The organism is Streptomyces huiliensis (assembly GCF_020037025.1).
GTDB lineage: Bacteria > Actinomycetota > Actinomycetes > Streptomycetales > Streptomycetaceae > Streptomyces > Streptomyces huiliensis.
Genome location: NZ_JAIQLH010000080.1, coordinates 1 through 54,143, shown reverse-complemented (window position 1 = coordinate 54,143; position 54,143 = coordinate 1). Strand labels below are relative to the sequence as shown.

Here is a 54,143-nt window from a genome sequence, read left to right as displayed (position 1 = left end):
GCCGGTCCTGCGCCCACGGCATCTGCGGCTCCGACGCCATGCGCATCAACGGCCGCAACCGCCTCGCGTGCAAGACGCTGATCAAGGACATCAACCCGGAGAAGCCGATCACGGTCGAGCCCATCAAGGGCCTCACGGTCCTGAAGGACCTCGTGGTCGACATGGAGCCCTTCTTCCAGGCGTACCGGGACGTGATGCCGTTCCTGATCACCAAGGGCAACGAGCCGACGCGCGAGCGCCTGCAGTCCGCCGAGGACCGCGAGCGCTTCGACGACACCACCAAGTGCATCCTGTGCGCCGCGTGCACGTCCTCGTGCCCGGTGTTCTGGAACGACGGCCAGTACTTCGGCCCGGCGGCGATCGTCAACGCGCACCGCTTCATCTTCGACTCGCGTGACGAGGCCGGGGAGCAGCGGCTGGAGATCCTCAACGACAAGGACGGCGTCTGGCGCTGCCGGACGACCTTCAACTGCACCGATGCCTGCCCGCGCGGCATCGAGGTGACGAAGGCGATCCAGGAGGTCAAGCGGGCGCTGATCACGCGCCGCTTCTGATCCCCGTCGTACAAGCCGAAGGGCCCTGCTCCGATTCGTGGAGCGGGGCCCTTCGGCGTTCACTCCGCCCGTTCCAGCTCGGCGACGGTCTCCTCCAGCCAGGCCAGTTCGGCCCGTGAGGTGGCGCGGGCGATGGTGAGGACGCCGCGCCGGAACGGGTCGTCCACGTCCTCGACGCCCAGCGGCCGGTCGCCGTCGTAGAAGAAGCTGCTCGGCTCTCGGAGGAACGCCAGCCGTCTGCGGAGGACTTCGGCCTGCGCCTGCCGGTCGGGCAGGTGGCGCAGGAAGCCGAGGAGCGCGAACCACCGGTTCTCGTCGGTGACGAACGGGTCCTCGGGCCGCCGCAGCCGCTCCAGGAACGTCCGCCGGCCCTCCTCGGTCAGGCTCAGCACGTGCCGGGGGGCCGCCACCGCCCCCTGCTGCGACTCCCGGACGAGCAGTCCGGCCGCCTCCATGCGCTTGATCGCCGGATAGAGGGTGCCGTGGCTGATCGCCTTGACGTGCCCGGTGAGGCGGGCGATGCGGGTGCGCAGCTCATAGCCGTGCAGGGGCTCCTCGTGGAGGAAGCCCAGGATGGCGAGATCCAACAGGCTTGACATGGACAGACAGCATATCCCTAGACTTCGAGATAGGTCGTTTCGACATACAACGGAGCGACCTACTCAGGGAGGGAGCACCACCGTTGTCATCCGCCACCGCATCCTCGACGTCCTCGACGTCCTCACCCACCACACCGCGCGACCGCGCCCCGGTCGCGGCCCTGGCGGCGCTCGCGTTCGCCGCCTTCGTCCTCTGCTCCGCCGAGTTCGCCCTGGTCGGGCTGCTGCTGGACGTCTCCCGGGACCTGCGGGTCCCGGTGGCGACCGCCGGGCAGCTGCTCAGCGCGTACGCCCTGGTCGTCGCCGTCGGCGGGCCGGTCGTCACGGCCCTCACCGCGCGCGTGGCGCCGCGGTCCCTGGCGGCCGTGCTGCTGGCCGTCTTCGCCGCGGCCAACGTGCTGGGCGCGCTCGCCCCCTCGTTCTCGCTGCTCATGGCCGCGCGGACGCTGGGCGCCCTGACGCACAGCACCTTCGCGGCGGTCTGCGTGCTCATCGCCGTCCGGATCTCGCCGCCCGGCCGCCAGGGGACGGCCATCGCCTGGGTGTCCGGCGGGCTGGGGCTGGCCACGGTCCTCGGCGGGCCGCTCGGCACGGCCGTCGGGCAGGAGTGGGGCTGGCGCGCGACGTTCTGGTGCGTGACGGCCGCGGCGGTGCCGGCGTTCGCGGCCCTCATGGCCCTGGTGCCGCGCTCGGTGACCCGGGGGCCCGCGGGGTCGGCGGGGACCGGCGTGCTCAAGCGGCCGCAGGTGCTGTGCGCCCTGGGCGTCACCGCCGTCTCGCAGGCGGGCTGGTTCCTGCTCTACAGCTACGTCGCACCGCTGCTGCGGGAGGCGACGGGGTACGGGGCCGCGGCCACCACCGCCCTGCTGTTCCTCTTCGGCCTGGGCGGGTTCGCGGGCAACGCGCTCGGCGGGCGGTGCGCGGACCGGTCGCTGCGCGGCACCCTGGCGGTCTCGCTCGCGGTGCTCGCCGCGTCACTCGCGCTGGTCAGCGCCGTCGCCGAGGTGAAGGGCGCCGTTCCGGGAGCGATCCTGCTGGTCGGACTGGCCTCCGGCGCCCTGGTGCCGGCGCTGCAGTCCTGGGTGCTGGGCGCGGCGGGCGGCGGCTCGGCCCTGGCCGTGGCCGCCAACACCTCCGCCTTCAACCTGGGCAACGCGGCGGGCTCCTGGGGAGGTTCGCGGCTGCTGGCGGGCGGCACCGACGTCGCCGCGCTGGGCTGGACGGGCGCCGTCGTGGTGACGGCGGCCCTCGCCGGGGCGGTGGCCGCCCTCCGGCGGCTGCCGCGCCCGGACGCGGCAGCCGCCGTCGAAGGCCCGGGGATCAGCCGTTGACGTAGGTCAGGCTGGTCTCGTCGTACCGCGAGCCGGCGACCGCCCCGGCCGGGGCCGCCGCGTCGATGGCGGCGAGCTCGTCCGCGGAGAGCGCGAGGGTGGCGGCGGCGACGTTCTCCGTCAGGTACTTCTCGCGGCGGGTGCCCGGGATCGGCACGACGTCGTCGCCGCGGTGCTGGACCCAGGCGAGGGCCAGCTGGCCCGCGGTGACGCCGCGCTCGGCCGCCAGGGCCTCCAGCCGCTCGACGATCGCCAGGTTCCTCTCCAGGTTGCCGTCGGCGAAGCGCGGCTGGGTGCGCCGCATGTCGGACTGCTCCAGGGTGTCGAGCGAGGTGTAGCGGCCGGTGAGGAAGCCGCGGCCGAGCGGCGAGAACGGCACGACGCCGATGCCGAGTTCCCGGCAGACGGGCAGCACCTCGGCCTCGATGTCGCGGGTCCACAGCGACCACTCGCTCTGCAGGGCGGCGATCGGGTGCACGGCGTACGCCCGCCGGAGGGTCTCGGGGCCCGCCTCGGACAGTCCGAGGTGACGCACCTTGCCCTCCGCCACCAGCTCGGCCATCGCCCCTACGGTCTCCTCGACGGGCACGTTCCGGTCGATCCGGTGCGCGTAGTAGAGGTCGATGTGGTCGAGGCCGAGCCGGCGCAGCGACGCCTCGCACGCCTGCCGGACGTACGCCGCGTCGCCGCGGATCACGGTGGGCTCGCCCAGCCGGTTGGCGAAGCCGAACTTGGTGGCGACGACAGCCTGTTCGCGGCGCCCGGGGGTGGCGAGGGCCCGGCCGATCAGCTCCTCGTTGTGGCCGCCGCCGTAGAAGTCGGAGGTGTCGAGGAGGGTGACGCCCAGGTCGAGGGCGCGGTGCAGGGTGGCGATCGACCGGTCGTCGTCGGACGCGCCGTACGCGTGGCTCATGCCCATGCAGCCGAGGCCCTGGGCGCCGACCGTGAGTCCGCCGAGTCGTCGGGTGGGAATGCTGGTCATGCCGGGCCTCCTGTGCGTGGTGATGCGGGAACGCTGCAGACGTTAGGAGTTGGAGTGCACTCGAAGTCAAGCGGCCGGCGGAACCGGGGTGGCGACGGCGCGCGTCCCCGCCGGTGACCACCCCCACGGTGAACGTCCCGGGAGCACGCCCATGCCGTCGTACGCCACCCGCTACCTCTACCTCGCCCGGCACGCGGAGGCCGTCCCGGACGGCACCGCGCTGACCGAGGCCGGCCGGCGGCAGGCGGCCCTCCTCGGCGAGCGGCTGCGCGGCGCGCCCCTGTCGGTGGTCCACCACAGCCCGCTGGGCCGGGCCGCCGAGACCGCGCGACTGGTCGCCGGCCGGCTCGACGGGGTGCCCCTGGAGCTCGCGGAGGAGGCGGACGACGGGGTTCCGTACGTCCCCGGCCGGGCGGAACTGCCCGCCGCGCACGCCGACTTCCTGCTGGAGTACGTCGCCCGCTTCCCCGCCGCGCACCGGGAGCGGGGTCCGGTCCTCGCCCGGCGGGCGCTGGACCGCTTCACCGGTCCTGTGGCGGGCACCGAGGACCGCCACGAGCTGGTCGTGACCCACAACTTCCTGGTCGGCTGGCTGGTCCGGGCCGCGCTCGACGCGCCGCCGTGGCGCTGGCTGATGCTCAACCAGGGCAACGCGGCCCTGACCGTCATCCGCTACGCCCCGGACCGGCCGTCCGCGGTCCTGCTCGCCAACGACATGGGCCACCTGCCGGAGGACCTCCGCTGGACGGGCTTTCCGCCCGAACTACGCGTCTGACGAAGGGGTCAGCGAGCCTTCTCCGAACCGCTGCCCTCCACATGGAGCAGCATCCTCCGCAGGAAGCCGATCATCATGTCCTGCTCGGCCGCGTCGAGGGGAGCGACCATGTCCCCCTCCTCAGCCCCCCAGACCTGGATGGCGGCGGCCCACCTGCTGTGCCCGAGCTCGGTGAGCTCCACGTCGACCCGGCGCCGGTCCTCGGCGCTGCGAAGCCGTCTGACCAGGCCCGCGCCCTCCAGAGCGTCCAGTCGGCCGGTGATGCCGGCGGGCGAGAGCATCAGTTCGGCGGAAAGCTCGGAGGGCGTGGCCCGCCAGGGCCTCCCCCGGCCGACGAGCCGGTGCAGTGTGTCGAGGTCGTCGCCGCCGACCGCTACCCACCACACCTCGTCGCGTCGCCGACCTGCTGCGCGGCGCCGCCCAGCTCGGCATCGGCGCCGAACTGGCCGCGGGCGTCGTCCGGATCCCCGACCTGTGCGTCCTCGCGGCGCTCACCGGCGCGGCCGTCGCCTTCGGCACCCCGGCCGTGCGGACGCTGGTGGCCGCGGTCGTGGCCGGCACCGACCGGCTGCGGGCCAACGCGCGACTGGCCGTGTGGCAGGGGCTGGCCGGGACGGCGGCCCCCGCCGTTGCCGGCGGCATGCTGCTGACCGCGGGTCCGGGCTGGTCCGCGATCCTCACGGGCCTGCTGTTCCTCGGGTCCGCGCTCACCCTGGGCGGCCCGCGCCGTAACGCGTCCTCTACCGAAGGCCGCAAGACGGGCCGGAGTTCCTTCCGGAACGAGCTGCGGGAGGGCTGGACGGAGACCCGTCGCCACCCCTGGTTCCTGGTCAGCCTGATCGGCCATGGGATGTGGCACCTGTCGGCGGGGTTCCTGCTGACGCTCGGCCCGCTGATCGCCGTGCGACGGCTGGGCGGCGAGACCGCCTGGGTGATCATCACCCAGTTGGGCACCGTCGGCCTGGTCGCCGGCCTCTGGGCCGTCGGCCGGCTGACCGTCCGCCGCCCCCTGGCCGTCGCCGCCGTGAGCGCCGCCGCCTACGCGCTTCCCCTGCTGGCCCTCGCCCTGCCCCTGCCGGTCGCGGCGGTCACGGCCGGCTACTTCGTGGCGACGTTCGCCTTGGGGGGTGATGTCCCCCTTGTGGGAGACGGTCCTCCAGAAGCGCATCCCGGCCGAATCCCTCGGCCGCGTCGGCTCGTTCGACGCCCTGATCTCCCTGGCGGCACGGCCCGTGGGACTTGCCGCCGCGGCCCCGCTGGCCGCCGTGGTGGGCACCGCGACGCCCCTGGTCACGGCGGCGGTACTGGTGGCCGCCGCCAATCTGGGGGTATTACTGCTGCCGGACGTGCGCCGGGACGAGCCAGCGGCCGCACCCGACGCCGCCCCGCGCCCGTCCCGCGAGGCGGCCCGCCCGGGAGCCCGGTAGGCGTCCGCCCGGACACCCCGTCAGCCCTCTCAGCCCTCTCAGCCCTCTCAGCCCTCTCAGCCCTCTCAGCCCTCTCAGCCCTCTCAGCCCGCCGCCGGGTCGGTGACGAAGCCGTTCATCCCGGCGATGATCTTCCAGCCGTCCGCCTCCTTCGACACGACGTACAGCGGCGCGCCCTTGGCGCCCTCGACCGGGTCGCCCGCCGGGGAGACCGGCGTCTGGAGGACGTTGACGGCGATCACCTCCGGCCGGATCGCGAACATCCGGACGACCTCGTAGCGGACCGGCTGGTCCGGGAGGACGGGGAACACCTTGCGGGAGGTCTCGACGATCTCCTCCCGGCCGGTGATGCGCTTGCCCATGGCGTTGGTCCAGGTGGCGTTCCGCGCGTAGCACTCCCCCAGGGCGAGCGCGTCCTTGGCGTTGAACGCGTCCTGGAGGCCGCGGACGACATCGCGTACGGCGGCGGCGACGTCGGCGGGGACGACGTCCACGGGGACGTCGGAGGAGGTGCCGTGGAATTCGCTGATCGTTGCCATGGTGAATACCGCTTTCCTTGCCTCGTGCCGGTCTCCGGCCCCTCCGGGCCGGTGTTCCCCCACTCAACAACCTCAACTCCGGTCGAGGTCAAGCGGAATGAGGGTGTTCGCGGAGGCTCCTCCTCCGGAAGCGGGGCCCGGCGGAACGGAAGGAAACGGTCCGCCGCCGGCCGGTATGTTGCCGGCCGGCGGCGGAATCTGTCAGGTCGAGGCGGCCGGACCGCGGCAGGTCAGGTCGCGGCGGCCGGCTCGCGGCGGATCAGATCCGGCCCAGGCGCCACAGCCGCCACAGCCCCGAGCGGTCGATCAGGTACTGGGCGCCCGAGATCGACTCCTTGCTGAGCATGAACTCCTTCTTCTGCCACAGCGGCACCAGCGGCACGTCCTCGGCGACGATCTTCTGGATGTCCCGGTAGGCGTCCGTGCTCCCCTCGCGGCGCCCGCTCCGCTGGGCGTCGCGGATCAGCTTGTCGACGCGGTCGTTGGCGTATCCCGAGTACAGGTTGTTGGCCTTGCCCACGAGCGGGCTGGTGAAGGTGTCGGCGTCCGGATAGTCCGCGAGCCAGCCCATGACGTACGCGTCGTAGTCCCCGCGCGCCCGGCCCTTCTGGAACTCCGCCCACTCCACGTACCTGGCGTCAACCTGGAACAGCCCCGTCGCCTCCAGCTGCTTCTTGATCAGGGCCGCCTCCTCCCGGGTGGACACGCCCTTGGAGAAGGCCAGGGTGAAGCGGACCGGCGCGGTCACCCCCGCGGAGCGGAGCAGGCGGCGCGCGCTCTCGGGGTCGGGCTTGGGATAGCGGTCGTAGAAGGACGTCGAGTGCCCGAAGACGCCCTGCGGGATCAGCGAGTAGAGCGGCTCGACCGTGCGCTTGTGGATGTCCCGCCCGATGGCCACGCGGTCGACCAGCGAGGCGACCGCGCGCCGAACCGCCGCCTCCTTCAAGGGCGTTCTCTTCAGGTTGAAGACCAGGAAGCGGGTGGCCGCCGAGGCGGTCTCGGAGACCCGGAAGTCGTTGTCCCCGAGCGAGAGCGCCGACAGGGCCGCGGCCGGCATGTCGCGCGTCGCGACCTCGATCTCCGACTTGTCCCAGGCGTTCTTGAGTTGCTGCGGTTCCGGGTAGTACCGGACGGTGACCGGGGTGCCCGTCCCCTTGTTCACCCCCCGGTAGTCCTCGTTGGGCACCAACTCGGCGGTGCTGCCGGGCGCGTAGCGCTTGAGCCGGTACGGACCGGAACCGTCCGCTTCGTTGCCGGTGCGGATCCCGTCCGCCGGGTAGGACCTGCTGTCCACGATGGACCCCAACCCCGAAGCGATCTTGGCGGGGAAGACGGCGTCCGACGTCCGCAGGTGGAAGGTGACCTTGGAATCGCCTTCGGTCTCTACCGACTTGAGGGTGTCGAGCAGGTCCGCCGGGCCCTCCTTCGCCTTGATCCGCAGGATCCGGTCGAAGGAGAACTTGACGTCCTTCGCCGTCAGGGGATGCCCGTTGGTGAACTTCAGCCCGGAGCGCAACGTACAGGCGTACGTCTGGCGGCTCTCGTCCTGGAATCCGCAGCTCTTGGCGGCGTCGGGCGTCGGTACGTCGCTGCCCGGCGTGAAGGTCAGCAAGGACTGGTAGACATTGCCGAAAAGCGACCATGAACCGGCGTCGTAGACAGCGGCCGGATCCAGCCCGCTGACCCGATCCGTCGTGCCGACGACGATCGGCTTCTCCCCCTCGTCGTCCGACGACAGGATCGAACAACCGCTCAACCCCGCCGACATCAGCGCCAACGCCGCCACGACGACCCCGCCGCGGCTTCGCCTCCGGACCCCACGCATAGCTGCGCCCCCTTTCCGTGACGCGCCTCACCTAAACACACGAATGCGCGTACGTCCGGGGAATCGGCCAAGTGATCGACTTCCGTGGCCGACAGGCTGTCAGGAGGCGTGGCCGGGGAACGGCTATGAGGTGCGCCGCAACGCCCTGACACCACGCAACCCGATGAGGCCGACGACCGTCCCCAGAAGAAACGAGGTGATGGCCAGCAGCAGGTGGACCCAGAAGTACGCGGTCGGATCACCAGCGTCGTCGAAGGCGAGCCCGCTCCCGTCCTTCCAGAGATTCTTTGCGAAAGTGATCCAGATGAACCAGCTCCATACGCCGAAGGCGAGCAGGAACCAGGAGACGGGGCGGGTGAGGGACGCGGGGGTGCGAGGGGCTGTCGAGCCGGAGGGATTGACCATGGGTTTCAGTATGCGATCCGGAACGGGCACTGGTCCTATCGGGTCCTCGGCGGGAGCCCGGGCCACCGGCTCGCCCTCGGGGAGCGGGCGGAAGGGTACGTTCACCGGCGTGCCGATCATGACTTCACCGAACGCGACGGGCTCCGGGGCGGCGTACCGCCGCGGCGCGGCCCTGGTGGCCGCCTCCGCCTCGTTGCTGCTCCCCCTCGCCACCGCGGCGCCGGCGCTCGCCTCACCGCCCGGCCCGCACGCCACACACTCCCCCTCCACACCCGCGAGCCCGGGCGCCGGTCCGAGCACGGCGCCCTCGGGGACGCCCGGTGGAAGGCCCAGTGGAAAACCAAGCGGAAAGCCGAGCGGAAAGCCGAGCGGAAAGCCGGACGACGGCAAGGGCCGGCCGCCCAAGCAGCCCCCGGCGAAGATGTCCGAGGTCGGCGGCGAGCTGCTGGGCAAGCCGGGCGTCCAGGTGCTGCCGCAGCCCGGCGCGCCGGACCTGCCGAAGGACCTGAGCGGGGACGCCTGGCTGATCGCCGACGCCGAGTCCGGCGACGTGCTGGCCGCGAAGAACGCCCACTGGCGGCTGGCGCCGGCGTCCACGCTGAAGATGCTCTTCGCCGACACCCTGCTGCCCAAGTTCCCCAAGGAGCAGCGGCACAAGGTCGTCCCCGCCGACCTGGAGGGCATGGGCGAGGGCAGCAGCCAGGTCGGGCTGAAGGAGGACTCGACCTACTCCGTGGAGGAGCTCTGGCTGGGCGTCTTCCTCCGCTCGGGCAACGACGCGGTGCACGTGCTGTCCGCCATGAACGGCGGCGTGCAGCAGACCGTGAAGGACATGCAGGCGCACGCCGAGGAGCTCCGGGCGAACGACACGCACGTCGTCACCCCGGACGGCTACGACGCGGACGGGCAGGTCTCCAGCGCGTACGACCTGACGCTGTTCGCCCGCTCCGGCCTCCAGAAGCAGGACTTCCGGAAGTACTGTTCGACCGCCACCGCGCAGTTCCCCGGCGAGGAGCGCAAGGACGGCAAGCGGGAGACCTTCGGCATCCAGAACACCAACCGGCTGCTCACCGGCCAGGGCGTGCCGTTCTACAAGGGGATCGCGGGGGTGAAGAACGGGTCGACGACCAACGCCGGGAACACCTTCACCGGCGTCGCCCAGCACGGCGACCGCAAGCTCCTGGTGACCGTGATGAACCCGGAGACCAAGGAGCCCAACGAGGTCTACAAGGAGGCGGCGCACCTGCTGGACTGGGGCTTCGAGGCGACCGGCCACGTCAAGCCGGTCGGCACCCTCGTCGCGCCGCTGAACGCGGCGGGCAAGGACGGCGGGCAGTCCGGGGGCAAGGCCGGGGACAAGGCGCAGGCGTCGGTCGCCGGCTCGTCCGGCTCGGGCGGCGGCGGGATGTGGACGGCCGTGGGGATCACCGGCGCCTCGGTGGTCGCGCTGGCCGCGGCGGCGTACGTGGTGCACCGCCGGTGGCCGCTGCCGGACCTGGGCAAGCGGCGGAACGACCGGCCCTGAGGGCCTTGGAGGGGGCGCCTCCGGACGGATTCGGGCGCCCCCGCGCGTCACTCCCCGCGGTCACTCCCCGCGGTCACTCCCCGCGGTCACTCCCCCGCGCGTCTCCTCCGCGCGTCACTCCTCCGAGTCCTCCGCCAGCAGGTCCGCGTCCTGCTTGTCGTGCCGCGTGGTGGCCGTCCAGGCGGCGCAGAACAGCAGCAGCTTGGCGATGAAGTTGATCCACAGCAGCAGGGCGATCGGCGTGCCGAACGCGCCGTACATGCTCTTGGCCGCCACGCCGCTCAGATAGCCGCCGATCACCAGCTTGAGCACCTCCAGGCCGACCGCGCCGAGCAGCGCGGCGACCAGCAGGGTGCGGGGGGCGGGCTGGACGCGGGGCAGCCGGGTGAGGACGTAGAGCAGCAGGAGGAAGTCGGCAAGCACGGCGGCGCAGAACCCGGCGGCGGTCAGCAGCGCGCCGCCGGCGCCCTCGGTGGGCAGGCCGGTCTTGTCCGCCGACCAGGTGACGGCCGTCGTGGCGAAGGTCGAGCAGCCGAGGGACAGCAGGGTCGTCCCGCCGAGGCCGAGCAGCACCCCCGCGTCCTTCAGCCGCAGCAGGAACGGGTTGCCCGGGCTCTCCTCCAGCTCCCACACGGCCCGCAGGCACTCGCGCAGGGTGCCGATCCAGTTGACGCCGGTGAACAGCAGCAGGGCACCGGCCACGACACCGACCGTGCCGGCGTTGTTCACCAGCGAGCCGAGGTCGAGGGCGCCGGAGATGCCGGGCACCTGCTCGGCGAGCTTCTTCTCCAGGTCCTGCACCTGCTTGTCGCTGAGTATCGCGGCGGCGACGGCCGCGCCCAGGGTGAGCAGCGGGAACAGGGCGACGAAGCTGGTGAAGGTGATCGCCGCGGCGAGCCGCGTCCACTTCACGCGGTCGAGGGTCTCGTACGAGCGCCACGCGTGCGTCCGCGACAGCCGGGCCGCGGTGGGCCCGATCACCGGCAGCCGGAACAACCAATCCATGATCCACGTCTACCCCATGCGGGCGGTGCTCACCGCTCGGAGGGGTGCGCGCCCGGGGCGCGCGCGGGCGGGCCGGTGCTCGGCGGGACGTCGGCGGGTGCTCAACGGGATGCCAGGCACTCAGCGGGACGCGAGGGACTCAGAGGAACTCAGCGGAACGCAGGGGGCTCAGCGGGACGCGGCGGGCGGCCGGGAGGCGCCCGTCTGGCGGGGCACGGCGGCCGGTACGGGATCCTCCCGGCCGAAGGGGTACTCGCGGTCCAGCCGCCAGACGCCGTCGGCCCCTTGTTCGTAGAGCGCGAAGCCGTCGATCGTCCAGGCCGCCTCGTAGTCCGCCAGCTCCTCGTAGGCCCGGTCCATGGCCTCCTCGGAGATGCCGTGGGCGACGGTCACGTGCGGGTGGTACGGGAACTGGAGCTCGCGGGCGAGCGGCCCGGCCGCGTCCCGGATCCGCTTCTGCAGCCAGGCGCAGGCGGAGGAGCCCTCCACCACGTTGACGAAGACCACCGGCGAGAGCGGGCGGAAGGTGCCCGTCCCGGCCAGCCGCATGGGGAACGGACGCCCCTTGGCGGCGACCTCGGCGAGGTACGCCTCGATCACGGGGAGCGACGACGCCTCGACCTCGGTGGGCGGGAGGAGGGTGACATGGGTGGGGATGCCGTGCGCGTGGGGGTCCCCGAAGCCCTCGCGGCGCTTCTGGAGGAAGCTGCCGTACGGCTCCGGGACCGCGATCGAAACGCCGAGCGTTACGGTCCCCATCGAGTTCTCCCTCCTGTGCGCCTGTAGGTCCCCGTGGTCAGTGTGGCGGCTGCGCCGCGTCCCCTGCCAGGTGTCCTGGTCCCGGGCGCAGGGAGGACGGCCGTCCTCCCTGCGCCTTCGGGCCGTCCGGACTTGTCCGGTGTGACGGACTTCTCACGTCCGGGGTGACGCGGTCGCGGTGCGGCTCAGTGCTTGGCGGGCAGGAAGCCCACCTTCTCGTACGCCTGGGCGAGGGTCTCGGCCGCGACGGCGCGAGCCTTCTCGGCACCCTTGGCCAGCACGGAGTCCAGCGTCTCCGGGTCGTCCAGGTATTCCTGCGTACGGGCACGGAACGGCGTCACCCACTCCACCATCACCTCGGCGAGGTCGGTCTTGAGCGCACCGTAGCCCTTGCCCTCGTACTTCTGCTCCAGTTCCGCGATTCCCGTCCCGGTGAGCGTGGAGTAGATCGTGAGCAGGTTGCTGACGCCCGGCTTCTCCTCGGGGTCGAAGCGGATCACCGTGTCGGTGTCGGTGACGGCGCTCTTGATCTTCTTCGCGGAGACCTTGGGCTCGTCGAGCAGGTTGATCAGGCCCTTGGTGGTGGACGCCGACTTGCTCATCTTGGCGGTCGGGTCCTGCAGGTCGTAGATCTTCGCCGTCTCGCGGACGATGTGCGCGGCGGGCAGCGTGAACGTGTCGCCGTACCGGCCGTTGAAGCGCTCGGCGAGGTCGCGGGTCAGCTCGATGTGCTGGCGCTGGTCCTCGCCGACCGGGACGGAGTCCGCCTGGTAGAGCAGGATGTCCGCGACCTGGAGGATCGGGTACGTGAAGAGGCCCACCGTCGTCCGGTCGGCGCCCTGCTTGGCCGACTTGTCCTTGAACTGGGTCATCCGGCCGGCCTCGCCGAAGCCGGTGAGGCAGTTCATCACCCAGCCGAGCTGCGCGTGCTCGGGGACGTGGCTCTGGATGAACAGCGTGCAGCGCTCGGGGTCGAGCCCGGCGGCCAGCAGCTGGGCGGCGGCGACGCGGGTGTTGGCGCGCAGCTCCGCCGGGTCCTGCGGGACGGTGATCGCGTGCAGGTCGACGACCATGTAGAACGCGTCGTGCGTCTCCTGCAGCGCCACGTACTGCCGGATGGCACCGAGGTAGTTGCCGAGGTGGAAGGAGCCGGCGGTGGGCTGGATACCGGACAGTGCGCGCGGACGATCAAGGGCCATGCGCACATTCTCTCAGGTACGGGCGCGGACTCGGTCCGGCGGTGGCTGCGTCGGTGTTAGAAAGGCGGACAACCGCATGCCCCGACCCGAACGGAGCACACGTTGAACGCCACCGAACGCAGCATCGCCGCCGCCGAGGCCCATGGCGCGCACAACTACCACCCCCTCCCGGTCGTGGTGGCGACCGCCGAGGGCGCGTGGCTGACCGACGTCGAGGGGCGCCGCTACCTCGACATGCTCGCCGGGTACTCGGCGCTCAATTTCGGCCACGGCAACCGGCGTCTCCTCGACGCCGCCAAGGCCCAGCTGGAACGGGTGACCCTCACGTCCCGGGCGTTCCACCACGACCGGTTCGCGGACTTCTGTACCGAGCTCGCGGAGCTGTGCGGCAAGGAGATGGTCCTGCCGATGAACACCGGCGCGGAGGCGATCGAGACCGCCGTCAAGACCGCGCGGAAGTGGGGCTACCGGGTCAAGGGCGTGCCGGACGGCCGCGCGAAGATCATCGTGGCGAACAACAACTTCCACGGCCGCACCACCACCATCATCAGCTTCTCCACCGACGCGGAGGCCCGGGCCGACCACGGCCCCTTCACCCCCGGCTTCGAGATCGTCCCGTACGGCGACCTGGCCGCCCTGGAGTCGGCCGTCGACGAGCACACGGTCGCCGTGCTGCTGGAGCCCGTCCAGGGCGAGGCGGGCGTGCTGATGCCGCCCCCCGGCTACCTGGCGGGCGTGCGGCGGCTCACCGCCGAGCGGAACGTGCTGTTCATCGCGGACGAGATCCAGTCCGGCCTGGGGCGCACGGGCCGGACCTTCGCCTGCGACCACGAGGACGTCGTCCCCGACATGTACGTCCTCGGCAAGGCGCTCGGCGGCGGCGTCGTCCCGGTGTCGGCCGTGGTCGCCTCGGCGGACGTCCTCGGCGTCCACCGCCCCGGCGAGCACGGCTCCACCTTCGGCGGCAACCCCCTCGCGTGTGCCGTCGCCCTCGAAGTGATCGCCATCCTCAAGACGGGTGAATTCCAGGAGCGCGCCACCCGGCTCGGCGAACACCTCCACCACGAGCTCGGGCTGCTCGTCGGCACGGGCGCGGTGGAGGCGGTCCGCGGGCGCGGGCTGTGGGCCGGCGTCGACATCGCGCCGTCGCTGGGGACGGGGCGGGAGGTGTCGGAGCGGCTCATGGAGCGGGGGGTGTTGGTGAAGGACACACATGGGTCGACCATTCGGATCGCCCCGCCGCTGGTCATTTCCAAGGAGGACCTGGACTGGGGCCTGGAGCAACTGCGGGCGGTGCTCGCCGGGTAGTGGCCCGGGCCCCCGCCCTCCGGCAGCGAGCGGGCCGCCCTGGGTGTCATCGGACTACGGCGCGGCTCGTTCGCACGGCGAGGCGGCAGCGGGGGCGCGCGCGGGTGGTGCCCCATCGGACCGTGCCCGCTTGGATTCCGGCTTCGACGAATCGGGACAGGTCCGCTTGCGTGCGGCCGACGGGCGTCGGTTCGAACGCGAGAGTCCGGCGCACGGGGCCGCCGGCGGCGACGTGCCTCCGCCACTCCCGGCCGGTGCCGGGAACCCGGAGCTCCCACCAGTCGTCGCCGTAGTCGAGACGGACGACCCCGTGGTGCAGGGCTATCCGCGATCCGACGTAGCGGGGTTCTTCTTCCACAGGCCCCAGGCCCAGGCAGAACGACAGCGCACGCATCCCGGCCTCGACCCACTCCACGGTCTCACCGGTCCGCCGGGGCGGTTCGTGCGTCAGCAGGAGGTGGGCGACAGGGCCGGTGTCGGCCTGGTGGATCCCGTGGCTATAGGTGAGGCCGGCGAGGAAGCCGAGGCTGGGCGTGATTCGGGTTGTCACTGCGGTCGTCTCGCCTCTGCCTATACGGCCCTACCGGATCCGGCCGTTTCGGACGGCGAATGACAGCGCAGCCTCTGACAGACGCGCCCCAAGTTCTGCATATGGGCCACGGCCGACCGTAGGCCCGGCCCCGGGCCGGCCCCGAGTTCGTGGCGCGCATCCTCCACGGCCGACGTCGCGTGCCGCCACTCGGCAGTGGCGGGAGTCATGGCACCGGCGCGGTCCTCGACCTCCCGCACCAACCGCGTCACGTGTTCCCGCAGCCGTTCGGTCAGTTCCCGGACTTCCTCGGCTCTGGGAAGCACGGTCGTGGGCGTGAGCGCACGGCCGATTACATCGGTGAGGTCCTGCCGCGTCACAGTTCCAGTCCCTTCCTGAATACGGTTCGCACAGCGAGGTAACTCCACGGAAGGTTCCTCCCGGTACCGTGAGGATGGAGCGTGAACGTGAAAGCCATGAAACCCGGCAGGAGTTGAGAGCATGGCAAGCAGCCCACGCATCTCGAACACCGGTTTGGCCGCCCTGCTCGACCAGGCACGATGGTCACGCGGACAACTGGCCATGGCGGTCAACCGCATGGGTACCGAGGCCGGGTTGCCGCTGCGCTACGACCAGTCGGCGGTGTCGCACTGGCTGTCCGGGACGATGCCCCGGGAACAGGTCAGGCCCCTCGTTCTCGAAGCGTTCGCCCGACGCCTGGGACGGCCGGTCACCTACGCCGAGGCCGGCCTGCCCCGCCCTGACGCGGGCGACGACGAGGACACCCCTGAGGAGCTGATCGACATCGGACGGGCCGACCTGGATCCGTCACGCAGAGGTGTCCTGGCCGCCAGTGTGTACGCGGCGGCACTGGCCGTCCCCCTGTTCCCCTACCTCGCGGGCCGCCCGGCCCATGCCGCCACCGGCAGGACGGCGCGCATCAGCGAGGCCGAGGTGGCGACCGTCCGGACCATGACCGAGAAGATCGCCGACATCCTCGACGAACTCGGGGGCGGTCACGCCCGCCCCATGGCGGCGGCCTTCCTGGTCAACACCGTGGCTCCCTACCTCCGGGCAACCGCCACGGAGCGCGTCCGCAAGAGCATGCTCGCCGCCGCGTCCGACCTGGTCTACCTCACGGGCTGGATGGCGATGTACGAGCGCCGGCACGGGCTGGGGCAGCGCTACTACACCAAGGCCCTTGAGCTCGCCGGTGCCGCCGAGGACCACATCACGTACTGCCGCACCCTGCGGGGAATGAGCCTCCAGGCGTCCAACCTCGGTCACGGCACCAAAGCCCTGCACCTGGCCGACGCCGCCGCCGAGGCGTCGCCGAAGGCGGGACCGCGCCTCCGGGCGTTCCTCGCCGGGCAGCAGGCCCATGCCGCGTCCATGACCGGTGACCGACACAACGCCTTCGCCCGGCTCCGCGAGACGGAGAGCGCCCTGTCCAAGGCCGATTCCCGGCGTGAGGCCCTCGGCGGTTACGACGCCAGCGCCTACCAGTTCCACGTCTCGCATGTCCTGTACGCGTTCAACGACCTGACGGGGTCGATCCGCGCCATGGAGGAGTGCCTGAAGGTCCAGCCAATCCAGGAGCGGCAGGGCAGGGTGCACTCCAATGGACTGCTCGCACAACGGCAGTTCGAGCTCGGACACCTGGACGCCGCATGCGCCACCTGGCACCGGTTTCTCGACGACTACATCCGGCTCTCGACGGCACGCGGCGACGAGCACTTCGACATCATGCGCCGCCGGATCCGGCCGCACGCGTCGGCTCGGTCCGTCAAGCCGCTCCTGGAACGGGCCCGGGAAGTGGCGCGGGACAAGGGTGGGCCCGGCCACCCCCGGTGATTCACCGATCCGAGCGCTACAAGATCACGTGCGGCAGGAACCGCGCGTACCCGTCCGTGACCAGCCCCGCGGACTCCCGTATCCCCAGCCCCGCCGGCTCGTCCTCCACGACCCACGCGCCGAGCACCACGTGGTTGCCGTCGAAGGCCGGCAGGGGCGCCAGCTCCTGGTAGCAGCACGGCTCGGGCCGAAGAGCCGTCTCCCCGGGCGGATGCACCGTCACCCCCGCGCCCTCGCGGCCGAGCAGCGGCTTCGCCACGTAGCCCGTCGTGCGGGCTAGGTCCCGTGGGCCGTCCAGGTACGCGGGGAGGAGGTTCGGGTGGCCCGGGTACAGTTCCCACAACACCGCCAGCAGCGCCTTGTTGGAGAGCAGCATCTTCCAGGCCGGCTCTATCCACAGGGTGGAGCCCGTTCCGCCGCCGTTGTCGAGCGTGTCCAGGACGTGCGGGCCGAACTCGTCGGAGACCAGCCACTCCCAGGGGTAGAGCTTGAAGCAGGCGCGGAGGAAGCCGTAGCGCTCGTCGACGAAGCGGCGGGATATCCGGTCCCAGCCGATGTTCTCCATGGAGATCGCGCGGGTGTCGAGGCCGGCCTGGGCGGCAGTCTCGCGGAGGTAGGCGACGGTCATGAGGTCCTCGCCGAGCTCGTCGCCTGCGGAGTGGGCGAAGTGCAGCGGCGCGCCGGGCGGCAGCAGGGCGGCCTGGCGGCGCCAGGCGTCGACGAGGCGTTCGTGGAGGGAGTTCCACTGGTCGGCGTCGGGGACGTCGGCGAAGCGCTCCTCCATCCAGAACCACTGCGGGCTCGCGGCCTCCACCAGGGAGGTGGGGGTGTCGGCGTTGTACTCCAGCAGCTTGGCGGGGCCCGTCCCGTCGTAGTGGAGGTCGAAGCGGCCATAGAGCGACGGTAGTTCGGACCGGCGGTGCCAGGACTCGGAGACCAGTTCCGACAGTCGTGGATCGGTGATTCCCAGGTCGGCGAACCGGCCCGCCTCCACGATGTGTGCGGCAGCCGCCAGGCACATGGTGTGCAGCTCGGCGACGGTCTCCTCCAGGGCCTCGATCTCGGGGAGGGTGAAGGAGTAGTAGGCGCTCTCGTCCCAGTACGGGCGCAGTTCGCCGTCGGGGTGGCGGGTGAGCGGGTAGATCAAACCCTGCTCCTCGACGGTCTCCTGCCAGCCGGGGCGCGGGGTGGTGCGGTGGCGGCGCACGGTGGGTCACCCGCCTCCGGAGCCGGAGGACGAGCAGCCGAAGCCGCCGCGGTCGACGGCCTGGCTCTTGCTGAACGTGCCGCTGTCGGCGTAGCCGCCGGACTTCCGGCCGGCGCCGTAGTACCAGCGGGCCGAGGATGACGTACCGGATGTGCCGGACGTGCCGGATGTGCCGGACAAACCGGATGATCCCGACGAGCCTGACGAGCTTGACGAGGACGTGTTCTTGCACGCCTTGGAGTCGAGCACGCGGTAACCGCGCGCCGCGTCGTAGCTGTTCGGGTCGACGCAGCGTTTGTCCGGCTCGGAGCCGCAGGAGGTGAGGGCGGCGGCGAGGACGCCCATGCCGCCCAGGATGACCGTGCTGGACCGGAGTCTGCGCCGAGAGGCGTTCTGTCCCATTCTTCTTCCCCCGTCGTACAACTGTCCGCTCCACGATAGTCCCGGGCACTGACAGCGACCCGCGGACCGCCTCAGTCGGCCGGCGGCAGGGCCCTCAGCAGTGCCTCCAGGACGCCGGGGAAGGCGTGGTCGGCCGGGGTCCCGTAGGCGACGATCACACCGTCCGGGCCGCCGGGCGGGAGCGGCGGTGCGGCGGGATGACGGTAGCGGCTCAGGCCTTCCAGGGCGAGTCCCTGCCAGTGCGCGGCCTGGAGGGTGGACTGCTCGGTTCCGGGCGGGAGTTCGAGGACGACGTGGAGCCCGGCGGCGATGCCGGTGACCCGGATGTGCGGGGCGTGCTCGGCGAGCGCGGCGACGAGACGGTCTCGGCGGCGCCGGTAGCGCAGCCGCATCGAGCGGACGTGGCGGTCGTACGCGCCCGAGGTGATGAACTCGGCGAGCGTCAGCTGTTCGAGGCTGCCCGTGCTCCACTCCCCCGTCCCCTTGGCCCGCGCCACCTCGGCGGCCAGGTGCTCGGGCAGCACCATCCAGGACAGGCGCAGGGCGGGGGCGAGGGACTTGCTCGCGGTCCCGCAGTAGACGACGCGGTCCGGGGCGAGCCCCTGGAGCGCGCCGACCTGCCGGCCGTCGTAGCGGAACTCGCCGTCGTAGTCGTCCTCGACGACCAGCCCGCCGGTGCGCCCGGCCCAGTCCACGACGGCGGTGCGGCGGTCGGCGTGGAGGGGGACGCCGGTGGGGAACTGGTGGGCGGGGGTGAGCAAGACGGCGCCGACGCGGTGCCGGTCCAGGGCGGCGACGTCGGCGCCGCGCCCGTCGACCGGCAGCGGCACCTGCCGCAGCCCGGCGCGGGTGAACGCGTCGTGGTGCATCCAGAATCCGTACGTCTCGACCGCCGTCGCCCGCGTCCCGTGCCGCCGCAGGACGCCGCCGAGGAGGGCCAGCCCCTGCATGAACCCCGAGCAGACGACGATCCGTTCGGGATCGGCCCGTACCCCGCGGGCGCGCGCCAGGTAGTCGGCGAGGGCGGTGCGCAGTTCGACGCGGCCGCGGCCGTCGTCGTAGCCGAACGCCTCGTTGGGCGCCGCGGTGATCGCGCGCCGGGCCGCCGCGGCCCAGGCGGTGCGCGGGAAGGAGGAGACGTCCGCCGTGCCGGTGCGCAGGTCGTGCAGGGGGCGCGCGGTCGGGCGGACAGGCCCCCCGGGGGTCCCGGCGCGGGCGGTGGCCGCGGACCGCGCGGCGGCCGCCTGGGCCACCCGGGTGCCCGAGCCCTGCCGGGCGGTGAGCCAGCCCTCGGCCACCAGCAGGCCGTACGCGTCGGCGACGGTGTTGCGGGCCATGCCGAGGTCGCCGGCGAGGGAGCGGGAGGACGGCAGCCGGGTGCCGGGGGCGAGCCGGCCGGAGCGTACGGCGTCCCGCAGCGCCCTGACCAGCGCGGCGCGCACCCCGCCGGGACCGGAGAGGTCGAGGTGCAGATCGGCTCCGGAGACCGTCCCGCCCCGCCCGGAAGCCCGGCCGGAAGCCCGCACGGCATCCCGGCCGGAAGCCCGCCCGGAAGCCCGTCCGGAAGTGGCCCACGTTTTCTCCATGGGAATGGACCATACCCGTGGGCTGCCCCGGTCGTAGGGTCGGAGACATGACCGAGACCACGAAGAACACCGGCAACCACCAGCACGGCCCGCGGATGCAGTACGCGGAGACCGCCCCCAACGTCTACAAGGCCATGTACGCCCTGGAACGGGCCGCCACGGAGGGTCTGGACCACACCCTCGTCGAGCTGGTCAAGATCCGCGCGTCGCAGCTCAACCACTGCGCGTTCTGCATCGACATGCACACCAAGGACGCCCGCAAGGCCGGCGAGTCCGAGGACCGCATCTACCTGCTCAGCGCCTGGCGGGAGGCGACCGGCTACTACACCGAGAAGGAGCAGGCGGCCCTCGCCCTGACCGAGGCCGTCACCGTGATCACCGACGGCTTCGTGCCGGACGAGGTCTGGGACGAGGCCGCGGACACCTTCGAGGAGAAGGAACTGGCCCAGCTGATCGCCACGATCGTCACGATCAACGCGTGGAACCGCTTCGCCGTGACCACGCGGGCCGTCCCCGGCGCCTACCAGGCCCGCTGATGACGGCCGCGGCGTTCCGCGCCCTGCACCACGGGCGGCCGGCCGGGGACCCGCTGGTCCTGGCCGGCCCGTGGGACGCGGGCAGCGCCCGGGCCTTCGCCGACGCCGGCTTCGCCGCGCTGGCCACACCCAGCGCGGCGGTGGCCGCCTCGCTCGGCCTGGCGGACGGCGACGTCCCGGCGGCGGACATGTTCGCGGCGGTCACCCGGATCGTACGGGCGGTCGACGTGCCCGTCTCCGCCGACCTGGAGGACGGCTACGGGCTCCCGCCCCGGGAACTGGTCGAGCGGATCCTGGAGACGGGCGCGGTGGGCTGCAACCTGGAGGACACCGACCAGACCACCGGACGCCTCCTGGACCCGCGCGAGCAGGCCGACCGGCTGGCCGCCGTCCGCGCGGAGGCCGGCGGCGCGCTCTTCCTGAACGCCCGGATCGACACCTATCTGCGGGGCGGATCCGACGAGGACGCGCGGGAGCGTGCCCGGCTGTACGCGGCGGCGGGCGCGGACTGCGTCTACCCGATCGCCGCGCCCGAGGGCGCCCTCGCCGGGATCGCGGACGCGTCGGGCCTCCCGGTCAACGCGCTGTCCGAACCGGAGGGTTCGGTCGTCCGGCGGCTGGGCCCGCTGGGCGCCGGACGGATCACGTTCGGCAAGGGGATGTACCTGCGCTCGATGGCGGCGGCGGGGGACGTGGCGGCCGTGCTGCGCTCGGCGTAGAGCCTTGCCGGTCCACGGGCGGCCGGCCGGACACGGGGCCGGCCGGCCGCCCGCGTCAGTCACGTCACCGGAGCGTGAGACTCCGCCGGACGACGGCCTGGTTGTGTGCCCTGGCCTTGTCGAGCTCGGGCTTCTTCGCCGCCATCCGCCGCTCCTGGATGCGCGACTCGGTGGTGAACCAGACGTCGAGCAGACCGGTGGACTGCTTGCACTCCACCTCGGCGACGGCGGTCTTCTTCGCCTCGGGGCTGCCGCCCCAGCCCTCCTCCTTCGGCCCCTGGGTGATCTCGAACGGGGTGCGGTAGTCGTAGCCTCTCGCCTTCATGCAGGCGGACCAGTCGGCGAGGGATTTCCGCACGGCGGGGTCGCTCAATGCCGCCTGAAAACTCTCGGCGTTGATGTCGCTCACCGCCGTCTCGTCCTGCCGGCCCACACGCTCCCTCGCCTCGGCGTTGCAGCCGCCCTCGGGCAACGGTGTGCCGTTGACGGACGTCACCACCTTGCCGTCGGCGTCCTTGCCGTAGTAGGCGTCGAGTTGCGCGGTGGTCCGTTCCCATGCCGGCGGCTGTCGGTCGCCGCCGGGGAGTTCGTAACCCCACCGTTCGGCGGACGCCTTGTCCGCCAGGCCGTAACGGCGCTCCAGGTTGGCCGAGTTGTCGGACGGCGGCGGATACTCCCCCGGCCTGGACGGGGGTTCGTAGGTGAGGCCGTACCGCGCCATGCAGGTCTGGACGGCCGTCAGCATGGCCGTCTTCTCGGCAGTGGCGTCCGCGTAGGAGACCAGGTAGCGCTCCACCGGCAGTTCGCGGCTCTTGAGCAGGCCGGCGCGGAGCGTGGGGTCCGGGGCCTTCGGCTTCACGGGTGCGGGGGCCGCGACACCGGCCGGTGCCGCCTCATCCGACCGCTCCCCGGCCGCGTACCAGCCGATACCGGCCACCGCGCCGACGGCAAGAACGGTGGACAGCACCCTAGTAGACGTACGGGCCCTGATCATCGGTCCTCCCGGCGGCTGGACGCGTTGTTGTTCCGCAGGATTTCATGAAGGTTCCCGGATTCGTCCTGGCCGATGGCACGGCCGAATCCCTCGTAATAGGAATTGAAGAAGATGTCGTGCGCCACCCAGTCCTGGTTGGCCACCGATGCGGCGGCATTCTTCAACTCGTTTCCCGATCCCCAGCCGTCGGCCTGGCACCTGATGTCCACGCCTATCCGGAACCGGATGTTGTCATGGCCCGGCTGGTTACGGAACTGGTAGCGCGTGGTCCGGCCGTGCTCGGCACGTCCCCAGTGGTCGGGGTGGGACCGGTTGGTAAGAAAACAGGCACTGTAGATGACGCCGTTTTTCTTGCCCCCGTAGAAAAGGCCGAGACACGCTCCCACATTGGAACCGCACTCGTCCCACGAGTACTCGATCCGGTCAGCCGCCGCCGGCGTCGCGGACGAGATCGCCATGACTCCGGCGAAAGCGGCAGCCGCGGCCGTCACCCCTGCGGCCCGCCGTCGACGACGGACCGGCTTTTCCGCGTTTCTGTTTACAGGAAGATAATCCATGCCTCGAATTCTTGCCCTCTGATGATTTCCCTCACCAGGGGCGAACCGGCCGCCCGACGCCCGGTACGGACCGCTCGGGAAGGGCCGGAACCGGGCGTCCGGATCATCCTCCCGGCGTCACCGAAATGACGTGAAACACCCTTGCGTCATGGATTTCTGTCCAAGATTGGCCGTATCCCCGTACCGGAGAGTCTTGTTCCAAGACCATGGCCGAAAGTCAACCGTCGCAGCTGCGGCTACGGTGACCCGGTGATCCGGATACCCAAGGAATTCGCCCGGCTGACCGACGACCGCGAGGGCGACGCCGGCCGCGCCTGGCTGGTCCGGCTGCCCGGGATCGTCGACGACCTGCTCGGGCGGTGGGGCTGCGTCCAGGACGGGCCCGTCGTCCACGGTCAGGTCGGCGTCGTCGTGCCCGTCCGGCGGGGCGACGGCACGTCCGCGGTGCTGAAGGTGTCGTTCCCGCACCCCGGGAACGTCCACGAGCCCGACGCCTTCGCCGTCTGGGGCGGCCGGGGCGCCGTCCGCCTGCTCGAACAGGACGACGCGCGCTTCGCGTTGCTGCTGGAACGGGCGGGCTCCGGCTCGCTCGCGGACCTTCCCGACGCCGACGAGGCGATGACGGCCGCCGGCCGGCTCGCCCGCCGCCTGGCGGTCCCCGCGCCGCCCGGCCTGCCCCGGCTGCGCGAGCGCGTCGGGGTGTGGGAGGGGGAACTGCGGGCAGCCGACCGGCGGTTGGGGCGTCCGATACCCGAGGACGTGCTCGGCGCGGCGCTCGCCACCGTTCGGGAGCTGGCACCCGACCAGCCCGACACGCTCGTCCACGGCGACCTGCACGCCGCCAACGTGCTGCGCGCCGAGCGCGAGCCTTGGCTGGCCATCGATCCCAAGGGCTTCGTCGGCGACCCGGCCTACGACGCGTTCACGCTCCTCCGCAGCAGGGCTGCCGATCTGTTCACCGCCCCCGACCTGGGCGCGGCACTGCTCCGCCGCCTCGACGTGTTCGCCGAGGCGGCGGAGTTGGACCGCGAACGGACGGTCCGGTGGGCACAGTTGCGCTGCGTCCAGGCCGCGTACTGGGGGCGCGACCACGGTGACCCGGAGTGGCTGGTGGGGATGTACGACCACGTGGCCGGGCTGCTCATCACGAGCATCAGCTGAGGGTCAGAGCCACTTCTTCCACACGTCCGGGTGCGCCTTCACCCACTTCGCCGCCGCCTTGTCTGCCGGCAGCTTGTCCTCGGCCATCAGCTGGGCGACCTCGTTCTGGTCGCGCTTCGTCCAGCGGAAGTTCTTCAGGAAGCGGGCCGCGTCGCCGCCCTTGCGGGCGAAGTCGGCGTTGAGGAACTTCTTCAGCGACGAGGTCGGGTAGGCGCAGTCGACGGAGTCGGGCTCCGCCTCGCCCTTCGTCCCGCAGGCGTCCGAGTACGGCGGTAGCTTGACCTCCACCATCGGCACCTCGTTGAACAGCCACTGCGGCTCGTACCAGTACGTCAGGAACGGCTTGCGGTCCTTGGCGAACTGCTTGATCTGGGTGATCTGCGCCGCCTCGGAGCCGGCGAAGACGACCTGGTAGTCGAGCTTGAGGTTGTTCACCAGCGCCTTGTCGTGGGTGACGTACGACGGGGAGCCGTCGAGGAGCTGGCCCTTGCCACGGCTCTCCGGGGTCTTGAGCTGGGCGGCGTACTTGTTCAGGTTCCGCCAGTCGGTGACGTCCGGGTGGGCGTCGGCGAAGTACTTGGGGACCCACCAGCCGATGTGGCCGGTGACCCCGAGGTCGCCGGCGTCCGCGACGGTCTTCTTGTCGCTGACGTACCGCTTCTCCTGCTCAGGGTGGCCCCAGTCCTCCATGATGGCGTCCACCCGGCCCTGGCTGAGCGCGTCCCAGGCGGGGACCTCGTCGACCTGGACGGTGTCGACGCGGTAGCCGAGTTCGTGCTCCAGCAGGTACTGGGCGACGGCCGTGTTGGCACGGGCGCCGACCCAGGACTGCACGGAGAGCGTCACGGACTTCGTACCGGCCGCGTTGGCGTACGGCGAGCCCTGCTTGGTCATGTCGGCCGCGCCGCAGCCGGTCAGGGCGAACGCCCCGAGCGAACCGAGGGCAACCGCTCCGGCGATCCACTTACCGCGCATCGCGCGCTCCCTTCGTCGGCTGGGTGACCCGGTCGAGCATCAGCCCCAGGCAGGCGATCGAGGCGCCGGCGACCAGGCCGGTGGCGAGGTCGCCGCGGGCGAGGCCGAAGACCACCTCGTAGCCGAGGCCACCGCCGCCCACCAGGGCGCCGATGATGACGACGGACAGGACGAGGACCACGGCCTGGTTGACGGCGAGCAGCAGCTCGTTGCGGGCCAGCGGGAACTGGACCTGGAGCAGCTGCTGCCGGCCGGTCGCGCCCATGGACGTCGACGACTCCATGGCCCGCGGGTCGGCCTGCCGCAGCCCCTCGCCCGCGATGCGGATGACGGCGGGCAGCGCGTAGACGACGGCCGCCGCGGCGGCGGGCGCCCGGCCCACACCGAACAGGGCGACCACCGGGATGAGGTAGACGAACTGCGGCATGGTCTGGAACACGTCCAGCACCGGCCGCAGCAGCCGCTCGGTGCGGCGGCTGCGGGCCACCGCGACGGCGACGGCGAAGCCGATGACGAGCGTCACGGCGACGGCGGCGATCACCTGCGAGAGGGTGTCCATGGCGCTGCCCCAGCGGCCGAGCACACCGATCGCGGAGAGCGACAGGACGGCCGTCAGGGTGGTGCGCCAGGTGCCGATGGCCCAGGCCAGGGCGGCGACCAGCAGCACGGCGCCCCACCAGGGCAGCGCCTGGAGGCCGTCGCGCAGCGGGTCGAGGACCCAGCCGGTGTAGTGGGCCGCCCAGTCGGCGGTGCCGCCGATGCCCGGGATGCCGGAGTAGAGGTGGTCGACCATCCAGTCCTTCGCCCGGTTGACGGGCTCGGTGACGGCGACCGTCCAGCCGCGCGGCCAGTCGTGCGAACGGGTGAGGAGGAATCCGGCGGCGGTGATGGCGGCGAGCGCCCAGCCGACCGCGGGGTGGCCCCGGCGGACGGGGGTGCCGTCGGAGCCTCCCGACGTGGTGCGGTCGAGGACGATCGCCAGCAGCACGATCGGGATGCCGGCGGCCAGCGCGGCGCCCACGTCGACGGTGGAGAGCGCCTGGTAGACGCGGTCGCCGAGGCCGTCCGCGCCGATGACGGAGGCGATGACGGCCATCGAGAGCGCCATCATGATCGTTTGGTTGAGGCCCAGCAGGAGCTGCTTCCGGGCCATGGGCAGGCGTGCCGTGACCAGCCGCTGCCATCCCGTCGCGCCGAGCGACTCCACGGCCTCCATGACGCCGGGGTCGGTGGAGCGCAGGCCGAGCGCGGTGAGCCGGGCCATCGGCGGCGCCGCGTAGACGACGGTGGCGAGGACCGCGGGGGCCACGCCGATGCCGAAGACGAGGACGACGGGCAGCAGGTAGGCGAAGGCGGGCAGCGCCTGCATGGTGTCCAGGACGGGCCGCAGCACGCGGAACGTCCGGTCGGACAGCCCGGCCGCGAGGCCGAGGAGCGCGCCGACGAGGACGGACGCGGCGACGGCGACGGCCATCAGCGCGAGCGTCCGCATCGTCGGCACCCACATGTCCAGCAGGCCGCAGACGGCGAACGACGCCACGGCCGTCACTGCGGCCCGGACGCCCGCGGCGCGCCAGGCCACCAGCGCTGCACCGGCCGTCACGCCGGCCCAGCCGAGGGCCAGCAGCACGACGTAGACGAGGTGCACGGCGCCGATGATGACGTTGCTGATGTGGCCGAAGAAGTACAGGAACAGCCAGTGGCTGTCGCGGTTGTCCACGATCCAGTCGCCGGCCGAGCGCAGCGGTTCGTCCAGCGAGACGCTCAGCGCGTGCGGCCAGCCGCCGCTCCCCCACGCCGCGTGGGCGAAGGGGGCGAGGACCAGCCCGGCCACGGCCAGGGCCAGGACCTTGCGGGCGGCCGGGCGGCGCAGCAGCGTGCGGAGGCGCGCGGTGTCCGGGGCCGTGGCGAGGGTGGGGGTGGTGCTGGTGGTGCTCATGCGGCCGCTTTCTCCAGGCGTCCACCGCGCTGTGGACCGTCAAGCCCCGCGACGACGTTCAGGAGGCACTTGAAGTCGACGATCCCGACGCAGCGGTCCCCGTCCAGGACGCGGGCGGGCTTGCCGTCGCGGGCGACGACGTCGATGGCCTCGGCCACGGTCGTCCCGGCCGTCACGGTGGGCCCGGTGTCCCCGCGCGCCTCGCCGAGGGTGGCGGGGCGCATGGCGCGCCGGACGGTGAGGACCTGCTCGCGGGGGACGTCCTGGACGAAGTCGCGGACGTAGTCGTCGGCCGGGGAGCCGACGATCTCCTCGGGGGTGCCGCACTGCACGACCCGGCCGCCGCGCATCAGCGCGATGCGGTCGCCGATGCGGAGCGCCTCGGAGAGGTCGTGGGTGATGAAGACCATGGTCCGGCCCTCGTCGCGGTGCAGCCGGACGACCTCCTCCTGCATGTCGCGGCGGATCAGCGGGTCGAGGGCGCTGAACGGCTCGTCGAACAGCAGGACTTCGGGGTCGGCGGCGAGGGCGCGGGCCAGGCCGACGCGCTGCTGCTGGCCGCCGGAGAGCTGACCGGGGCGGCGGGCCTCCATGCCGGCCAGGCCGACCTTGTCGACCATCTCGGCGGCGCGGGCGCGGCGTTCGGCCTTGGCCATGCCCTGGATCTCCAGGCCGTAGGCGACGTTGTCGAGCACGGTGCGGTGCGGCAGCAGGCCGAAGTGCTGGAAGACCATGGCGGCGCGGTGGCGCCGCAGTTCGCGCAGGGCGTTCTTGTCCATGGAGCGGACGTCCTCGCCGTCGATGGCGATGCTGCCGCTGGTGGGCTCGATGAGGCGGGTGAGGCACCGGACGAGGGTGGACTTGCCGGAGCCGGAGAGGCCCATGACGACGAAGACCTCGCCCGGCCGGACGTCGAACGACACGTCGCGGACGGCGACGGTGCAGCCGGCCTTCTCGCGCAGTTCCTCGGGGGTGAGCTCGGCCAGGTCGCTGCCGGGGACGCGGTCGGGGCGGTGACCGAAGACCTTCCACAGGTTGCGGACGGAGAAGACCGGGGCGGGGGTGCCGCCGGGCTCGGGGGCACGGCCGGGCTCGGGGGAGCGGTCGGCAGCGGTGGCCGGGGCGGTGCGGGCGGGCTCGCCGCCGGGCTTCCTCGCGGGCTCGGCGGCGGGGTTTCCGGCCTGGCCGGCGGCGAGGTTTCCGGCCTGGCCGGCGGCGAGGTTTCCGGCCTGGCCGGCGGCGAGGTTTCCGGCCTGGCCGGCGGCGGACGCGCGCTCGGCCGAAGTGGCTTCGGCCCGCGCGGGCTTCGAGTCGGCGGTCCGCGAGGGCTCCGCGTCGGGCGTACGGTCGACGGTGTCGGTTCCGCTCACTGGCCGTCACCCCTTTCGGTAGTGCCCGAGACAAGCAGCTCCGCGCACTTCTCCCCCACCATCAGCACGCCGATCATCGGGTTGACGGCGGTCATGGTCGGGAAGACCGACGCGTCGGCGACGCGCACGCCCTCCAGACCGCGGACCCGCAGCTCCGGGTCGACGACGGCCTGTTCGTCCGTCACCGCGCCCATCCGGCAGGTGCCGGCCGGGTGGTAGACGGTGTGGGCGACCTTGCGGGCGTACTCGCTGATCTCCTCGTCGGAGGTGACCTCCGGGCCGGGGCAGACCTCGCGCTTGAGCCAGCCGGCCAGCGGCTCGGTCTTCGCGATCTCGCGGGCGAGGCGGATGCCGTCGACGAGCGTGCGCGCGTCGTAGTCCTCCTCGTCGGTGAAGTACCGGAAGTCCAGGGCCGGCTTGACCTCGGGGTCGGCGCTGGTGAGGTAGAGGCGGCCGCGGCTGCGCGGCTTGGGGATGTTGGGGGTCATCGACACGCCGTGCGCGGGCTTCTCGTAGCCCAGGCGCTCGGGGTTGTCGGTGAACGGGATCTGGTAGAAGTGGAACATCAGGTCGGGCCCGGTGGAGTCCGGGTCGCGGCGGACGAAGAGGCCCGCGTCGGAGTCCATCGCCGAGTTCTCGGGGATCGGCCCGTTCGTCTCCCAGACGATCACCGATTCCGGGTGGTCGAGCAGGTTCTCGCCGACGCCCGGCAGGTCGTGGACGACCGGGATGCCCAGCGCCTCCAGGTCGGCCTTGGGGCCGACGCCGGAGTGCATCAGCAGGCGGGGGGTGTCGACCGCGCCCGCGCAGAGGATCACCTCGCGGCCGGCCTCGACCAGCAGCTCCCGCCCGTCCTTCGTCCGGGCGCGGACGCCGGTCGCCCGGGTGCCGTCCAGCTCCAGCTTGTGCACCCAGGTCTCCAGCAGGATACGGAGGTTGGGGCGGTCGCCGGCCTCGATGTGGGGGTGGAGGTAGGCGACGGAGGCGGAGGAGCGCTTGTTGTTCTCGGGGTGGTACGCGAGGTCGAAGAAGCCGACGCCCTCGTGGAACGGCTCCTTGTTGAAGCCCTCGACGCGCGGCACGCCGGCGGCCTCCTGGGCGGCCTCGACGAAGTCGCGGGCGATGGCGTTCCGGTCCTTCTCGTCGACCGGGACGATGTTGTTCCGCAGCCGCCGGAAGTACGGGTCCATGGACTTCCAGTCCCAGCCCTCGGCGCCGGCGGCGGCCCACTCGTCCCAGTCACCAGGCAGCGGCTTGAAGGAGATCAGCGTGTTGTGCGAGGAGCACCCGCCGAGGACCCGGGCGCGGCTGTGGCGGATGTGCGAGTTGCCGCGCGGCTGCTCGGTGGTCGGGTAGTCGTAGTCCAGGTCACCGCCGAGCAGGCCGAGCCAGCGGCGCAGCGTGAGGACGTCGGGGCGGTCGATGTCGGTGGGGCCGCCTTCGATGACGACGACGGTGGTGTCGGGGTCCTCGACGAGGCGGGACGCGATGACCGAGCCGGCGGTTCCGCCGCCGACGACGACGTAGTCAGCCGTGATCTTCTCAACTGCGGGGGGCATACGGGGGTGCTCCTCTGGGGTGGAGTTGTCGCGGAAGGTGCTGTGCTGGGCCGTGCTGAGCTGGGTCGTGCTGAGCTGCTGGTCTCTGGGGGAGGGGGGCTACGGCGCCGGGGTGCGGCGGGCCGGGCCCGCGCGGCGGAAGGGTTGGTTCCGATGCGCGGGCCGGGGCCTGGGCCTGGGCCGTCTCCGTCGACGGCGTGGCGTGGCGTGGCGTGCTCCGGTGCGGCGCGGGGCCGGCCGGGGTCAGCCGGCGAACCAGCGCACGGGCGCGGGGGCCAGGTTCTGGTAGATGTGCTTGGCCTCCCGGTACTCGGCGAGGCCGGAGGGGCCCAGCTCGCGGCCGGTGCCGGACTTGCCGAAGCCGCCCCACTCCGCCTGCGGCAGGTAGGGGTGGTAGTCGTTGATCCACACCGTGCCGTGCCGCAGCCGCCCGGCCACCCGGCGGGCGCGGCCCGCGTCCCGGGTCCAGACGGCGCCGGCGAGCCCGTACTCGGTGTCGTTGGCGAGCGCGACGGCCTCGTCCTCGGTGCGGAAGGTCTCGACGGTGAGGATGGGGCCGAAGGTCTCCTCGCGGACGACCTTCATGCCGCGCGTGCAGCGGTCGAGGACGGTCGGCTCGTAGAAGTAGCCGGTGGCGGGGCGGATCTCGCTGGGCTCGGGGCGGGCGCCGCCGCAGCGCAGCACCGCGCCCTCGGCGAGCGCGGACGCCACGTACGCCTCGGTCTTCTCCAACTGCGCGGCGGAGACGAGCGGTCCGCACTCGACGCCCGGCTCGGTGCCGCGGCCGAGGCGTATCCGCTCGGCGCGGCGCGCGAGTTCGGCGACGAAGCGCTCGCGGACGGATGCCTCGATGATCAGTCGGGAGCCGGCGGAGCAGACCTGGCCGCTGTGGATGAAGGCGGCGTTGAGGGCCTGGTCGACGGCGGTGTCGAAGCCCTCGTCGGTGGCGCAGGCGTCGGCGAAGACGACGTTGGGGTTCTTGCCGCCGAGTTCGAGCGCGACCTTCTTCACCGTCGGGGCGGCGGCGCGCATCACACGAGTGCCGCTGGCCAGGCCGCCGGTGAAGGAGACCAGGTCGACGCCGGGGTGCTCGGACAGCCGGGCGCCGACCGGGTCGCCGGCGCCGGTGACGATGTTGGCCGCGCCGGCGGGCAGTCCGGCCTCCACGAGGAGGCGGATCAGGTGCACGGTCGACAGCGGCGTGACCTCGCTCGGCTTGATCACAAAGGTGTTGCCCGCGGCCAGCGCCGGGGCTATCTTCCAACTGGCCTGGAGCAGCGGGTAGTTCCACGGTGTGATGAGCGCGCAGACGCCGACCGGCTCGTGCACGACCACGCTGTGCACGTCGGGGCTGCCCGCGTCGACGACGCGGCCGCCGCTCTCGTTCACGACGAGGTCGGCGAAGTAGCGGAAGGCGTTGGTGACGTCGTCGACGTCGACCCGGCCCTCTTCCAGGGTCTTGCCGGTGTCGCGGCTCTCGACGAGCGCGATCTCCTCGCGGTCGCGCTGGAGCAGGTCCGCGACGCGACGCAGCAGCGCGGCGCGCTCGGCGACGGGCGTCCGCGGCCAGGGGCCGTCGTCGAACGCGGCCCGGGCGGCGGCCACGGCCGCGTCGGTGTCCTCCGTACCTCCCTCGGAGACCACGGCGAGGACCTTGGCGTCGGCCGGGTCGAGCACCTCCCGCTGAGCGCCGGAGGCGGCGGCGCGCCACCTTCCGTTCACGTGGATCGTCTCGACTGCCGACATGTTCTTCCTCTGCTTCCGGATCTCCTGTGGTTCCGCCGACGGCCGGAGCACAGAGCTCGCCGGAGCACAGAGCTCGGCCGTCAACGGGGCGCGCCTAACCGAATGCGGGGCGGTCATGCCTCCTTTTACTCAAAGCGTGACCTGAATCACTTGTGCCACTCTCGATGTGATCTCTCCCCGTAGCCTCTGCCCATGCCGCCATCCCCCTTCGTTCCGGCCGATTTCGACGTTCCCACGACGTTCTCCGGGCCGGGGTTCCGCCTGGAGCCCCTGGGTCCCGAGCACAACGCGTCCGATCACGCCGCGTGGATGTCGAGCATCGGCCACATCCACGACACCCCCGGGTTCCGCGCCCGCCGGTGGCCGCCGGCCGCCGGGATGTCCCCGGAGGAGAACCTGGCGGACCTGCGCCGGCACGCGGAGGAGTTCCGAACGCGGACGGCGTTCGCGTACGCGGTCCTCGCCGCGGGCGAGGGCGAGGACGAGGGCGAGGACGAGGGTGTGGGCGACGGCGAGGTGATCGGGTGCGTCTACCTCCACGCCTCCCGCACCGGCGACGGCACCGCCCAGGCGAGCTCCTGGGTCAGGGCCGACCGCGCCGCCCTGGACAAGCCGCTGTACGAGGCGGTGTCGGCCTGGCTGGCCGCGGACTGGCCGCTGGGAACTGTCCGGTACGAGCCGCGCTGACGCGCCACCGGTCACGAACGGTCACTCCCGGTCAGAAGTCCGGGCGGACCGCCAGCCTCTCGAGTGCCGCGGGCGGCCGCCCCGGGGCGAACTCCCAGCCTGGGAGCCCGCCCCAGGCTATGGACGTCCGCAGGTACTCGACGAGCGTGATCCCCTTGCGGCCGCGCACCCCGTACACCTCGGGATCGGCGCACGCGTCGGGGAGGACGACATCGTGGGTGCCGCCGCTGACGTTGGCCTTGTGGAACTCGTCGGGCGCGATCGAGAAGAGGAACTCCTCGTCGTCCCCGTCGTCGCCGTCCGGGTCCTCCGTGTACGCCTCCCACTCGTACCGGAGGTGCTCGACGCCCGCGACGTCCAGCGGATCCGGATACTCCACGCCCGGCGGACCCGGCTCGGGCTCGAATCCGCCGTGGTAGTGCAGCCCGAGCGCCGGGCAGTCGCCGAGGAACGACACGTCGCCCACGGTCAGGAAGCTCGCCTTGAGCGCGGCGGGCAGGGGCCCGACCGCCTCCTCCATCTCGCGTACGGCGGCCGGGGTGGCCTCGGTGGGCGGCTGGTGCGGCGGCAGCCCCTCCGAGGCCCGGACGAACCCCAGCTCCGGCAGCGCCTCCGCGAGCCGCACCACGTGCCGTGCGAACCGCTCCATGGTGGCCGTGGCCACGGCCACCACGTCCTCCTCGAACGCCCCGGGCACCGGCCCGAGCCGGCGCAGCTCGTTCCAGACCTGCTCGTGCTCACCCTGCCGCGCGTAGCGCGTGAAGAACGACGTCATGGCAGCACGTTAGGGCCACCCACTGACATCGCCCGCCGGCGCCGGATGCGGATGGCTTCCTTCCGTCCGCACCCGCGAAGATGACCTCGTGAACAGATCGCGCCTCGTGAACAGATCGCACCTCGTGAACAGATCGCGGAGATCCGCCGGAAGCACCGTCCTCCTGTCCCTGGGCGCGGCCCTGCTGGCCCTCGCCGTGACCGCCTGCGGAAGCGGCGACGGAGGCGGCGGCAAGGGCCACGAGAAGGAGAAGCCCGCGGCCGAGGGCGGGGAACACGACCGGCGCGGCATGCTCGGCACCGTCCACGAGGACCGGATGCCGCCGTACGACCCGGCGCGGCCGAACCCGCGCGACCGTACGGAGGCGACGCTCACCGTCCGGTCCGGGGAGCGCTTCACGATCGCGATGCGGAAGAGCGCGTCCGCGCGGCTGGACTGGAGCCTGTCCGGGCCCGGCCCCGACCGGAAGGTCGTCCGCCCCGCCGGCACCAGCACGTACCAGACCGAGCGGGAGAAGGAGCTGATCGGTTCGAGCTACGCCCACTACTTCACGTTCGAGGCCGCCGGCCCCGGCACCACCCGCATCGTCCTCACCAACCGCTGCGGCAGCGACCGCAAGGCCGGCTGCTACTCCCCGGAGCTCGCCCGGTCCGTCACGTACCCCGTGACCGTCCGCTGAGACCGTCCGTAAAGACCGTCCGCCGAGCAGGAAGCCGAGCAGGAAGCCGAGCCGGGAGCCGAGCACCGTGAACCGCGCCACCGAAGACACCAACCGCCGCATGCTCCGCGCCCGGGACGCCATGGACCGCGCCTACGCGGAGCCGCTGGACGTCCCGGCCCTGGCCCGGATCGCGCACGTGTCGGAGGCGCACTTCATCCGCGTTTTCCGGGCCACGTTCGGCGAGACGCCCCACCGCTACCTGCAACGCCGACGCGTCGAACGCGCGATGTCGCTGCTGCGCGACACCGACCGCAGCGTCACCGACATCTGCTTCGAGGTCGGCTTCGGCAGCCCGGGCACCTTCAGCCGCACCTTCCGCGACATCGTCGGCCGCTCGCCGCGCGCGTACCGCAAGGAGGCGGTGGCGGCGGGGGTGCCGACGTGCTTCGCGATGGCCTGGACGCGGCCGAGCGGCTGATCCGGCAGCCACGACAGCCACGACAGCCACGACGACAACCGAGCAGTTTCGGATAAGTTTCCGCCCGGCCCGGTCATTAACGTGATCCGCATGTTCAACGCCATCACGCACTCGCAGATATTCGTTCTCGACCAGGACGAGGCCCTCGACTTCTACGTCGGCAAGCTCGGCCTGGAGGTCGGCGCCGACATCGACATGGGCTTCATGCGCTGGCTGACCGTCCACGTCCCCGGTCACCCCGAGCGCCAGATCCTGCTGGAGAAGCCGGGCGCCCCGGCCATGTCGGAGGAGACGGCCGCGCAGGTCCGCGACCTCGTGACCAAGGGCGCGATGGCCGGCTGGCTCATCCTCACCACCGAGGACTGCCGCGGCACGTACGAGAAGCTGCTGGCCCAGGGCGTCGAGTTCACCGAGGAGCCCACCGAACGCCCGTACGGCACCGACTGCGGCCTCCGCGACCCGTTCGGCAACCGCATCCGCTTCACCCAGCCGAAGGGATGAGACGGGCGGGGGGCGGCGCGTGCGACGGGGCATACGTCCTGGACGATGGGAAACGTAGGCACGACGCACGCACCACGACAGGAGCACCGCCTTGCCCTCCGCCCCCTCCGCCCCTTCCACCCCTTCCGCTTCCGCCGCGCAGAGCGACATCCCGCACCCGTCCTCCCCGCTGGACGGCCTCATGTACGGCCACATCCACGCCTCCGCCCTGCGGGCCGTCGTGGTGCACGGCATCCCGGACCTGCTGGCCGACGGCCCGCGTACGGCCGACGACCTGGCCGCCCGCTCCGGCACCGAGACCGAACCGCTGCGCCGTGTCCTGCGCCTGCTCGCCGCGCGCGGGATCTTCCACGATCACGGGGACGGAACGTTCGGCCTGGCCGAGGACGGGCAGGAGTTGCGCGCCGACGTACCGGGATCCCAGCGGGCGGCCGTCCTCCTCTTCACGGACGAGATGTTCCGCCGCTCCGCCGAGGGCCTGCCGGACACCGTGCGCACCGGCCGCACCGGCTTCGACGCGGCCTACGGCGTCCCGTTCTTCGACCACCTGTCGAGCGAGCCCGAGAAGGGCCGCCTCTTCGACGCGGCCATGACCTCCCTCGCCCCCGACGAGGCGAACCAACGGCTCGCCCGCGCCTGCCCGTTCCCGGACGGCGGGACGGTCGTCGACGTGGCGGGCGGCCGGGGCGGACTGCTGCGCGCGGTCCTCACCGAGCACCCCGGCCTGACCGGCGTCCTCTTCGACCGCCCGGAGACCGTCGCCGGCCACCTGCTCGACACCGGCGAACTGACCGGCCGCTGGCGGGTGGAGGCCGGCGACGTCTTCACGTCCGTCCCCGACGGCGGTGACGTCTACCTCCTGAAGCACATCCTCCACGACTGGCCCGACGAGGACTGCCTCCGCATCCTCACCACCATCCGGCGAGCCATGTCCCTCGGTGCCCGGCTGCTGGTGATCGACGCCGTCCTGCCCGCCGACGGCTCCCCGCACCCCGCCGTCGCCCTGGACGTCGTGATGCTGATGACCCTCCAGGGCCGCGAGCGCACGGCCCCCGAGTTCGAGGACCTCCTCGCCCGCACGGGCTTCCGGCTCGACCGTGTCGTGCGCACGCCTTCCCTGACGTCGGTCCTGGAGGCGACCGCCGTCTGACCCGCGTGCGTCAGGAACAGAGCGCCTTGTCCGTGGCGACGTCGAGTCGGTCGCCCTGCTCCTGCGTGGTGATGGTGTCGTTGAGCAGGACGGCCGCCCGTGCGCCGCCGGTGGTGACGCCCGCTGACGTCGTCCAGCCGAAGACCTGCCCGTCGTGGCCCCAGAAGTCGCCGCAGGACTTCTTGGTCTTCATGATCCCGAGGCCGTACTCGAAGCCGGCGCCCGTCTTCGACGTGGCCTTCATCGCGGCCGACTGGGCCGGTTTGAGCAGCTTGTTGCCGTTGACGAGCGTGTCGTAGAACTTGACGAGATCCGGCCCGCTCGACGTCATGTTCCCGGCCGCGTCGGCCATCGAGGTGTCGTACTCCGTGATGTCGATCCGCCGGCCGTCCTCCAGGTTGACGTAGCCCCTGGGGTGCGCCCCCGGAATCCCGTAACCGGTCGGAACCGCGGTGTCCTTCAGCCCGAGCGGCTTGATGATCCGGTCCTTGACCTCGTCACCCCACCACCGGCCCGTGATCTTCTCGATGAGCATGCCGGCCACGATGTAGTTGGTGTTGCTGTACGACCAGTCGGTGCCCGGTTCGAAGAGCGGACGCTCGTCCAGGGCCAGGTCCAGCAGGTCCTGCGGCGTGAAGTGCTTGTAGCGCACCTTCTCGATGCCCATCGCGGACAGGTCGTCCTCCTCGTCGGGCAGCCCGCTGCGGTGCTGGAGGAGCTGCCGGACGGTGATCTTCCGTCCGTCGTTGCCGTTCTGCCGGATCAGCCCGGGCAGGTAGTGGTCGATGTCCCGGTCGAGCTCGATCTTCCCCTCCCCGACCAGCTGCAGCACGACCGTGGCCACGAAAACCTTGGTCTGCGACCCGATGCGCACGGTGGACGGCTTGGGGAACGGCTGCCGCGTCTCCAGGTCCCCCACGCCGCTGTTGAGCACCCGCAACGGCCCGCTCTTGGTCCCGAACACGGCCTGCGCGCCCGGCACTCCGCCCTTGGTGGTGATCGCCTCCAGCGCTTCCCGGACCTCCCGGTCCGCCCCGCCCGCCCCCTCAGCCGCACCGGCCGCACCGACCGGCCCCGCGGCCACCGTCAGCCCGGCCGCGACGACGACAGCGGCAGTCAATAACGCCCGGATCCTCAGCATCACTTGCCCTCCCTCAGCGTAAGTCTGTGCACGTCTGTGCCCACAGAACAGCATGAGGCTGGAGTGGCCTGCCCGGCATCATCCGGAAGCCGGTTGTCCATATCCGGCCGCCTCCGGATAATGCACGCCGTCAACGCGTTGCAGCGGCAGGCGCCTTGCGGATGAAAGGTGCCACGGGCGGCGAATGTGAACCGAGACGAATGACACGCGCTCGTCTGAACGGCCATATCCCTTCAGTCGGGTGACAACACCCGGGTTTGAAACGAGCGGGCGGCGACCGCGCAACCTTTCACCACCTCCCCTTGCCCACTGCGGGCGTTCGAACCCCGTAGAAGCATCCCAGCGTGGGAGCAGTCCGCCCATCCGATGCTTTGACCGCATGCCGATCACACCGGTACTCCTCTGCTCCTTCGGCCGATGGCCTGCCCCGAGCCGAAGCGCCCGCGTCACTCCGGCCGGCCCGGCTTCCGGCGGGAGACCGACAGAAACGGAGACACCCGTGCCACACCCCCGCCCACGGTCCGCCCTCAAACTGCTGGCGGCTTCCGCCCTGGCCGCCCTGGTCCTGCCCGTACCCGAGACCACCGCCCAGGCGGCCCCCGCACACCGCAAGTCCTTCACCTACTCGACCACCTTCACCGTCCCCCAGGGCGTCACCCAGGTGACGGCCACCCTGTGGGGCGGAGGTGGCGGCGGAGCCGGTGGTGGCGGAGGTGGCGGCGGAGGTGCCGCCGGCTACGCCGGGTCCAGTGCCGGGGGCGGTGGAGGCGCCGGACGCAACGGAAGCGGCGGCGCGGGTGACGGTGCCGGCGCCCACACCCAGTGCACCGTCCCGGTGACCCCCGGCAGCACACTGAAGATCACAGTGGGCCGCGGCGGCGCCATCGGGTCCGGCGGCGGCAAGGGCGCGGCCGGCCGAGGAACCCGCGGCAAGGGCACGGCCGGCGGCCCGGGAGCCGACGGCACGGCCGGTGGAAGTGGTGGGGACAGCACGCTCGGCCTGCCCGACGGCAGCACGGTCGCCCGGGCCGGCGGAGGAAAGGGCGGCGATCCGGGCCACGCGGGCAAGGCCGGGACCGGCGGCACAGCCGGCGGGTCCTACAGCGCGGGGAGCCCCGGCAAGGGCGGCACCGGAGGAAAGGGCGGGCAGGGCGGAACGGGCGGCCACGGCAGCAGGATCGGCAGAACCGGAGACAACGGAATCGACGGCGGCGTCGGCTACGGCGCCGACTTGTACACCGGCGCGGGCAGGAAGGGGTACGTCATCCTCGCCTGGTGACGGCGCCCACCGGCTGTCTCGCAGGGGGCCTTCGGGTACGCCCTTGCCCGGACGAGGCGAAGCAGGAGCAGGAGCAGTCACGATCCCCCGGTGACCGCCCAGCACAACGGACACCTGCACACCACCCACTCACCCCGCAGCCGGCCCAGTTCCTGGATCGGCACCTGCTTCGTCCGCGCCTTGTCGGGGGTGACGCCGGGCTCACGCTTGTAAACGGTCACCATGCGGGTGCCGTCGGCCGCCAGGCTGCTCCTCACGTCCGGTTCCTCTCGCCGGCCGGGCGTGACTCGGCGAGCACGCCGTCGATGTGGTCCCTGAAGGGGCCCGCTTCGGACGAGCGGAGGCGCAGGGTGGTGTCGGTGACGTGCTCACCGTCCTTGCACAGCCACAGCGGGACGCACACCGTGCCGTCGGCGTCCAGGTAGGGGCGCCGGAAGGGGGTGAGTTCCACACGCCAGGCGTGGGTACCGGTTGCTTGGCCAGTCAGCTCCATGCGGGGACCGTAGATGCCGCGCGACTGCCGGATCCACTTCCTTGCATGCATTTGCAGCTCGCTCAACCGAGAGCGGTGATGGCCCCGCCTATCAGGCAGCGGGCCTCTGGGCCGTGGACCGCCATGGCGGACAATCGCGCGAACGCCTTGCGGTACGCGGTGATTTCACTCGGCTCAGTGATCTTCACCTCGGCGGTCAACAGCTCGACCTGGACCTCCCGGTCGTCGAAAATCACGAAAGTCTCCAGGCCCCACATGTGTCGATGTGCGGACCGCGGAACGATCCCCAGAGACACCGACGGCAACGCCATGACCGCCAGCAGGTAACCGAGTTGTCCGGCCATGACTTCCGCACCACCGTGTGGGTGGTACAAGACGTCCTCTTCCATGAGCAACGCAAAGCGATGGTTCCCCCGGCGGATGACCTGTGAACGCTCGACCCGGGCGGCCGCGGCTTCCGGGGCGTCATTGGGAGTACCTTGGAAGTCGCTGATCGTCGACAACAGCGCCATGGCGTATCCCTCCGTCTGCACAAGGCCGGGTACCACGTTGGAGCAGTACACGCGGAACTCGCGCGTCTGCTCGTACAGAGGGATGACCGATTCCTGGTGACGACGGATGCCGGTGCGGTGAAGCCGTTTCCACTGTACGTACATGGTGTCGGCAGCACGGTTCGCGGCGATCAAGTCGAGCGCTTGGTCTTCCGCTTGGCACGCAGCGCACCACTTACGAATGTCCGCGTCCGAAGGGGGAGTTCTGGCGTTTTCGATCCGTGAGGTCTTCGACTCGCTCCACCCGCACCGACGCGCCAGTTCACGCCCGTTGAGCTCCGCGTCCAGCCGGATGTCCCTCAGCCGGGCCGCGAGGGAGTCGCGTGCCTGCTGGACGGTACTGGGCCTGGGCTCTGGCATGAACTGGCTGTCCGGTCACCGATCTAGACGATCTTGTATTCCTCGTGCGGCACAGCGCGCTTCCATACCTCCTCGAAGGCGGCAGCGCACAGGCGAGCCACGGTCTCGTCCTCGCCGAACTGGGGCTCCGCCGGCACGCCGTCCCCCGTGAAGACATTGAACCGGACCGAGCGACCGTCGATCAACCAGAAGTCGTTGCCCGGCAACGCGATGCCGGACGCTTCCGACCGCGGAAGCCAGCGGACTTGCTCGCCCGCATCCACGATGACGGACGTTCCCGCATGCTCGAACCGGATGTAATCGGTGACCGGCTCCGAGACGATCCGCGCACGGCGCATCTGTACGCCGCGTCCGACGGTGCGTCGAACAAGTGCCACCCAATCACGCCACATCGGTGATTCAGAGTCGTCGATCCGCTCACCTCGCCTCCAGGCGGCGAATGATTCCCGCTCTTCCGCCACGGTGTAGACGTCCCGCATCTCCAGGTGGAAGGCCGAGCTCCGCGCCGATCCCAGCAGTTCGTCAAAGCTTGGGATGCTTCGCGGCATCGCATGCCTCCCTCATCATCGGCACCATACGAGCCGGGATCCGAACCACTGCTTCGGTTGCGGGAATCGCTCCCGTCTTCAAGCAGTCCCGAGTGGTGGCCTCATCGGCTTTCCACCCCTGGATGATGAGATCACGGGTGTCTTGGTCCACCCAGACCGTAGGGCAGTTGCCACCTGCGCTCTCAGGGTCGACACCTACCAAGTGCAGCGCCACGACAGCCTCCCTCGCGAGTGGTTGCTCCGCTTTGCACGACCTTGCCCGCCCAGAAGCACATACGTCAACGGTGCGCGCAGGGCAGAGGGGGCGCATGACGACACTCGCGCGCCTCGCAACTCGACGAGCAACCATTCGACCGGCCGCTGAGGCTTAACTGGTGAGTCGTGTCGAATAGTTGCGTATACGCTCGGCGCCAACCCACCACAAACGGAGCAGCCCTCGCATGTCTAGGCAGGACATCGCGAGGGCCTACACCGCCGTGGTCCAGCTCTCTCCAAGGAGACCAACGGGATGATGCGCCATGTTAGCGCGCCCCTGCGCCGATTCACTCAAGTACCGAACGACATTATTCGCCACCCGAACCTCTCTTCGGATGCCGTACGCCTACTCCTCTGGCTGCTGTCGCTCGCCGACACCGCCGACATCTCGTTCTCGGAGGCCGCGCGGCGGGCCGGGATCAAGAACGGGGCGTTTCAGCGGGCCAAGGCCCAGCTGAAGGAGGCGGGCTACGCGCACGAGTGGCGGCGGCAGGGGGCCGACGGGCGGTGGGTGACCACGCAGTTGGTGGCCGGGGTTCCGTTGAGTGCCGAAGAGGCGCGGGCCGTGCGGGACGGGGAGGCGGCGGCACTGGTCGCACCGAGTACTCGGGAACCGGCCGTCGGTGAGCCGGGGCCTCGGGTGGTCGGTGGTCACCCTATGGACAACACGGGGAGCAACACGTCCCTTCCGCCCGCCCCGCCTGACCCACTTGACCCGCCGGAGCCGCCACCCCCTGCTCCGCCCGGGCTGCGCCCCGAGCCCCCGCCGTACCTGCCCGCGCAACTCGTCGAGCACGGCGCGCTGATCCTCGCCTCCGTCTCCCACAGCGAGCGGCGGCTGCGGCTCACCGGCCGGGAGGTCAAGGAGCTCGCTCCCCTGGCGGCCGAATGGCTGCTGCGGGGCGTCAAAGCGCCCGAGTTGCGGGACGAGTTGAGGGCGGGGCTGCCAGAGCGGATCCATCACGCGGCCGCACTCCTCCGCAACCGGCTGGTCCGCAAGCTGCCGGAAGCGCCCGCGATCCCACCCCCGCGTCCCGCGCCGCCGCGACCGAAGGTCAGCGACATGCGCGAGTGCCGGGGCGATCACACGCAGCCGTTCCTCTTCCGGCCGGTGGGCGACGAACCGTGGTGCCCTGAGTGCCGCATGGAGCGGGCGCACGCGGGCGCGGCGCAGGCCGCCGTACGGGGTGCCGCCGCCGTGCGCGCCGCCCTGCGCGCGACATGACCGGACCGCTCAGGCCGAAACGCGCTCCGGAACCGAACCGTCGAACGGCGGGTAGCTCCCGCCGCCCGTCCGCTCGGCCGCGTCGATGTAGTGCGCCAGCGCGTCGCGGGACCGTGCGAGTTCGTCCATCCGGTCCTGCAACCGCCCCAGCCGCGCCCGCATCGCGTCCAGGAGCTCGGGACAGCCGGGCAGCTCCGGGGCCTCCCCGGTCGCACACGGCAGGACGTACGCGATGTCCTCGGAGGACAGACCGGCGTCGAGCAGGTGCCGGATCTGCCGCACGCGCAGCACGGCGCTCTCGTCGTACGCGCGGTAGCCGTTCGCGCCGCGGTCCGCCTCCAGCAGGCCCTGGGCCTCGTAGTAGCGCAGCTGGTGGGTGTTGACGCCCGTCCGGCGACCCAGTTCCCCGATCCGCATCGAATCCCCCCTTGACCTTCACACCGGTCTCAACGTTGACGATGCTGCCATGAACAGCAGCGAAACCGCTTCTCCCGTCACCGTCATAGGGCTCGGCCTGATGGGCCGCGCCCTCGCCGGCGCCTTCCTGAAGGCCGGGCATCCGACCACCGTGTGGAACCGCACGCCCGCCAAGGCCGATCCGTTGGTGGCCGAGGGGGCCCGGCGCGCCCCCACGGTCGACGACGCGCTGACCGCCGCTCCCCTGACGGTCCTCTGCCTCACCGACTACCAGGCCGTCCGCGAACTGCTCGACGCGAGCGACGCCGACCTCGGCCGCACCACCCTCCTCAACCTCACCTCCGGCAGCTCGGCCCAGGCCCGGGAAGCCGCCCGCCGGGCCGAACGGCGCGGCGCCCGCTACCTGGACGGCGCCATCATGGCCATCCCGTCGACGATCGGGACCGCCGACGCGTTGGTCCTGCACAGCGGGCCGCGCCCGGACTTCGACGCGCACGAGGCCACGCTCGGCGCCCTCGGCACCGTCACGCACCTGGGCGAGGACCACGGGCTGGCGTCCCTGTACGACGCGGCCGGTCTGACCATGATGTGGAGCGTCCTGAACGCCTGGCTCCAGGGCACCGCCCTGCTCAGGACGGCGGGCGTCGACGCGGCGGCGTTCGCGCCGTTCGCGCGGCAGATGGCCGCCGGGGTGGCCGAGTGGCTGCCCGGTCACGCCGAGCAGATCGACAGCGGTTCGTTCCCGGCCGAGGTGTCGGCCCTGGAGACCGACGCGCGGGCGATGGAGCACCTGATCGAGGAGAGCGAGGCGGCGGGGATCAACGCCGAACTGCCGCGGCTGATCAGGGCGATGGCCGAGCGCGCGATCGCCGCGGGGCATGGCGGGGAGCAGTACCCCGTACTGATCGAGGAGTTCGCCAAGCCCGGCCCGTGACGACGGGGGGAAAGGCGAACGGCCCTGCCGTCACGGCAGGGCCGTTCGCGTCCGTTCAGGATCCGCGGATCACAGGAGGCCGAGCTCACGCACCGCGGTGCGCTCCTCCTCGAGCTCCTTGACGGAGGCGTCGATGCGGGCGCGGGAGAAGTCGTTGATCTCCAGGCCCTGGACGATCTCGTACTTGCCGTCCTTGCAGGTGACGGGGAAGGAGGAGATGAGGCCCTCGGGGACGCCGTAGGAGCCGTCCGAGGGGATGCCCATGGAGGTCCAGTCGCCGGCGGCGGTGCCGTTGACCCAGGTGTGGACGTGGTCGATGGCCGCGTTGGCGGCGGAGGCGGCCGAGGAGGCGCCGCGCGCCTCGATGATGGCCGCGCCGCGCTTGGCGACGGTCGGGATGAAGGTGTCGGCCAGCCACGCCTCGTCGTTGACGACCTCGGCGGCGTTCTTGCCCGCGACCTCGGCGTGGAAGATGTCCGGGTACTGGGTGGCGGAGTGGTTGCCCCAGATCGTCAGCTTCTTGATGTCGGAGACGGCGGTGCCGGTCTTCTTCGCGAGCTGCGAGATGGCGCGGTTGTGGTCCAGGCGGGTCATCGCGGTGAAGCGCTCGGCCGGCACGTCCGGGGCCGCGGCCTGGGCGATGAGGGCGTTGGTGTTGGCCGGGTTGCCGACGACGAGGACCTTGATGTCGTCCGCGGCGTGGTCGTTGATGGCCTTGCCCTGCGGCTTGAAGATGCCGCCGTTGGCCTCCAGGAGGTCACCGCGCTCCATGCCCTTGGTCCGCGGGCGGGCGCCGACGAGCAGCGCGACGTTGGCGCCGTCGAAGGCCACGTTCGGGTCGTCGGTGATCTCGATGCCGCGCAGCAGCGGGAACGCGCAGTCGTCGAGCTCCATGGCGGTGCCCTCGGCGGCCTTGAGACCCTGCGGGATCTCCAGGAGTCGCAGCTTGACCGGCACGTCGGCGCCGAGGAGGTGACCGGAGGCGATGCGGAAGAGCAGCGCGTAGCCGATCTGACCGGCCGCGCCGGTGACGGTGACATTGACGGGAGTGCGGGTCATGGCGATCTCCTGCTGCGAAACTGGCGGTGGGTGTCCCTGCCCCTGTTGTGCGGACCTCTCTTGGTATCAAGAGATCCGGCGTCAGGCTATCCGACGGCGCAGGCCCGGAACCCCCGAACCGGTGTGGGACGCCTCACCCGGGTCCCACCCGGGCCTCACCTGGGCCTCACCTGGGCCTCACCTGGGCCTATGGCACCTCCTGTGACGCTTCGGAGGCCCCTGCCGTCCCTGGGCTCCCGGTGGCCCCCCGCTTCCCCGAGGTATCGAGTGCCTCGGACGCCCCGGTCACTCCGGAGGCCCCTGGCGTACCGTCCGTCCCGGCCTTCCTCGGCGCCGTGCAACCCTGCCGCCCGGAGCTGAGCACCACGCAGGCCCTGGCCTCGCCCGGCGCGGCGACCGCCACCATGGTGCTGTGACCGTCCGTGCCGCGCTCTATGCGGCCCTCACCGGTGCGGGAGGCCGCGCTGACCCGCAGGGTGTCGCCGGGACCGCCCTGCGTCATCCGGGCCCAGGCCGCCTTGCAGGTCTCGCTGTAGCGCACCTCGACGTAGGTGCTGCCGACGGTCGTCGAACCCGCCGTCGTCGCCCGCTGCCCGCCGCACCCCATCGTCTCCGGGTCCTTGCCCGTGCACGCGCCGCCCGCGCACTTGACGCCGTCGGGGAGGGCGGCAGGGCTGCCGGTGTTCCGCTCGGCGGCCTGCGGCGCGGGCTGCCGGGCACCGCCGCCCGGGCCGTAGCCGAGCAGCAGGACGGCCCCGACGACCATCAGCAGCGCGCCGACCGCGCCCACCGTGAAGAGCAGCGCCGCGCGGCGCTTGGGGCGGGGGTGGGTCCGGGGGTGAGTACGGGGGCGGGTGCGGGGACGCGTGCCGGAGCGCCGGTCGGCGGACGGCCGGTCCGGCGGGCCCGTCAGGGGGACCGCCTGCGCCCGGGCGTCCACACCGGCCGTTCGCGCCGAGGGGAGGCCGGTACGGGGCTCGGGAGCGGGGTCGGGCTCAGGCTCGGGAGCGGGGACGTGAGCGGGGTCGGGCTCGGGGACGTGAGCGGGGCCGGGCTCGGGGACGGGGGCCGGGACGGGCTCGGGAGCGGCAGCCGGCGCGGCCGGATCCTCAGACCCCCGCGCCCTGCGCAGCGTCCAGCCCCGCCTCCCCTTGCCGGGCGGCGGCGGCGCGTACTCGGCCAGGGCCGCGCGCGCCTCCTCGACCCGGATGCCCTCCATCGTCACGTCGTGCCGCAGTTCGGACCGGCTCCAGGCGCGTTCGGCCAGCTCCCAGATGGTCAGCAGGTGTCCGACGTCCGTCCCCGTCGCGTCCGCGAGCGCCTCGGTGGCGCCCCTCGGCGGCAACAGCCGGCCGTTGAGGTAGCGCTCCCAGGAGGTCTTGCTGTAGCCGGTGCGGTCCGCGACCGCGCCGACGCTCATCCCGTTGCGCTCGACGATCCGGCGCAGCTGCTCCACGAACTCGCGCACATGCGGGTCCAGTTCGTCCGACAGCGCTCTCCAGCGAGGCATGGCCCTCCCCTAGTCCCCCTGCGTACCGCGGTGCTACCCAAGGGAGGGCGGGACAGAGCCTCCCAGTTCCCCTTCGGCGGGCGCATAGGGGCGTTCCGGGTTGATCAACGCACCGGGGCGCACGCCCCCCTCGTCCGCCATGCTCCCGAACCACCCTGTCGGCAGGGAACCGTTCCGGTCCCGTTGGTAGGGAACCATTCCGGTACAGAACGGTGACCTCGTAGCGGAATGATCTCTTCCGCGTCACAAGACCCGGCCTCGCCTTGAACCGGAATCCCGCCGTCTGGATGCTCGGGGAGGACGTCCGGCCGGTCCTCCCACGGGGGTGGAGGACCGGCCGCGTCCGCCCGTCCCCCACCCGCTTCACCGCCGCCCCGGGAGTCACCCCCGGGGCGCGGTGAAGCACTCCTCGGCGCCCTCGGCGGGACGCAGGCAGACCCGGGCCCGGCGCGGGTCGTCGGTCGCCGTCATCGCGGTCGCCAGATAGACCTCCGTGTCGCGGCGGCTGGCGGCCCTCACCTCCTTGGCACCCGCTCCGGGCAGCGTCAGCTCCACCCGGTCGCCCAGCCGCAGGCCGGTGGCCTTGGCCCAGACGGCCCCGCACTTCTCCGCGTACCGGATCTCGACCCGCTGCCCGCGCGCCGACCGCCGGGTGGCCAAGGTGACGGGCAGCCCCTGCGCGCCGCACCCCATCGCCTGCGCGTCCGCCCCTTCGCACTCCTGCCCGCGGCAGCCGGGCTCGAAGGACTGTGCGTAGGACGCGCCCGCCGCGCCCGGCCCGGGGACGGCGCCGCCCGCCGTGTCATCGTCCGCCAGCAGCCCCAGCAGCGCCAGGGGAACCAGGACGGCCACCGCCAGGGCCGCGCCCCCGATGACGAGGTACCGCCCGGGGACGCGGCGGCTCGGCCGCCGTCCGGTGTCGGAGACCGGCGACACCTCGCCGACCTCATCAGCCCCATCGGTCTCCTCCGGACCAGGGCCAGGACCGGGAGCCGACGCGGCACGTCCCGACCACCGCTGCTCCGCCAGTTCCCACAGGGCCAGCGGCCGCCCGGGCGGCTCGTCCGCCAGCGCGCACAGCGCCTCGACCGCCTCGCGCGGCGGCAGCTTCTTGCCGTTGAGGTACCGCTCCCAGGACGACTTGCTGAACGCGGTCCGCCCGCCGAGCGCGGCCAGGCTCAGGCCGGTGCGTTCCTTCAACTCCCGCAGTACGGCGGCCAGCCGGGCGCACTCCGCGGGCAGGGGGCGCCCCTCGCTCACCGGCGCAACTCCTTCCAGGTGTCGGGCCCCACGATCCCGTCGACGACCAGGCCCCTGGCCTTCTGGAACGCCTGGGCCGCCGCCTTGCTCCGCTCGCCGAAGGAGCCGTCGATCAGGCCCGGGTCGAAGCCGTGGTGCTTGAGCAGGCACTGGGCCTCCAGCACCTCCCAGCCGCTGCTCTTGAGGTCCATCAGCACGCTGCGGGTCGGGCTGTACCCGGCCCGCAGGCCACCGTCTCCGCGCTCCACGTGGCACGGGCGGGAACGTCCCTGCACGAAGACGAAGGGGGACGGGGAGCCCGAGACCGACGGCCCGGCGCCCTTCGCCTCGTCCTTCGCCTCGTCGTCGGCCCAGAACGCGGCGGCCAGCCCGACCGCCAGCGTGACGACCAGGACCGCCACCGCCGCGACGTACAGCCACAGGCGCCGTCGCGTCTCCCGGAGTTCACCGGCGTCCGTCCCTCCTTCCGAAGGCGTCGCCTGGGCCGCCGACCGTGCCGCCGCGGAGGCCGGCCAGGCCTCCTCCGCTATCTCGTGCAGCACCAGCAGCCGGGCCGGCTCCGCCCCGCACACCCGGGCCAGCTCCTCCACGGCGTCCCGCGGCGGCAGTTGCCGCGCGTTGAGGTAGCGCTCCCAGGACGACCGGCTGTACGAGGTCTTGGCCGCGAGCGCGGCGAGGCTGAGCCCGCTGCGGTCCTTGAGTCTGCGGAGCTGTACGACGAACTGGCTCACCCGTTGGTCGAGCGACGCCGGCAGTTCCTTCCAACGCGGCATGTTCCACCCCACACCCGTCACATGGTCCCCCGAGGCATGAGCCTCCTGTGTCGCACATGATGGCGACGCCGGCCGGTGTTTTCCCGTGCCGCCGGGCGGCACGCAGGTTTCCGGCCAGCGGCGGCGCCCCGGGCGCGTCCCACCGGGGCCTCAGGAGGGCGGTCGCCACCGCAGGTCAGGGGGTGGGACGTCCCACGAGAACCCGTTTTCCCGGCGGCTCTTGGCAGGTGGGGATGTGGCGCGTCACCGTCGTTTCAGCGCGCCGGACGGCGCGGTCCACCCCGCGCCGTCCGGCAGCGTCCCGGCCGGACCGTCCTCTCACGGGGGAGAGGACGGTCCGCTTCCACGCGGCGCCGCAGGAGCCGCGCCACAGGAATTACGCCACAGGAGCCGCGCCACAGGAGTTACGCCGCAGGAGCCGCGCCGCAGGAGGAGCACTCAGACCGTGAAGTGCAGCACGTCGTCCAGGAAGGGGATCTTCAACCACGCGTGCGGCTGCGCGAGCATCGCCAGCAGCAGGATCGCCAGCCCCAGCCCGCCGTACGTGAACATGTCCGTGAACCGCGAGCGGACGGCCAGCATGCCCACCGAGGGCAGCGCCCAGCGCAGCACCGCGCCGCCGATCATGGCGATGCCGATCAGCATCGTCCCGACCCGGAACCCGTCCAGGGCGACGATCAGCAACCCCAGCCCCGTCAGCCCCAGCACCACCAGCAGTGGCCACTGCCGGGCCGGAGCGGGCGCGCCCCCGGGAGCGGCGCGGCCGCCGCCCTCCGGGCGCGCGGTGTCGCGGGTGAACTGGGGGAAGCGGCGCGACATCCGGGACCGCCCGGAGCCGGCCGCCTTGCCCGTCTCAGCCTGCATCGACGCTTCCCTCGGCTCCCTCGGCGGCCCCCTCCGCGGCGAGCTCCGCCGCCTCGACGACGTTGACGAGCAGCATGGCGCGGGTCATCGGGCCGACGCCGCCCGGGTTGGGGGAGATCCAGCCGGCGACCTCGGCGACCCCGGGGTCCACATCGCCCATGATCTTGCCCTCGCCGTCCCGGCTGACGCCGACGTCCAGCACGGCGGCCCCCGGCTTGACGTCCTCCGGCTTGATCAGGTGCCCGACACCGGCCGCCGCGACGATGATGTCCGCCTGGCGCAGGTGGGAGGCGAGGTCACGGGTGCCGGTGTGGCAGAGGGTGACCGTGGCGTTCTCGGACCGGCGGGTGAGCAGCAGGCCGATCGACCGGCCCACGGTGATGCCGCGACCGACGACGACCACGTGCGCGCCGTTGATCTCCACGCCGTGGCGGCGCAGCAGCTCGATGATCCCGTTCGGGGTGCAGGGCAGCGGCGCGGCCTCGTTGAGCACCAGGCGGCCCAGGCTCATCGGGTGGAGGCCGTCGGCGTCCTTGGCCGGGTCCATCAGCTCCAGCACCCGGTTGGTGTCGATGCCCTTGGGGAGCGGGAGTTGGACGATGTAGCCGGTGCAGTCGGGGTTCTCGTTGAGCTCCCGGACGACCGCCTCGATCTCCTCCTGCGTCGCGGTCGCGGGCAGCTCACGCTGGATGGACCCGATGCCGACCTGGGCGCAGTCGCGGTGCTTGCCCGCCACGTACCACTTGCTGCCCGGGTCGTCGCCGACCAGGAGCGTGCCCAGGCCGGGGGTGACGCCCTTGGCCTTGAGGGCTTCCACGCGCGTGGTGAGTTCGGACTTGATCGCGGCCGCGGTGGCCTTGCCATCGAGAATCTGAGCGGTCATGGCTCCATACTCCTGGATCCGGCGGCGGCCCTTCCAATCCGCGACCCGGTCGGGCCGGCCGGTGGTTCCGCCGTCTGTGTTCATGGGTACTACGGGAACTCGTGGGGGTGCCCGCGGGGACCCGGCAGGGGATCTCCCGGGGCTCTCGCGGGGGCGATCTCGTTCACACGGAGATCACGGTCACGCGGCACTTGAACAACGCCGAGGATATCGGCTGGACAAAATGTCAAGCCCCCAACCACGATGAATCGGTCAATGCCGCGGGCGGTCAGGGGGGCGAGCCGCTCAGCCCTTCCTCCGATGGCCAACGCCCGGGGTCCGTCCCCCATGACGCACGGAGGAACCACCCGACCATGAGCTTCGGTCAGCAGAACAACCCGTACGGCCAGCCCCCGCAGGCCGGCTACGGCTACCCGCAGCAGCCGGGCATGCCGTACGCCGCCTACCCGCAGGGCGGCGACCCGTACGCGGGCATGGCGCCGGTGCCCGCCGAGATGCCGGGCATCACCAAGGCCGCCCGCATCTTCCTGTGGGTCATCGCCGCCGTGCACGTGGCCGTGGCCGGACTCATGGTCGCGGGCTACGCGGCGGTCAAGGACGAGGAGGGGAAGCACACCGGCGAGACGGTCACCACGCGCAACGGCGACACCGTCGACGCCGAGACCGCCTTCGGCCTCGCCCGGGGCCTGCTGGCCTTCCTGGGCGGCCTGGCCGCGGTCTTCGCGATCATCGGCATCATCCTCGCCATCCGCTACGCGAAGGGCCGCAACGGCGTCCGCGTCGGCTCCATCGTCTACGCGTCGTTCGCCATCATCAGCGGCATCTTCACCATCGGGGCCTGGGGCCTGGGCCTGGTGACGCTGGTCCTGGCGATCCTGACCATCGTCTTCTGCGCCAAGCGCGCGTCGGCGCAGTGGTTCCAGCGCCCGCGCTTCTGAGCGCCGCGCGGACGCCGTCCGGCCCGGAGGCCGCATCCTCAGCGAGGGTGCGGCCTCCGGCCGTTCTCCGGGCCGTCCTTCCGGGCCGTCCTTCCGGACCGTCCTTCCGGACCGGTCAGTGGAAGAAGTGCCGCGTACCGGTGAAGTACATCGTCACCCCGGCCGCCTTCGCCGCCTCCACGACCTCCGCGTCACGGACCGAACCGCCGGGCTGCGCCACGGCCTTGACGCCCGCGTCGGCCAGCACCTGGAAGCCGTCGGGGAAGGGGAAGAAGGCGTCGGACGCCGCGTACGAGCCGCGGGCCCGCTCCTCACCCGCCCTTTGGACGGCCAGCTTCGCCGAGTCCACGCGGTTGACCTGGCCCATGCCGACGCCGACGGTGGCACCGTCCTTGGCCAGCAGGATCGCGTTGGACTTCACCGCGCGGCTGGCGCGCCACGCGAACGCCAGCTCGGCCAGCTCCGCGTCGGACAGCGCCTCGCCGGACGCGAGCGTCCAGTGCGCCGGATCGTCACCCTCCGCCTGGAGCCGGTCCTTGGCCTGGACGAGGACGCCGCCCTCGATCGGCCGCGTCTCCGTCTCGGCGGCGGGGGCGTCGGCGCAGCGCAGCACCCGGATGTTCTTCTTCCGCGCCAGGACCTCGACCGCGCCGTCCTCGTAGCCGGGGGCGACGACGACCTCGGTGAAGATCTCGGCGACCTGCTCCGCCATGGCCACCGACACCGGGCGGTTGACGGCGATCACGCCGCCGAAGGCCGACAGCGAGTCACAGGCGTGCGCCTTGCGGTGCGCCTCGGCGACGTCCGTACCGACCGCGATGCCGCAGGGGTTGGCGTGCTTGATGATGGCGACGCAGGGGTCGGCGTGGTCGTACGCGGCGCGGCGGGCGGCCTCGGTGTCGACGAAGTTGTTGTACGACATCTCCTTGCCGTGCAACTGCTCGGCGTGGGCCAGGCCCTGGCCCGAGCCGTCCGTGTAGAGGGCGGCGGCCTGGTGCGGGTTCTCGCCGTAGCGGAGCACCTGCTTGCGGGTGTGGGTGGTGCCGGTGAAGTCGGGCCAGGGGCTCTCGTCGGCCGCGTAGCCCGTCGCGAACCAGTTGGCGACCGTCACGTCGTAGGCGGCCGTGTGCTGGAACGCCTCGGCGGCGAGCCGCTTGCGCGCCTCCAGGTCGAACCCGCCCTCGGCGACGGCCTTCAGGACGTCGGCGTAGCGGCCGGGGCTGACGACGACGGCCACAGAGGGGTGGTTCTTCGCGGCGGCGCGGACCATGGAGGGGCCGCCGATGTCGATCTGCTCGACGCACTCGTCCGGGGTCGCGCCGGAGGCGACGGTCTCGCGGAACGGGTAGAGGTTGACGACCACGAGCTCGAAGGGGCGCACGCCCAGTCCGTCGAGCTGCTCGCGGTGGGTCTCGAGGCGCTGGTCGGCCAGGATGCCGGCGTGGACGCGCGGGTGCAGCGTCTTGACGCGGCCGTCCAGGCACTCGGGGAAGCCCGTCAGCTCCTCGACCGGGGTGACCGGCACCCCGGCGGCGGCGATCCGGCCGGCCGTCGAACCGGTCGAGACGAGCTCGACACCGGCCTCGTGCAGCCCGCGGGCGAGCTCTTCGAGACCCGTCTTGTCGTAGACGCTGATCAGCGCCCGGCGGATGGGCCGCTGCGTACCTTCGGCGGTCACGAGATCCGTACCTTTCGTCCCTCAATGCGGTAGCCGTGCCGGGCCAGACGCCCCACGACCTCGACGAGCAGCTGTCGCTCGACTTCCTTGATCCGCTCGTGCAGAGCGGCTTCGTCGTCCTCCACCCGGACCTCGACCACGCCCTGGGCGATGATCGGTCCGGTGTCGACGCCGTCGTCGACGAAGTGGACGGTGCACCCGGTGACCTTCACTCCGTACGCGAGCGCGTCGCGTACGCCGTGGGCGCCGGGAAAGCTGGGCAGCAGGGCGGGGTGCGTGTTGACCGTCCGCCCGCCGAAGCGTGCGAGGAACTCCTTCCCCAGGATCTTCATGAAGCCCGCGGAGACCACCAGGTCCGGGGCGTACGCGGCGGTCGCCTCGGCCAGGGCGCGGTCCCAGTCGGCGCGGGAGGCGTGGTCCTTCACGCGCTCGACGAAGACCGGGATCCCGGCGCGCTCGGCGCGTTCGAGGCCCGCGATGCCGTCCCGGTCGGCGCCGACGGCCACGATCCGGGCGCCGTAGCCCGCGGGGTCGGCGGCGATGGCGTCCAGCAGCGCCTGGAGGTTCGTACCGGAACCGGAGACGAGGACGACGAGACGGGCGGGATCTGTGGAGGAGTCGGAGGGGGCGGGGTGAGCCTGGGGGGCCGGGGAAGCCACGGCGGGCCCTTTCTCGCGCGCGGTGCGGTTTGTATGGTCGTACGAGACAGAGGGGTCCCCGGATACGGGGGACCCTACGAAGCCGCCGACCGCCAGCAACGATACCGGCACACCCGACGGCCCCCGCGGGACGGGGGCGCGCGCGGAAGGTAGCGTCTGTGAACGGCGTCCGCCGGGCGTCCACCAGGCGTCCACCTGCCGCGTCCGCCCGGGCCGACGCGGCACGGGATCGGCTCCGGAAAACCGGCCTCACGGCCGTACGCTCAAGGGGCAGGACGCGACAGAGCAGGACGCAGGACGCGACACAGACGACACCAGGGGAAGACACACTCCACATGCCGGACCGACGCCGCCCCGCGGTTCACCGCCCCCTCCCGCTGTCCGCCGCGTCCGCCGGGACGCGGCCGTTTCCCGTGGAGGCGGCGTTGAGCGACCCCATGACGCCTTCCGCATCGCCCGCCGCGCCTTCCGTATCGCCCGCCGCGCCGTCCGCACCGCACGCCGCGCCTTTCGCCGGCCCCCGGCCGGCGCTGGTCGCGGCCCGCGAGCAGCGGTCGCCGGAGCAGCAGGGCTGGGGCGGCCGGGGCGAAGGCGAGCCCACCGGGCGCGACCAGGGCGCCTGGGGCGACCCCGACCCCGGCCCGAGTGATCAGGAGCGGCGGGGCCGGGAAGAGCAGCGGCCGGGGACGCCGGAGGAACCGGACAACCCGTTCGCCGCGCCGCCCGCGGACCGGCCGGACCGGCCGTGGCGGCCACGCGAGCCACAGGGCGGAGGCGGAGCCGACGGTTCCGGCGGCCGGGACGGGTCCGGGCAGCCGCCCGCCTGGGGCAGCCAGTGGAGCAGCCGGCAGCCGGGCCGGCACGACGGCGGATTCGGCGGCCCGCAGGGCGGCGGGCAGGACCCCGCCAACGGCGGTTCCGGCGGCGGTCCGCGCTGGGACCCCACCGACCCGGCCCAGCGCCGCGCCCGCTACGCCCTCCTCGCCGGGCTCTGGGGCTTCTTCTTCGCGCTGTTCAGCCTGCCCGAGGTGGCCCTGCTGCTCGGAGCGCTCTCGGTCTACTGGGCGGTCAGCTCGCTGCGCGCCAAGGCCGGCCGGCGCACCGGCGACGGCCCGGCCCCGACACCCGCCCCGCAGCCCGGCGGCTTCCGGCCGCAGACGACGGCGGCGGTGAGCGGGCTGGTGATGGGCGGGCTGGCGCTGGTCATCGCCGTGTCCACGTTCTCGTTCCAGCTGATCTACCGGGACTACTACACCTGTGTGGACGACGCCCTGACGCAGACGTCGCGCCAGTCCTGCGAGAACCACCTGCCGAAGCCGCTGCGGCCGCTGCTGAGCGTGGAGGACTGACGGCGGCGCGGGTTTTTCGAGTTGGACTTACGGGGCGGGGGCGGGGGTGTCGGACGGGCCCCCGGCCCCTCGCCCGTCACTCGTCCGCCCGTCACCTGCCCGCCCGTTCGCTCCCCCTCACCTCACCCCTCGCCCCACCGCTCGTCGAGCAGCCGCGCCGGGTCGCGGGGTTCGAAGTCCGGCATCAGGCCGCCGCCGGAGTCCTTCAGCGCCGCCCAGCGGGCCTGGCGCACGTCGGTGTCGTGCCAGTCGGCGCCGTCGGGGCGGCCGGCCCGCGCCGGGTCCGGGACGGGCGGCATCGGCGACTTCCGCGCCTTGCGCGCCCGGCGCGCCGCCTGCTTCGCCTCG

Annotated in this window: 57 protein-coding genes and 1 pseudogene (1 of these 58 running past the window's edge); 21 read left to right on the top strand and 37 right to left on the bottom strand. The window is 72.2% G+C overall.

The annotated features are described in order from the left end of the window. On the top strand, positions 1 to 554 hold the 3' portion of the coding sequence (locus JNW98_RS16400; protein ID WP_185941950.1) for a succinate dehydrogenase iron-sulfur subunit. The gene continues 205 nt to the left of window position 1, outside the view; only the last 554 of its 759 coding nucleotides appear in the window; its start codon lies beyond the left edge, outside the window; the stop codon is at positions 552 to 554. Positions 555 to 613: 59 nt separating this feature from the next. On the opposite strand, the gene JNW98_RS16395 is transcribed toward JNW98_RS16400, so the two are convergent. Next, positions 614 to 1,153 carry a PadR family transcriptional regulator gene (locus JNW98_RS16395; protein WP_223768970.1) on the bottom strand — a complete coding sequence of 180 codons (540 nt, stop codon included), beginning with the start codon at positions 1,151 to 1,153 and terminating at the stop codon, positions 614 to 616. 83 nt (positions 1,154 to 1,236) lie between these two features. On the opposite strand from JNW98_RS16395, the gene JNW98_RS16390 reads away from it, so the two are divergent. Next, positions 1,237 to 2,484: an MFS transporter gene (locus tag JNW98_RS16390; RefSeq protein ID WP_223768969.1), complete on the top strand. Its 1,248-nt coding sequence runs from the start codon at positions 1,237 to 1,239 to the stop codon at positions 2,482 to 2,484. On the opposite strand, the gene JNW98_RS16385 is transcribed toward JNW98_RS16390, so the two are convergent. After that, entirely contained in the window at positions 2,474 to 3,466 is a 993-nt protein-coding gene (locus JNW98_RS16385) for an aldo/keto reductase (protein WP_223768968.1), read from the bottom strand. The two genes, JNW98_RS16390 and JNW98_RS16385, sit on opposite strands and share 11 nt — an antisense overlap. 151 nt (positions 3,467 to 3,617) lie before the next feature. Between JNW98_RS16385 and JNW98_RS16380 the strand changes: the two genes are divergently transcribed. After that, positions 3,618 to 4,241, top strand: a complete 624-nt coding sequence (locus JNW98_RS16380) for a histidine phosphatase family protein (protein WP_223768967.1) — start codon at positions 3,618 to 3,620, stop codon at positions 4,239 to 4,241. A gap of 8 nt (positions 4,242 to 4,249) precedes the next feature. On the opposite strand, the gene JNW98_RS16375 is transcribed toward JNW98_RS16380, so the two are convergent. Then, positions 4,250 to 4,627: a MarR family winged helix-turn-helix transcriptional regulator gene (locus tag JNW98_RS16375; protein ID WP_223768966.1), complete on the bottom strand. Its 378-nt coding sequence runs from the start codon at positions 4,625 to 4,627 to the stop codon at positions 4,250 to 4,252. Between JNW98_RS16375 and JNW98_RS16370 the strand changes: the two are divergent. Together JNW98_RS16370 and JNW98_RS16365 are read left to right on the top strand one after the other, a co-directional pair. Further along, a pseudogene (locus tag JNW98_RS16370) lies at positions 4,588 to 5,310 on the top strand (MFS transporter); the annotation flags it as partial. The gene JNW98_RS16375 and the pseudogene JNW98_RS16370 overlap by 40 nt on opposite strands. A gap of 70 nt (positions 5,311 to 5,380) precedes the next feature. Beyond that, positions 5,381 to 5,668 carry a hypothetical protein gene (locus JNW98_RS16365; RefSeq protein WP_223768980.1) on the top strand — a complete coding sequence of 96 codons (288 nt, stop codon included), beginning with the start codon at positions 5,381 to 5,383 and terminating at the stop codon, positions 5,666 to 5,668. Positions 5,669 to 5,751: 83 nt separating this feature from the next. On the opposite strand, the gene JNW98_RS16360 is transcribed toward JNW98_RS16365, so the two are convergent. From JNW98_RS16360 to JNW98_RS16350, 3 genes are all read right to left on the bottom strand, one after another. Further along, positions 5,752 to 6,207 carry an SgcJ/EcaC family oxidoreductase gene (locus JNW98_RS16360; protein ID WP_223768965.1) on the bottom strand — a complete coding sequence of 152 codons (456 nt, stop codon included), beginning with the start codon at positions 6,205 to 6,207 and terminating at the stop codon, positions 5,752 to 5,754. A gap of 259 nt (positions 6,208 to 6,466) precedes the next feature. Then, a complete protein-coding gene (locus tag JNW98_RS16355; RefSeq protein WP_223768964.1) occupies positions 6,467 to 8,032 on the bottom strand; it encodes an ABC transporter substrate-binding protein in 1,566 nt (521 codons plus the stop codon). Positions 8,033 to 8,155: 123 nt separating this feature from the next. Then, on the bottom strand, positions 8,156 to 8,437 hold the full coding sequence (locus tag JNW98_RS16350) for an SCO4848 family membrane protein (RefSeq protein ID WP_223768963.1): 282 nt from the start codon (positions 8,435 to 8,437) through the stop codon (positions 8,156 to 8,158). Between the two features lie 118 nt (positions 8,438 to 8,555). On the opposite strand from JNW98_RS16350, the gene JNW98_RS16345 reads away from it, so the two are divergent. Next, positions 8,556 to 9,962, top strand: coding sequence for a D-alanyl-D-alanine carboxypeptidase family protein (locus tag JNW98_RS16345; protein ID WP_223768979.1), 1,407 nt, complete (start codon positions 8,556 to 8,558; stop codon positions 9,960 to 9,962). Positions 9,963 to 10,076: 114 nt separating this feature from the next. Here JNW98_RS16345 and JNW98_RS16340 read toward each other — a convergent pair whose 3' ends face one another. The 3 genes from JNW98_RS16340 to trpS all read right to left on the bottom strand — a co-directional run bounded on the left by JNW98_RS16340 (position 10,077) and on the right by trpS (position 12,925). Further along, a complete protein-coding gene (locus tag JNW98_RS16340) occupies positions 10,077 to 10,967 on the bottom strand; it encodes a YihY/virulence factor BrkB family protein (protein ID WP_223768962.1) in 891 nt (296 codons plus the stop codon). 168 nt (positions 10,968 to 11,135) lie between these two features. After that, complete coding sequence (locus JNW98_RS16335; RefSeq protein ID WP_223768961.1) at positions 11,136 to 11,726, bottom strand: 2'-5' RNA ligase family protein; 591 nt, start codon at positions 11,724 to 11,726, stop codon at positions 11,136 to 11,138. 185 nt (positions 11,727 to 11,911) lie between these two features. Then, positions 11,912 to 12,925, bottom strand: a complete 1,014-nt coding sequence (gene trpS, locus JNW98_RS16330) for a tryptophan--tRNA ligase (RefSeq protein ID WP_223768960.1) — start codon at positions 12,923 to 12,925, stop codon at positions 11,912 to 11,914. 102 nt (positions 12,926 to 13,027) lie between these two features. Here trpS and rocD point away from each other — a divergent pair, with 102 nt between their 5' ends. Then, positions 13,028 to 14,233: an ornithine--oxo-acid transaminase gene (gene rocD / locus JNW98_RS16325; protein WP_223768959.1), complete on the top strand. Its 1,206-nt coding sequence runs from the start codon at positions 13,028 to 13,030 to the stop codon at positions 14,231 to 14,233. A gap of 46 nt (positions 14,234 to 14,279) precedes the next feature. Here rocD and JNW98_RS16320 read toward each other — a convergent pair whose 3' ends face one another. Both JNW98_RS16320 and JNW98_RS36880 read right to left on the bottom strand, forming a co-directional pair. After that, positions 14,280 to 14,783 (bottom strand): hypothetical protein, encoded by a 504-nt coding sequence (locus tag JNW98_RS16320; protein ID WP_223768958.1) that lies wholly within the window; start codon positions 14,781 to 14,783, stop codon positions 14,280 to 14,282. A gap of 20 nt (positions 14,784 to 14,803) precedes the next feature. After that, entirely contained in the window at positions 14,804 to 15,265 is a 462-nt protein-coding gene (locus JNW98_RS36880; protein WP_223768978.1) for a DUF6415 family natural product biosynthesis protein, read from the bottom strand. On the opposite strand from JNW98_RS36880, the gene JNW98_RS16310 reads away from it, so the two are divergent. Beyond that, positions 15,264 to 16,616: an NsdA family TPR-like regulatory protein gene (locus JNW98_RS16310; protein ID WP_223768957.1), complete on the top strand. Its 1,353-nt coding sequence runs from the start codon at positions 15,264 to 15,266 to the stop codon at positions 16,614 to 16,616. The genes JNW98_RS36880 and JNW98_RS16310 overlap by 2 nt on opposite strands. Before the next feature lie 16 nt (positions 16,617 to 16,632). Here JNW98_RS16310 and JNW98_RS16305 read toward each other — a convergent pair whose 3' ends face one another. The 3 genes from JNW98_RS16305 to pdxR all read right to left on the bottom strand — a co-directional run bounded on the left by JNW98_RS16305 (position 16,633) and on the right by pdxR (position 19,811). After that, on the bottom strand, positions 16,633 to 17,823 hold the full coding sequence (locus JNW98_RS16305) for a glutathionylspermidine synthase family protein (RefSeq protein ID WP_223768956.1): 1,191 nt from the start codon (positions 17,821 to 17,823) through the stop codon (positions 16,633 to 16,635). 6 nt (positions 17,824 to 17,829) lie between these two features. Further along, entirely contained in the window at positions 17,830 to 18,225 is a 396-nt protein-coding gene (locus JNW98_RS16300; protein ID WP_223768955.1) for a hypothetical protein, read from the bottom strand. A 71-nt stretch (positions 18,226 to 18,296) separates the two neighbouring features. Further along, positions 18,297 to 19,811, bottom strand: coding sequence for a MocR-like pyridoxine biosynthesis transcription factor PdxR (pdxR, locus tag JNW98_RS16295; RefSeq protein WP_223768954.1), 1,515 nt, complete (start codon positions 19,809 to 19,811; stop codon positions 18,297 to 18,299). Positions 19,812 to 19,858: 47 nt separating this feature from the next. Between pdxR and JNW98_RS16290 the strand changes: the two genes are divergently transcribed. After that, positions 19,859 to 20,347, top strand: a complete 489-nt coding sequence (locus JNW98_RS16290) for a carboxymuconolactone decarboxylase family protein (RefSeq protein ID WP_223768953.1) — start codon at positions 19,859 to 19,861, stop codon at positions 20,345 to 20,347. After that, positions 20,347 to 21,066, top strand: coding sequence for an isocitrate lyase/PEP mutase family protein (locus JNW98_RS16285; protein ID WP_223768952.1), 720 nt, complete (start codon positions 20,347 to 20,349; stop codon positions 21,064 to 21,066). The genes JNW98_RS16290 and JNW98_RS16285 overlap by 1 nt, the downstream gene beginning before the upstream one ends. 64 nt (positions 21,067 to 21,130) lie before the next feature. Here JNW98_RS16285 and JNW98_RS16280 read toward each other — a convergent pair whose 3' ends face one another. Further along, complete coding sequence (locus JNW98_RS16280; protein WP_223768951.1) at positions 21,131 to 22,033, bottom strand: hypothetical protein; 903 nt, start codon at positions 22,031 to 22,033, stop codon at positions 21,131 to 21,133. A 23-nt stretch (positions 22,034 to 22,056) separates the two neighbouring features. Then, on the bottom strand, positions 22,057 to 22,617 hold the full coding sequence (locus JNW98_RS16275) for a hypothetical protein (RefSeq protein ID WP_223768950.1): 561 nt from the start codon (positions 22,615 to 22,617) through the stop codon (positions 22,057 to 22,059). A gap of 249 nt (positions 22,618 to 22,866) precedes the next feature. On the opposite strand from JNW98_RS16275, the gene JNW98_RS16270 reads away from it, so the two are divergent. Then, positions 22,867 to 23,778 (top strand): aminoglycoside phosphotransferase family protein, encoded by a 912-nt coding sequence (locus JNW98_RS16270; protein ID WP_223768949.1) that lies wholly within the window; start codon positions 22,867 to 22,869, stop codon positions 23,776 to 23,778. Positions 23,779 to 23,781: 3 nt separating this feature from the next. Here JNW98_RS16270 and JNW98_RS16265 read toward each other — a convergent pair whose 3' ends face one another. The 5 genes from JNW98_RS16265 to JNW98_RS16245 form a co-directional block, all read right to left on the bottom strand. After that, on the bottom strand, positions 23,782 to 24,753 hold the full coding sequence (locus JNW98_RS16265) for an ABC transporter substrate-binding protein (protein ID WP_223768948.1): 972 nt from the start codon (positions 24,751 to 24,753) through the stop codon (positions 23,782 to 23,784). Beyond that, positions 24,743 to 26,692 carry an ABC transporter permease gene (locus JNW98_RS16260; RefSeq protein ID WP_223768947.1) on the bottom strand — a complete coding sequence of 650 codons (1,950 nt, stop codon included), beginning with the start codon at positions 26,690 to 26,692 and terminating at the stop codon, positions 24,743 to 24,745. Before JNW98_RS16260 ends, JNW98_RS16265 begins: the two co-directional genes overlap by 11 nt. Next, the gene (locus JNW98_RS16255) at positions 26,689 to 28,062 is read right to left on the bottom strand and encodes a quaternary amine ABC transporter ATP-binding protein (protein WP_223768946.1); all 1,374 of its coding nucleotides are present in this window, start codon (positions 28,060 to 28,062) and stop codon (positions 26,689 to 26,691) included. The genes JNW98_RS16260 and JNW98_RS16255 overlap by 4 nt, the downstream gene beginning before the upstream one ends. Next, entirely contained in the window at positions 28,059 to 29,621 is a 1,563-nt protein-coding gene (locus tag JNW98_RS16250) for a GMC family oxidoreductase (protein ID WP_223768945.1), read from the bottom strand. Before JNW98_RS16250 ends, JNW98_RS16255 begins: the two co-directional genes overlap by 4 nt. Positions 29,622 to 29,864: 243 nt before the next feature. Further along, positions 29,865 to 31,367, bottom strand: coding sequence for an aldehyde dehydrogenase family protein (locus tag JNW98_RS16245; RefSeq protein WP_223768944.1), 1,503 nt, complete (start codon positions 31,365 to 31,367; stop codon positions 29,865 to 29,867). 192 nt (positions 31,368 to 31,559) lie between these two features. On the opposite strand from JNW98_RS16245, the gene JNW98_RS16240 reads away from it, so the two are divergent. Continuing rightward, entirely contained in the window at positions 31,560 to 32,054 is a 495-nt protein-coding gene (locus tag JNW98_RS16240; protein ID WP_223768943.1) for an N-acetyltransferase, read from the top strand. Between the two features lie 31 nt (positions 32,055 to 32,085). Here JNW98_RS16240 and JNW98_RS16235 read toward each other — a convergent pair whose 3' ends face one another. Further along, positions 32,086 to 32,829: a hypothetical protein gene (locus JNW98_RS16235; RefSeq protein ID WP_223768942.1), complete on the bottom strand. Its 744-nt coding sequence runs from the start codon at positions 32,827 to 32,829 to the stop codon at positions 32,086 to 32,088. Between the two features lie 124 nt (positions 32,830 to 32,953). Here JNW98_RS16235 and JNW98_RS16230 point away from each other — a divergent pair, with 124 nt between their 5' ends. The 4 genes from JNW98_RS16230 (at position 32,954) to JNW98_RS16215 (ending at position 35,619) form a co-directional block, all read left to right on the top strand. Continuing rightward, positions 32,954 to 33,508, top strand: a complete 555-nt coding sequence (locus tag JNW98_RS16230; RefSeq protein WP_223768941.1) for a protease inhibitor I42 family protein — start codon at positions 32,954 to 32,956, stop codon at positions 33,506 to 33,508. Positions 33,509 to 33,575: 67 nt separating this feature from the next. Further along, positions 33,576 to 33,968, top strand: coding sequence for a helix-turn-helix domain-containing protein (locus tag JNW98_RS16225; RefSeq protein WP_223768940.1), 393 nt, complete (start codon positions 33,576 to 33,578; stop codon positions 33,966 to 33,968). 90 nt (positions 33,969 to 34,058) lie between these two features. Next, positions 34,059 to 34,469 carry a VOC family protein gene (locus tag JNW98_RS16220; RefSeq protein WP_223768939.1) on the top strand — a complete coding sequence of 137 codons (411 nt, stop codon included), beginning with the start codon at positions 34,059 to 34,061 and terminating at the stop codon, positions 34,467 to 34,469. 91 nt (positions 34,470 to 34,560) lie between these two features. Next, complete coding sequence (locus JNW98_RS16215) at positions 34,561 to 35,619, top strand: methyltransferase (protein WP_223768938.1); 1,059 nt, start codon at positions 34,561 to 34,563, stop codon at positions 35,617 to 35,619. Between the two features lie 10 nt (positions 35,620 to 35,629). Here the strand turns inward: JNW98_RS16215 and JNW98_RS16210 are convergent, their stop codons facing one another. Continuing rightward, positions 35,630 to 36,739 (bottom strand): serine hydrolase domain-containing protein, encoded by a 1,110-nt coding sequence (locus JNW98_RS16210; RefSeq protein WP_223768937.1) that lies wholly within the window; start codon positions 36,737 to 36,739, stop codon positions 35,630 to 35,632. A gap of 520 nt (positions 36,740 to 37,259) precedes the next feature. Here JNW98_RS16210 and JNW98_RS36180 point away from each other — a divergent pair. Further along, a complete protein-coding gene (locus JNW98_RS36180; RefSeq protein WP_263420848.1) occupies positions 37,260 to 38,039 on the top strand; it encodes a hypothetical protein in 780 nt (259 codons plus the stop codon). Between the two features lie 77 nt (positions 38,040 to 38,116). On the opposite strand, the gene JNW98_RS16200 is transcribed toward JNW98_RS36180, so the two are convergent. From JNW98_RS16200 to JNW98_RS16185, 4 genes are all read right to left on the bottom strand, one after another. Then, entirely contained in the window at positions 38,117 to 38,296 is a 180-nt protein-coding gene (locus JNW98_RS16200; protein ID WP_223768936.1) for a hypothetical protein, read from the bottom strand. After that, positions 38,293 to 38,532: a hypothetical protein gene (locus JNW98_RS16195; RefSeq protein WP_223768935.1), complete on the bottom strand. Its 240-nt coding sequence runs from the start codon at positions 38,530 to 38,532 to the stop codon at positions 38,293 to 38,295. The genes JNW98_RS16200 and JNW98_RS16195 overlap by 4 nt, the downstream gene beginning before the upstream one ends. Before the next feature lie 62 nt (positions 38,533 to 38,594). Continuing rightward, complete coding sequence (locus JNW98_RS16190) at positions 38,595 to 39,443, bottom strand: helix-turn-helix domain-containing protein (protein WP_223768934.1); 849 nt, start codon at positions 39,441 to 39,443, stop codon at positions 38,595 to 38,597. A 23-nt stretch (positions 39,444 to 39,466) separates the two neighbouring features. Then, positions 39,467 to 39,991, bottom strand: a complete 525-nt coding sequence (locus JNW98_RS16185) for a DUF6879 family protein (RefSeq protein ID WP_223768933.1) — start codon at positions 39,989 to 39,991, stop codon at positions 39,467 to 39,469. A gap of 508 nt (positions 39,992 to 40,499) precedes the next feature. Here JNW98_RS16185 and JNW98_RS16175 point away from each other — a divergent pair. After that, positions 40,500 to 41,471, top strand: a complete 972-nt coding sequence (locus JNW98_RS16175) for a hypothetical protein (RefSeq protein ID WP_223768931.1) — start codon at positions 40,500 to 40,502, stop codon at positions 41,469 to 41,471. A gap of 9 nt (positions 41,472 to 41,480) precedes the next feature. On the opposite strand, the gene JNW98_RS16170 is transcribed toward JNW98_RS16175, so the two are convergent. Beyond that, on the bottom strand, positions 41,481 to 41,888 hold the full coding sequence (locus JNW98_RS16170) for a MerR family transcriptional regulator (protein ID WP_223768930.1): 408 nt from the start codon (positions 41,886 to 41,888) through the stop codon (positions 41,481 to 41,483). A gap of 49 nt (positions 41,889 to 41,937) precedes the next feature. Between JNW98_RS16170 and JNW98_RS16165 the strand changes: the two genes are divergently transcribed. After that, the gene (locus JNW98_RS16165; RefSeq protein WP_223768929.1) at positions 41,938 to 42,822 is read left to right on the top strand and encodes an NAD(P)-dependent oxidoreductase; all 885 of its coding nucleotides are present in this window, start codon (positions 41,938 to 41,940) and stop codon (positions 42,820 to 42,822) included. A gap of 69 nt (positions 42,823 to 42,891) precedes the next feature. On the opposite strand, the gene JNW98_RS16160 is transcribed toward JNW98_RS16165, so the two are convergent. The 6 genes from JNW98_RS16160 to JNW98_RS16135 all read right to left on the bottom strand — a co-directional run bounded on the left by JNW98_RS16160 (position 42,892) and on the right by JNW98_RS16135 (position 49,171). After that, positions 42,892 to 43,881 (bottom strand): malate dehydrogenase, encoded by a 990-nt coding sequence (locus JNW98_RS16160; protein ID WP_185941384.1) that lies wholly within the window; start codon positions 43,879 to 43,881, stop codon positions 42,892 to 42,894. A gap of 187 nt (positions 43,882 to 44,068) precedes the next feature. After that, on the bottom strand, positions 44,069 to 45,391 hold the full coding sequence (locus tag JNW98_RS16155; RefSeq protein ID WP_223768928.1) for a helix-turn-helix domain-containing protein: 1,323 nt from the start codon (positions 45,389 to 45,391) through the stop codon (positions 44,069 to 44,071). Between the two features lie 381 nt (positions 45,392 to 45,772). Further along, a complete protein-coding gene (locus JNW98_RS16150; protein ID WP_223768927.1) occupies positions 45,773 to 46,651 on the bottom strand; it encodes a helix-turn-helix domain-containing protein in 879 nt (292 codons plus the stop codon). Further along, positions 46,648 to 47,424: a helix-turn-helix domain-containing protein gene (locus tag JNW98_RS16145; protein ID WP_223768926.1), complete on the bottom strand. Its 777-nt coding sequence runs from the start codon at positions 47,422 to 47,424 to the stop codon at positions 46,648 to 46,650. Before JNW98_RS16145 ends, JNW98_RS16150 begins: the two co-directional genes overlap by 4 nt. A gap of 438 nt (positions 47,425 to 47,862) precedes the next feature. Further along, positions 47,863 to 48,288, bottom strand: a complete 426-nt coding sequence (locus JNW98_RS16140; RefSeq protein ID WP_223768925.1) for a DUF3017 domain-containing protein — start codon at positions 48,286 to 48,288, stop codon at positions 47,863 to 47,865. Further along, a complete protein-coding gene (locus tag JNW98_RS16135) occupies positions 48,278 to 49,171 on the bottom strand; it encodes a bifunctional methylenetetrahydrofolate dehydrogenase/methenyltetrahydrofolate cyclohydrolase (protein WP_223768924.1) in 894 nt (297 codons plus the stop codon). Before JNW98_RS16135 ends, JNW98_RS16140 begins: the two co-directional genes overlap by 11 nt. A 353-nt stretch (positions 49,172 to 49,524) precedes the next feature. On the opposite strand from JNW98_RS16135, the gene JNW98_RS16130 reads away from it, so the two are divergent. Continuing rightward, positions 49,525 to 50,109, top strand: a complete 585-nt coding sequence (locus tag JNW98_RS16130; protein ID WP_223768923.1) for a hypothetical protein — start codon at positions 49,525 to 49,527, stop codon at positions 50,107 to 50,109. 115 nt (positions 50,110 to 50,224) lie between these two features. On the opposite strand, the gene purH is transcribed toward JNW98_RS16130, so the two are convergent. Both purH and purN read right to left on the bottom strand, forming a co-directional pair. Beyond that, positions 50,225 to 51,787 carry a bifunctional phosphoribosylaminoimidazolecarboxamide formyltransferase/IMP cyclohydrolase gene (gene purH, locus JNW98_RS16125; protein WP_223768922.1) on the bottom strand — a complete coding sequence of 521 codons (1,563 nt, stop codon included), beginning with the start codon at positions 51,785 to 51,787 and terminating at the stop codon, positions 50,225 to 50,227. Beyond that, positions 51,784 to 52,446 (bottom strand): phosphoribosylglycinamide formyltransferase, encoded by a 663-nt coding sequence (gene purN / locus JNW98_RS16120; protein ID WP_223768921.1) that lies wholly within the window; start codon positions 52,444 to 52,446, stop codon positions 51,784 to 51,786. The genes purH and purN overlap by 4 nt, the downstream gene beginning before the upstream one ends. A gap of 437 nt (positions 52,447 to 52,883) precedes the next feature. Between purN and JNW98_RS16115 the strand changes: the two genes are divergently transcribed. Further along, complete coding sequence (locus tag JNW98_RS16115; protein ID WP_223768920.1) at positions 52,884 to 53,795, top strand: hypothetical protein; 912 nt, start codon at positions 52,884 to 52,886, stop codon at positions 53,793 to 53,795. Between the two features lie 122 nt (positions 53,796 to 53,917). On the opposite strand, the gene JNW98_RS16110 is transcribed toward JNW98_RS16115, so the two are convergent. Next, positions 53,918 to 54,143: hypothetical protein (locus tag JNW98_RS16110; protein WP_223768919.1), on the bottom strand; the 226-nt coding region annotated here is incomplete at its 5' end.

What these genes read in the sequence shown, in the direction of transcription:
- JNW98_RS16395 (WP_223768970.1), bottom strand. Translation starts at nt 1,153, where the DNA reads ATGTCAAGCCTGTTGGATCTCGCCATCCTGGGCTTCCTCCACGAGGAG.
- JNW98_RS16385 (WP_223768968.1), bottom strand. Translation starts at nt 3,466, where the DNA reads ATGACCAGCATTCCCACCCGACGACTCGGCGGACTCACGGTCGGCGCC.
- JNW98_RS16380 (WP_223768967.1), top strand. Translation starts at nt 3,618, where the DNA reads ATGCCGTCGTACGCCACCCGCTACCTCTACCTCGCCCGGCACGCGGAG.
- JNW98_RS16360 (WP_223768965.1), bottom strand. Translation starts at nt 6,207, where the DNA reads ATGGCAACGATCAGCGAATTCCACGGCACCTCCTCCGACGTCCCCGTG.
- JNW98_RS16355 (WP_223768964.1), bottom strand. Translation starts at nt 8,032, where the DNA reads ATGCGTGGGGTCCGGAGGCGAAGCCGCGGCGGGGTCGTCGTGGCGGCG.
- JNW98_RS16350 (WP_223768963.1), bottom strand. Translation starts at nt 8,437, where the DNA reads ATGGTCAATCCCTCCGGCTCGACAGCCCCTCGCACCCCCGCGTCCCTC.
- JNW98_RS16345 (WP_223768979.1), top strand. Translation starts at nt 8,556, where the DNA reads ATGACTTCACCGAACGCGACGGGCTCCGGGGCGGCGTACCGCCGCGGC.
- JNW98_RS16340 (WP_223768962.1), bottom strand. Translation starts at nt 10,967, where the DNA reads ATGGATTGGTTGTTCCGGCTGCCGGTGATCGGGCCCACCGCGGCCCGG.
- JNW98_RS16335 (WP_223768961.1), bottom strand. Translation starts at nt 11,726, where the DNA reads ATGGGGACCGTAACGCTCGGCGTTTCGATCGCGGTCCCGGAGCCGTAC.
- trpS (WP_223768960.1), bottom strand. Translation starts at nt 12,925, where the DNA reads ATGGCCCTTGATCGTCCGCGCGCACTGTCCGGTATCCAGCCCACCGCC.
- JNW98_RS16310 (WP_223768957.1), top strand. Translation starts at nt 15,264, where the DNA reads ATGGCAAGCAGCCCACGCATCTCGAACACCGGTTTGGCCGCCCTGCTC.
- JNW98_RS36880 (WP_223768978.1), bottom strand. Translation starts at nt 15,265, where the DNA reads ATGCTCTCAACTCCTGCCGGGTTTCATGGCTTTCACGTTCACGCTCCA.
- JNW98_RS16300 (WP_223768955.1), bottom strand. Translation starts at nt 18,225, where the DNA reads ATGGGACAGAACGCCTCTCGGCGCAGACTCCGGTCCAGCACGGTCATC.
- pdxR (WP_223768954.1), bottom strand. Translation starts at nt 19,811, where the DNA reads ATGGAGAAAACGTGGGCCACTTCCGGACGGGCTTCCGGGCGGGCTTCC.
- JNW98_RS16290 (WP_223768953.1), top strand. Translation starts at nt 19,859, where the DNA reads ATGACCGAGACCACGAAGAACACCGGCAACCACCAGCACGGCCCGCGG.
- JNW98_RS16285 (WP_223768952.1), top strand. Translation starts at nt 20,347, where the DNA reads ATGACGGCCGCGGCGTTCCGCGCCCTGCACCACGGGCGGCCGGCCGGG.
- JNW98_RS16275 (WP_223768950.1), bottom strand. Translation starts at nt 22,617, where the DNA reads ATGGATTATCTTCCTGTAAACAGAAACGCGGAAAAGCCGGTCCGTCGT.
- JNW98_RS16265 (WP_223768948.1), bottom strand. Translation starts at nt 24,753, where the DNA reads ATGCGCGGTAAGTGGATCGCCGGAGCGGTTGCCCTCGGTTCGCTCGGG.
- JNW98_RS16260 (WP_223768947.1), bottom strand. Translation starts at nt 26,692, where the DNA reads ATGAGCACCACCAGCACCACCCCCACCCTCGCCACGGCCCCGGACACC.
- JNW98_RS16250 (WP_223768945.1), bottom strand. Translation starts at nt 29,621, where the DNA reads ATGCCCCCCGCAGTTGAGAAGATCACGGCTGACTACGTCGTCGTCGGC.
- JNW98_RS16245 (WP_223768944.1), bottom strand. Translation starts at nt 31,367, where the DNA reads ATGTCGGCAGTCGAGACGATCCACGTGAACGGAAGGTGGCGCGCCGCC.
- JNW98_RS16240 (WP_223768943.1), top strand. Translation starts at nt 31,560, where the DNA reads ATGCCGCCATCCCCCTTCGTTCCGGCCGATTTCGACGTTCCCACGACG.
- JNW98_RS16235 (WP_223768942.1), bottom strand. Translation starts at nt 32,829, where the DNA reads ATGACGTCGTTCTTCACGCGCTACGCGCGGCAGGGTGAGCACGAGCAG.
- JNW98_RS16220 (WP_223768939.1), top strand. Translation starts at nt 34,059, where the DNA reads ATGTTCAACGCCATCACGCACTCGCAGATATTCGTTCTCGACCAGGAC.
- JNW98_RS16195 (WP_223768935.1), bottom strand. Translation starts at nt 38,532, where the DNA reads ATGGAGCTGACTGGCCAAGCAACCGGTACCCACGCCTGGCGTGTGGAA.
- JNW98_RS16190 (WP_223768934.1), bottom strand. Translation starts at nt 39,443, where the DNA reads ATGCCAGAGCCCAGGCCCAGTACCGTCCAGCAGGCACGCGACTCCCTC.
- JNW98_RS16185 (WP_223768933.1), bottom strand. Translation starts at nt 39,991, where the DNA reads ATGCCGCGAAGCATCCCAAGCTTTGACGAACTGCTGGGATCGGCGCGG.
- JNW98_RS16175 (WP_223768931.1), top strand. Translation starts at nt 40,500, where the DNA reads ATGATGCGCCATGTTAGCGCGCCCCTGCGCCGATTCACTCAAGTACCG.
- JNW98_RS16170 (WP_223768930.1), bottom strand. Translation starts at nt 41,888, where the DNA reads ATGCGGATCGGGGAACTGGGTCGCCGGACGGGCGTCAACACCCACCAG.
- JNW98_RS16165 (WP_223768929.1), top strand. Translation starts at nt 41,938, where the DNA reads ATGAACAGCAGCGAAACCGCTTCTCCCGTCACCGTCATAGGGCTCGGC.
- JNW98_RS16160 (WP_185941384.1), bottom strand. Translation starts at nt 43,881, where the DNA reads ATGACCCGCACTCCCGTCAATGTCACCGTCACCGGCGCGGCCGGTCAG.
- JNW98_RS16155 (WP_223768928.1), bottom strand. Translation starts at nt 45,391, where the DNA reads ATGCCTCGCTGGAGAGCGCTGTCGGACGAACTGGACCCGCATGTGCGC.
- JNW98_RS16145 (WP_223768926.1), bottom strand. Translation starts at nt 47,424, where the DNA reads ATGCCGCGTTGGAAGGAACTGCCGGCGTCGCTCGACCAACGGGTGAGC.
- JNW98_RS16140 (WP_223768925.1), bottom strand. Translation starts at nt 48,288, where the DNA reads ATGCAGGCTGAGACGGGCAAGGCGGCCGGCTCCGGGCGGTCCCGGATG.
- JNW98_RS16135 (WP_223768924.1), bottom strand. Translation starts at nt 49,171, where the DNA reads ATGACCGCTCAGATTCTCGATGGCAAGGCCACCGCGGCCGCGATCAAG.
- JNW98_RS16130 (WP_223768923.1), top strand. Translation starts at nt 49,525, where the DNA reads ATGAGCTTCGGTCAGCAGAACAACCCGTACGGCCAGCCCCCGCAGGCC.
- JNW98_RS16115 (WP_223768920.1), top strand. Translation starts at nt 52,884, where the DNA reads ATGACGCCTTCCGCATCGCCCGCCGCGCCTTCCGTATCGCCCGCCGCG.